Source organism: Kitasatospora sp. NPDC057223, assembly GCF_042669755.1.
Classification (GTDB): Bacteria; Actinomycetota; Actinomycetes; order Streptomycetales; family Streptomycetaceae; genus Kitasatospora.
The window spans coordinates 1-49870 of sequence record NZ_JBHUWW010000062.1 but is presented as its reverse complement, the minus strand read 5'-3'; the positions used below and the strand labels follow the sequence as shown (position 1 = coordinate 49870).

Here is a 49870-nt window from a genome sequence, read left to right as displayed (position 1 = left end):
CGGCGGAGGATTCCGCCGGGGCCGCTGCCGTTCACGTTCCGCCGGCTGTCCGCCGTCGGGAGGTCAGTTCGCGCGGTCGAAGTCGATCGCGCTGTACGCCCGCAGCTTGGAGAGCTTGTGGGTGGAGTTGATCTCCCGGATGGTGCCGCTCTTGGAGCGCATCACCAGCGAGCTGGTGGTGGCGGTCTCCTGGCGGTAGTGGACGCCGCGCAGCAGCTCGCCGTCGGTGATGCCGGTGGCGACGAAGAACACGTTGTCGCCGCTGACCAGGTCGTTGGTGGTGAGCACCCGGTCCAGGTCGTGGCCGGCGTCCAGGGCCTTGCGCCGCTCGGCGTCGTCCTTGGGCCACAGCCGGCCCTGGATGACGCCGCCCATGCACTTCATCGCGCAGGCCGCGATGATGCCCTCGGGGGTGCCGCCGATGCCGAGCAGCAGGTCGACGCCGGTGCCCTCGCGGGCGGTCATGATGGCGCCGGCGACGTCGCCGTCCGAGATGAACTTGATCCGGGCGCCGGCCTCGCGGACCTGGCGGACCAGGTCCTCGTGGCGGGGGCGGTCCAGGATCATCACCGTGACGTCCTCGACCGCGCTGCCCTTGGCCTTGGCGACCCGGCGGATGTTGACGGCCGGCGGGGCGGTGATGTCGACGAACTCGGCGGCCTCGGGGCCCGCCACGAGCTTGTCCATGTAGAACACCGCGCTCGGGTCGAACATGGTGCCGCGGTCGGCGACGGCCAGCACCGCGACGGCGTTGGCCATGCCCTTGGCGGTCAGCGTGGTGCCGTCGACCGGGTCGACGGCGACGTCGCACTCGGCGCCGGTGCCGTCGCCGACCCGCTCGCCGTTGTAGAGCATCGGGGCCTCGTCCTTCTCGCCCTCCCCGATGACGACGATGCCGTTCATCGAGACGGTCGAGACGAGGGTGCGCATGGCCTTGACCGCGGCGCCGTCGGCGCCGTTCTTGTCACCGCGGCCGACCCAGCGGCCGGCCGCCATGGCGGCGGCCTCGGTGACGCGGACGAGTTCCAGTGCGAGGTTGCGGTCGGGGGCCTCGGGGGCCACCTCGAGGGACTGCGGGAGGGTGTTGGGGAAACTGCTGTGTACAGCGTGCGTGGTCATCGTCGATACCTCTCTGTACGCGACGGCCGGTAAGCGCCCGACTACTGCCCGGTCGAACGCCGTGGTGAGGGTCCTGCGATCGTATCCGGCCCCCGGAGCACTGTCTGTGGCCCGGGTCGCCGCTGCCCCCGGCCGCGGGGCGCTTTGTCCCCGTTCACCCGTCCGTGGGTACCCCCGGGTGTCCGCGCCCGGGGTGCGATGGGTCACCATGTTGGGGTGGCAGGCAAGAGCAGCAACAGGAGCCGGCAGTCGGTACGGGACATGGTCCTGTCGATGCTGGCGGTCGGCGGTGTGGTCGCGGTGGCGTACGTTTTCGTCCCGCATTCCGAGGGCGACGGGGTGCACGCCGTCCCGTACAGCGTGGAGGCCGCGTCGGCCCGGCGCGCGGCGCCCTACCCCCTGCTGTCGCCGGAGGGCCTGCCGGCGAAGTGGCGGGCCACCTCGGTCCAGTACACGGACGAGCGGCAGACCGGCTCCGACGGGCACAACATCTGGCACCTGGGCTTCGTCACCCCCTCCGGCCAGTACGCGGCCGTCGAGCAGAGCGACGCGCCCCGCGACGAGCTGCTCGGCAGGATGGTGGCCGGCGGCGCGGCGGACGGCAGCGCGGCGGTGGCCGGCCGGACGTGGGACCGGGTCCAGGGCGGGAAGGCGCGCGCCCTGGCGGTGCAGTCCGGGACGGCGACCACGCTGGTCACCGGCACCGCCTCGTACGAGGAGCTGGTGGAGCTCGCGCAGGCGCTGAAGTAGGGCCGGGCGGGGGAGGGCCCCGCCCGGCCGCGGCTCAGGAGCTCGGCCGCTCCTTGATGCGGGTGACCTTGCCGGCGGCGTTCAAGGTGATCTCGTAGTCGCCCGAGGAGCAGGGGTGGGCCGGCTTCGGCTTCTGCGCGGCGCAGTCCGCGATGTGGGTCTGCAGCTCGGCGACGGTGACGGTGATCGGGCCCAGGGTGTTCTCCACCGAGTGCAGCACCGCGACGGCGCCCGTGGCCAGCGGGAAGGACTTGTCGGCGCCGGTCGCCTGGTAGACGACGTCGTTCACGCCGCAGCCCGCCTTGGTCTCCTTGGCGGTGAGGGCGGTGGCCGACACCTTCGACGGGTAGACGATCTTCAGGCCGGCCGGGAGGTCACCGGGGCTGGGGCAGATCAGGTCCGGGTCGTCGGACGTGGCCGGGTCCTGGCCGGCCGGATCCGGCGACGGCGTGCCGGGCGCCGGCGCCCGGGTGGTCGCCGCCGGGGCGGGCGCGCTCGCCGAGGCCGAGACGGGGGCGGGCGCCGGGGCGGCGGCGGTGGTGCGGCCGGCGTCGGCCGCGCTGTCGGACGGGGCCGAGTTGTCGGGCTCGCACGCGGCGAGTGCGAACACGGCGGTGGCGGCGAGCAGCGGAACGAGCAGCTTGCGGGACGGCATGACGGTGGACTCCCCCTGGTGACGCACGACCGGACGGCCGTACGAGGGGACAGGGTAGCGAGCGCCGCCGACGGCTCGGCAGCTGCCTCGGCCCCGCGACCGTCCGTCAGGAGCCTTGGCGCCGACAGGCGTTGCCCGCAACGCGGACGGCCCGTCCGCCCCGGTGCGGGGTGGACGGGCCGTCGGCCTTCCGTCCGCGGGCGGACGGGTCGAACGGGTCCGACGGGTCAGACGGTGGTGACGACCTCGTCGTACGAGAGGCGCGGCGAGCGGGCGAAGGAGGCGTCCTCGCCCGGCTTGCCGATGTTGACGACGGCCAGCACCGAGTGGTCGCCCTCGGGGAAGAACTCCTTGTTGATGCCCTCGGCGTCGAAGCCGGTCATCGGGCCCGCGGCGAGGCCGGCGGCGCGCACGCCGACGATGAAGTAGCCGACCTGAAGGGCGCCGTTGAGCAGCGCGGAGGACTCGCGGACCGGGCGCTCGGAGAAGAAGAGGTCCTTGGCCTGCGGGAAGTGCGGCAGCTGGGCCGGCAGCTCCTCGTGGAACTCGTTGTCGGCGGCCAGGATGGCGACCAGCGGGGCGCCCTCGGTCTTGGCCTTGTTGCCGTCCGCCATGTGCTGGACGAGGCGGGCGCGGCCCTCGGTGGAGCGGGCCAGGACGACGCGCAGCGGCTGCTGGTTGAACGCGGTGGGGGCGTACTTGACCAGGTCGTAGATGGCCTGGACCTGCTCGTCGCTGACCGGCTCGTCGGTGAAGGTGTTGGCCGTGCGGGCCTCGCGGAAGAGCAGGTCCTGAGCGGCGGCGTCGAGTACCAGGGCGTCGTTGACGGCAGTCGTCATGGTGGTGCACCTCACGTGTGGGGAGAAGTCACGGCCGGCGGCGGCCGGTCACTCCGTCACAACATGAGTGAATATTCAACTGTTCCCCGTCGGCGATGTGATCCGGCTCACGTATCACCGGCGTCGGCTAGCGATTACCGTCCGTCACGGAGTCCTCCGCCGCCAGTGCCGCGTCCAGCCGTGCCCGGGCGCCGTCCAGCCAGCGCTGGCAGACCTTCGCCAGCTGCTCCCCGCGCTCCCAGAGCGCCAGCGACTCCTCCAGCGACGTGCCGCCCGTCTCCAGCTGCCGGACGACCTCCACCAGCGCGTCCCGGGCGTGCTCGTAGCCGAGCGCGTCGTCCGCGGTCCGCGGCTGCTCGATCCCCTGCTCGATCTCCTGTTCTGCCATGGGGCCAGCGTAGGGGGCGGCGCCGACATCGCGGTGGCACCGGCGCCGACGGGCCCTACCGCGCCGCGCCCCCGCCCCCGTCGACCGGCACGCCGTCGACCGTCACGCCGAAGCCGCCGCCCGCCACCCTGGCGTGCAGGCCGTCGCCCGCGGCGACCTGCGCCGGATCCGTCACCACGGTGCCGTCCGCCCGCTGGAGCACCGCGTACCCGCGCTCCAGCGTCGCGGCGGGGGAGAGCGCCACCACCCGGGCCAGGGTGTGCCCGAGATCCGACTCGGCGCCGTCCAGCCGGTGGCCGAGGGTGCGCCTGGCCCGCTCCAGCAGGGCCGTCACCTCGTGCGTCCGCCCGTCCAGCAGCCGGCCGGGGGCGGCCAGCACCGGGCGGCTGCGGACGCCGTCCAGGCCGTGCTGCTCGCGCTCGACCCGGCCGATGACGTGCCGCCGGGCGCGGTCGCGCAGCTGGCGGACGCGCCCCAGCTCCTCACCGACGTCCGGGACCACCCGCTTGGCCGCGTCGGTGGGGGTGGAGGCGCGCAGGTCGGCGACGAAGTCCAGCAGCGGCTGGTCCGGTTCGTGCCCGATCGCGCTGACCACCGGTGTCCGGGCGGCCGCGACCAGGCGGACCAGCTGCTCGTCGGAGAACGGCAGCAGGTCCTCGACGCTGCCGCCGCCCCGGGCCACGATGATCACGTCCACCTCGGGGTGCTCGTCCAGCTCCCGGACGGCCGCCGAGACCTGGGCGACCGCGCTGACGCCCTGGACGGGCACGTTGCGGACCTCGAAGCGGACGGCCGGCCAGCGCCGCCGGGCGTTCTCCAGGACGTCCCGCTCGGCGGCCGAGCCCCGGCCCGTCACCAGGCCGATGCACTGCGGCAGGAACGGCAGCGGCCGCTTGCGGTCGGCGGCGAACAGCCCCTCGCCCGCCAGCCGGCGCTTCAGCTGCTCCAGCCGGGCGAGCAGCTCGCCGAGCCCGACCAGCCGGATCTCGCCCGCCCGCAGCGAGAGCGTGCCGCGCGCGCCGTACCACTCGGGCTTCGCGTGCACGATGATCCGCGAGCCCTCCTGCACCACGTCCGCGACCTGCTCGAAGACGGCGCGGAAGCAGGTCACGGTCAGCGAGACGTCCCGCTCCGGGTCGCGCAGGGTCAGGAACACCACCCCGGCACCGGGCCGGCGGCTCAGCTGGGTGATCTGGCCCTCCACCCAGACCGCGCCGAGGCGCTCGATCCAGCCGCCGATCAGCGCGGAGACCTTGCCGACCGGGATCGGGGCTTCGGGTGAGCTGGTGTTGGACATACCGACGAGGCTAGCGCCGCCTGCCGACAGCGGTCCGGTCCTGGACCAGCAGCACGGTGATCCCGGCGGCCAGCCAGACCAGGCCCACCCACTGCGCGGTGTGCGCCGCCTCCACGATCACCGCGACGATCACCGCGATGCCCAGCGCCGGGACGACCAGGTGCCGCAGTCGGTCCCGGGAGCCCTGCCGGACGGTGTACCAGCCGATCACCGAGGCGTGCAGCAGGACGAACGCGGTGAGCGCGCCGATGTCCACCACCGAGGTGAGCTGGTCCAGCCCGTCGTCGCGGCGGGCCGCCCAGACCGCCGCGACCATCGTGATCAGCGCCGCCGTCAGCAGCGCCGGGCGCGGCACGCCCGAACGGGCGTCCACGCCGGCCAGGGCGCGCGGCAGCCGGCCCTCGCGGCCCATCGCGAACAGCAGCCGCCCGGCCGCCGCCTGTCCGGCCAGTGCCGCGAAGGCCGCGCCGACCGCCTTGCTGACCGCGACCAGGGTGTGCAGCCAGTGCGCGATCGCGGTGTCCACCGTCCGGTAGAAGGCCGAGCCCTGGGCGGCCGGGTCGGCGGCGAGCTGCTGCGGGGAGTCCGGCTCCAGCAGCGCCGCCAGGTAGGTCTGCGCGATGAACAGCGTGCCGGCCAGCACCAGGCACCACAGCAGCGCCTTCGCCACGGCCGCCGAGGCGCCCACCGCCTCCTCCACGAAGGAGGCGATCGCGTCGAAGCCGAGGAAGGACAGCACGGCCACGCTGACGGCGGAGAGCACCGCCGTGAACGAGAAGCCTCCGACACCGGTCAGCGGTGACAGCCAGCCGCGCTGGGCGCCGTCCCGCACCAGCACCACCACGGCCGCCACCACGAACACCGCCAGCACCGCGATCTCCAGCGCCAGCACCGCGAAGCCCACCACGGCCGCCGTCCGCACCCCGATCAGGTTCAGCGCCGTGGTGACCAGCACCGCCAGCGCCGTCCACACCCACCGCGACACGCCGGGCACCAGCGAGTTCAGCGCGATCCCCGAGAACAGGTACGCCACCGCCGGGATCAGCAGGTAGTCGAGCATCGCCATCCACCCGGCGATGAACCCGGGCCCCTCGCCGAGCCCGGCCCGGGCGTACGCGAACACCGAGCCGGTCTGCGGCACCGCCCGCACCATCTGCGCGTACGAGAAGGCCGTGAAGCCCATCGCAACCGTCGCCGCGACGTACACCGCCGCGACCGCGCCGTGGCTCTTCGCGTCCAGCACCCCGAACACGCCGACCGGCGCCATCGGGGCGATGAACAGCAGGCCGTACACCATCAGGTCGCGCACGCCCAGGCTGCGCCGCAGGCCGCCGGGGTCAGTCCGCTCGCTCACACTGTCCATAAACTCCACATTTGAGCACCCGGGCCGGGCCCGGGCCGGGACGTGCCGTCCGTCGGCGCGGCCCGGGGGGCCCGTACCATGGGAGCCATGTCCAACACTGCTCAGCGCCGTGTCCTGCTCGCCGCCCCCCGGGGCTACTGCGCGGGTGTCGACCGCGCCGTCATCGCCGTCGAAAAGGCCCTTGAGCAGTACGGGGCGCCGATCTACGTGCGCAAGGAGATCGTCCACAACAAGTACGTGGTGCAGACCCTGGAGAAGCAGGGCGCGATCTTCGTCGACGAGACGGAGGAGGTGCCCGAGGGCTCGATCGTGGTCTTCTCCGCGCACGGCGTCGCCCCGTCCGTCCACGACGAGGCGAAGATCGGCAAGCTCGCCACCGTCGACGCGACCTGCCCCCTGGTGACCAAGGTCCACAAGGAGGCCGTCCGGTTCGCCGAGGAGGACTACGACATCCTGCTCGTCGGCCACGAGGGCCACGAGGAGGTCGTCGGGACCATGGGCGAGGCCCCGGACCGCATCCACCTGGTGGACGGCGCCGAGGACGTCGCGAACGTCACCGTGCGCGACGAGAGCAAGGTCGTCTGGCTGTCCCAGACCACGCTGTCCGTCGACGAGACGATGGCCACCGTCGGCGAGCTGAAGAAGCGCTTCCCGCTGCTGGTCAGCCCGCCCAGCGACGACATCTGCTACGCCACCCAGAACCGCCAGGTGGCCGTGAAGCAGCTGGCCCCCGAGGCCGACCTGCTGATCGTCGTCGGCTCCAAGAACTCCTCCAACTCCGTGCGCCTGGTCGAGGTCGGCCTGGAGTACGGCGCCAAGGCCGCCCACCTGGTCGACTTCGCCGACGAGATCGACGAGGCCTGGCTGGAGGGCGTCACCACCGTCGGCCTGACCAGCGGCGCCTCGGTGCCGGAGATCCTGGTCGACGGCGTGCTGGCCTTCCTCGCCGAGCGCGGCTACGCCGACGTGTCGATCGTCAAGACGGCCGAGGAGCACCTGATCTTCTCGCTCCCCAAGGAGCTCCGCCGGGACCTGCGCGCCGAGGCCGCCGGCAAGCTGTAGCCGCGCCCCCGCCCCGCACCGCGCCCTCACGACGCCCGGGAGTCCCTCGCGGCCCCCGGGCGTCGTGCTGCCCGCCGGCGGGTATCAGCAGGCGGGGCCGACCCGGCTCTCGTACGTTTTGTGCACAGGCCTGTGGACAGGAGTGACGTATGACGGCGACGGTTTTCGGTGTGGACATCGGCGGGTCCGGCATCAAGGGTGCCCCGGTGGACCTGCAGCGCGGCACCCTGGCGCAGGAACGGCACAAGGTGCTGACCCCCCGGCCGGCCTCCCCGGAGGCGGTCGTCGCGGCGGTCTGCGAGGTGGTGGGGCACTTCGGCCACCAGGGCCCGGTCGGGCTGACCTTCCCCGGCGTGGTCGTCGGCGGCCACACCAGGACGGCCGCCAACGTGGACAGCAACTGGATCGGCCTGGACGCCCAGGGCCTCTTCCGGGAGGCCCTCGACCTGCCCGCCACCGTGCTCAACGACGCCGACGCGGCCGGTCTCGCCGAGATCACCCACGGTGCGGGCAAGGGCCGCGACGGCGTGGTGCTGGTGCTCACCTTCGGCACCGGCATCGGCAGCGCGCTCTTCATCGACGGCGTGCTCGTCCCCAACACCGAACTCGGGCACCTCGAACTGCGCGGCAAGGACGCGGAGCGCCGGGCCTCCTCCGCCGCCAGGGAGCGGCACGAGCTGAGCTGGGAGCAGTGGGCCGTCCGGGTGGACGAGTACCTGGACCTGGTGGAGGGGCTGTTCTCGCCGCAGCTGATCATCATCGGGGGTGGAGTGAGCCGCAAGCACGACAAGTTCCTGCCGGTGCTGCGGGCCCGCGAGGCGGAGGTCGTCCCGGCGGAACTGCGCAACGACGCGGGCATCGTCGGCGCGGCGATGGCAGCCGCCAGGGCGGACTGAGCCCCGGCCGGGCCGCCCGGCGCCGGACCCTCAGCGGCCGCGCCGGATCCGGCGCTGCGCCACGAACCGGGCCAGCACGATCGCCGCGGCCAGACCCGTCCCGCTGAACAGCCACCCGGCCCGTACCGCCAGCCCGGTCGCCAGGGCGACCACCTGCGCCGTCACACCGGTGCTGGAGACCGGCCCGAGCAGCAGCAGCGCCGCCGCGAACGCGATCGGTCCGCTGATCGGGGCGGCCAGCAGGTCCGCCGGGCGGACCCGGACGGCCAACTGGAAGCAGATCAGCAGGTAGGCCAGACCGAACAGCACGCCCAGGCCGCCGAACACCAGCCGGTCCACCCCGGCCGCGAGCAGAGTCGCCAGCACGGCCAGCACGCCGGTGCCCACCGCCGTCAGCCGGGCGGGGCGCCCGCTGCGCGGCCGGCCGGCGGCGCTGCGGCCGCCCAGCCGCAGCGGCAGCGGGAGCCGCAGCTTCAGCCGGGGGCCTCCCCCCGGCCGCGCGGCGTCCCGGCCGGAGGCGGGCCGCAGCCGGGGCGCGGCCGCCTCGGCGGGCTCGTCCGGGGCGGGCTTCCCGGGGGCCCGTCCGGGTCCTGGTACGGCGGCCCCGGCGCCGCCGTTGGGCGGTCGGCGTCTGGGCCCTGGCGGCTGGGTACGGATGCTCTGCTCCACCAGCCCAACGTACGGTCCGATCAACGCCACACTGTGTAATGGGCGGCCAGGAGCTTGCCCCGTGTCTCCGTCCGGCGTAGTCCTATGATGGTCCGTCAGTACGGTCCGGGGGAGTGCGGCGGGCGGCGCCCTCGGGGCAGGGCCGGAGTTCCCGGAGCCCGAACCGGCCGGGTGAGCACCTGCCCGTAGACTGGGGGATCGGCCCGTACGGTGGCCGCTCCACTCCCTCCGAGCCCACGGGACTGCGCTTCATGTCGCTCACGATCGGAATCGTCGGCCTGCCGAACGTCGGCAAGTCGACCCTTTTCAACGCCCTGACCAAGAACGACGTGCTGGCGGCCAACTACCCGTTCGCCACCATCGAGCCCAACGTCGGCGTCGTGGGCGTCCCGGACCCGCGCCTGAACAAGCTCGCCGAGATCTTCGGCTCGCAGCGGATCCTCCCGGCGACGGTCGACTTCGTGGACATCGCGGGCATCGTCCGCGGCGCCTCGGTGGGCGAGGGCCTGGGCAACAAGTTCCTCGCGAACATCCGGGAGTCGGACGCGATCTGCCAGGTCATCCGGGCCTTCGTCGACCCCGACGTGGTGCACGTGGACGGCAAGGTCTCGCCCAAGGACGACATCGAGACCATCAACACCGAGCTGATCCTCGCGGACCTCCAGTCCATCGAGAAGGTGCTGCCCCGGCTCCAGAAGGAGTCGCGCCTCAAGAAGGAGTCGGCCGCCACGCTGGCCGCCGCCGAGGCCGCCCAGAAGATCCTGGAGGAGGGCCGGACCCTCTTCGAGGCCGGCTTCGACTCCTCCTCGGTCCGCGAGCTGCACCTGCTCACCACCAAGCCGTTCCTCTACGTCTTCAACGTGGACGAGGACGAGCTCACCGACGAGGAGTTCAAGGACGCCCAGCGCGCCCTGGTCGCTCCCGCCGAGGCGATCTTCCTCAACGCGAAGATCGAGTCCGAGCTGATCGGCATGGACGAGGACGAGGCCCTCGAACTCCTCCAGTCCATGGGCCAGGAGGAGACCGGCATGGCCACCCTCGGTCGCGTCGGCTACGAGACCCTCGGCCTGCAGAGCTACCTCACCGCCGGTCCCAAGGAAACCCGCGCCTGGACGATCAAGAAGGGCGCCACCGCCCCCGAGGCGGCCGGTGTGATCCACACCGACTTCCAGAAGGGCTTCATCAAGGCCGAGATCATCTCCTTCGACGACCTCGTCACCTGCGGCTCCATCGCCGAGGCCCGCTCCAAGGGCAAGGCCCGGATCGAGGGCAAGGAGTACGTCATGCAGGACGGCGACGTGGTGGAGTTCCGCTTCAACGTCTAGACCAGCTGCGGAAAGGCCGCCCGTCCCGCGCGCAGCGGGTGGGCGGCCTCGGCTCAGTTCTCGTAGTAGTAGCGGCACCGGGCGACCAGGAGCGAGTCCTCGGTGACCTTGTAGGTCGAGCGGTGCTCGTCATTGACCCGACGGGACCAGAGGACAAGAACGAGAGCGCCCCTCCGGCGCTTCTCGGGCCGGCCCGGCCGGCCGGCGTCAGCCGATCCGCAGGGTCAGCGTGCCGTCGGCGCCGGCGAGCACCCGGACCTGCTCCAGCGAGTCGACCTGGACGGTCGGGGTGTGGGCGGCGGCGCGGGGGCCGATGCCGACCACCCGCATGCCGGCGGCCAGGCCGGCCGTGATGCCGGCCTCGGAGTCCTCGAAGACGACGCAGTCGGCGGGGGCGAAGCCGAGGGCGGCGGCGCCCTTGAGGAAGCCTTCGGGGTCGGGCTTGCTGGCGCCGACGGATTCGGCGGTGACCAGGACGGGCGGCAGGGCGAGGCCGGCAGCGGCCATCCGTACGCGGGCCAGCGGCTCGGCGGCGGAGGTGACGAGGGCGTGCGGCAGGCCGGTCAGCGCGGCCAGGAAGGCGGGCGCGCCGGGCACGGGGACGATGCCGTCGGTGTCGGCGGTCTCCTCGGCGAGCATCCGGCGGTTCTCCGCGAGGTTCTGCTCCATCGGGCGGTCCGGCAGCAGGATGGCCATCGAGAGGTGACCCTGGCGGCCGTGCACGACACCCATCACGGTGTCACCGTCGAGCCGGTGCTCAGCGGCCCAGCGGCGCCAGCAGCGTTCGACGGGGGCGTCGGAGTTGACCAGGGTGCCGTCCATGTCCAGCAGCAGTGCGCGGGTGGACAGTTCGGTGATGGCGGGCACGGCGGGGCTCCTCGGTGGTTCGAACCATTTGTTCCTCAAGGGTACAAACAAATGGCCGGGAACGGTTCAGCCGAGCAGGTGCGCGTTGACCGACCTGGCCGCCGCGGCGGCCTCCGGCAGCTCCACGACCTCGATCCCGGCGGCCTCCAGCAGCGCCGTGCCCTGGCAGCCGGTGACGAAGAGGTCCGGCTCGCGCCAGGCCACCACCACCCGGGGGATCCCGGCCGCGATGATCAGCTGCGAGCAGGTGAGCGGCCGCGAGGCGCGCTGCCCGCAGGGCTCCAGCGAGCTGTAGATCGTCGCCCCGCGCAGCCGTGCGTCCCCGGCGGGGAGCTTGGCGAGGGCCGCCTCCTCCGCGTGGTCCAGTGCGTCGGCCTCCCGGCTGTACCCCTCGCTGAGGATCCCGCCGTCGGCGCCGACGATCACCGCGCCCACCGAGAAGGCGGTCGCCGACGGCGGGCACAGCCTCGACAGCTCGACGGCGCGGCCGAGCAGCGCGAGGTCGGCGGCCCTGCGGCCGGCGGGACCGGCGGGACCGGCGGGGCCGGGGCTGGCGGGGTGGCCGGGGGTCGGCTGGCCGGCGGTCATGGGGCGGGCTCCTTCGGGGCGTACCTGAGCAGGACGACGTCCCCCACCGTACGTGCCTCCAGCAGCCGCATCCGCCGGGCCGGCCCGCCGGGGAAGCCGGCCGGGTTCACGAACCGCGGCGCCGCCGCCTGGCCGACCAGCAGCGGGGCCACCACCAGCTGCAGTTCGTCGGCGAGACCCTGCGCGAGGAACTGCGTGTGCACGCTGCCGCCGCCCTCGACCATCAGCCGCCGTACCCCGCGGGCCCCGAGGTCGTCCAGCACCGGGCCGAGCCCGACCTCCGGCCCCAGCGCGACCACCTCCGCCAGGCCGTCCAGTGCCGGACGCAGGCCGAGTGCGCCGGCGTCCGTCGTGTAGGCCAGTTTCGCGCCGCCGGTGTGCCAGAACCGCAGGCCGGCGTCGAGCCTGCCGCTCGCGCTGAGCGTCACCTTCAGCGGGTACGCGGGCTGCCCGGCCGCGACCCGGGCGGCCCGCCTGGCCGGGTCGTTGACCAGCAGGCGGGGGTTGTCGGTGCGCAGCGTGTTGCCGCCGACCAGGATCGCGTCGCAGCCGGCGCGCTGCTCGTCCACCCGGTCGAAGTCGGCCGGGTTGGAGAGCAGCAGCCGGTCCGGAGAGGTGTCGTCGAGGTGCCCGTCGAGCGACATGGCGGCGCTCAGCAGGACGTACGGGCGGGAGGGGGCCATCTGGCTGGATCCGTTCTCCTTCGGGGGCACCGCCAACGGTACGTCGCCGTCGCGGCGCGGCCGGCGGGTACCGGCGGCTACCGGCGGAGGGCCAGCGTTCGTCCAGGCGTGCGGTTCTGTAGGGGCGGCGTTCGCCCGGGGGCAGCAACCTGGTCCGGTCCCGCACCGCCTCGCCGTAGAAGGGCCCCACCAGTGTCGTACCCGCGCCGTCCGCTCGGTCTCGCCGCCGCGCTCACCCTGGCCGCCGCACTGCCCGCCATCGCTCTCCCCGCAGCTCCCGCGTTCGCGGTGACCTACGGCACCCCCACCATCGCGCTCTCGGCGACCTACCTCTCCGGCGCGGTCGGCGCGACCGGCGACCCGACCGTCACCGTGACGATCGCGCAGAGCGGCGCCGACGTCTCCGCGCTGACGGTCGCGGCCTCGGCCAGCACGAAGACCACGGTCGCGAAGACCACGGACGTCACGGTCGCCGGCACCACCGGCACCCGCACCCTCACCGTGGCGGCCCGGGGTGTCGGCTACACCGACCTGACCGTCAAGGTCACCGGCCTCGGCGGCAAGACGGCCACCAAGACGCTGCACTACGCGGCCTCCGCCGCCGTCCAGTTCTCCGCCGACGCGCGCTACCTGACCGGGTCGAGCGACGCCTCGGCGGCGGTGGACGCCGGCAACGGCTACATCGTGGTGGCGGACGACGAGTCCAACGTGCTGCGCCTGTACGACCGCAACGCCTCGGGCGCGCCCGTCCGCACCTGGGACTTCAGCTCGGCGCTCGGTGTCTCCAAGGAGATCGACATCGAGGGCGCGACCCGGGTCGGCAACACCATCTACTGGACGGGCTCGCTCGGCAACAACAAGGACGGCGAGATCAAGGCCGACCGCCGCACCGTCTTCGCCACCACGGTCACCGGCTCCGGCTCGGCCACCCAGCTCACCCTCGCGGGCAAGTACACCGGCCTGCGGGACGACCTGATCGCCTGGGACAAGGCGAACGGCAACCACTACGGCTTCGCGGCCGGCGCCGCCGCCGGCGAGATCCCCAAGCAGATCGACGGCTTCAACGTCGAGGGCCTGGAGTTCGCCCCGGGCAGCACCACCACCGCGTTCGTCGGCTTCCGCGCCCCGCTGGCGCCGGCCGTCACCAACGGCAAGGCGCTGCTGGTGCCGGTCACCAACTTCAACCAGCTGCCGGGCGGTTCGGTGCACGCGACGTTCGGTACGCCGATCGAGCTGAACCTCGGCGGGCTGTCCGTGCGCGACATCCGGCGCAACGCGGCCGGGCAGTACCTGATCGTGGCCGGCTCCTGGGCCGCCGACGACAACTCCGACCCGTACGCGCTCTACCGCTGGGACGGCCTCGCCGCCTCGGCGCCGGTGAAGCTGCTCGACCTGCCGACCAGCGACGCCGGCGGCTGGGAGGCCGTGGTGGACGTCCCGGACCTGACCGTCCCGGGCGCCCGGGTGCAGCTCATCACGGACGACGGCTCGGCCGACCTGTACAACGACGGCACCGAGGCCAAGGACCTGACCCACCCCGAGTGGAAGAAGTCCCGCTCGACCTGGTTCACCGTCAACCCGTAGTCACGGAAGTACGGGTGCCCCCGCCGGAGCGACTCCGGCGGGGGCACCCGCATGCGCCCGGACGGTAGGCGCTCAGACGGCCTGCGGGTGCGGCGGGCGCGGCGGCAGCGGGAGAGGCAGTGCGGGCATGCCGTCGATGCTGGTGCCGACGTGGTCCTTGCCCTCGCAGTACGCCGCGAACTCGGGCTCGCTCTTGCGGTCGAAGAAGTTGTTGTGCAGGTCGCGGTCCTCGCGGAAGTCCATCAGCGGGACGGCGAAGCCGCAGGAGTCGCTGACGCGCTCCGCGTGGACGAGGACGACCGCCCGCAGGCCGCCGCCGTCGGCGGCCGGGTCGAAGTGGCCGAGCAGGCCGGCGAAGCGCGGGTCGTCGCGGTAGACGGCCTCGCCGCGACCGTGCACCCGCACCACGGTGGGCGGCCCGGTGAAGGCGCACCACATCAGGGTGATCCGCCCGTTCTCGCGCAGGTGGGCGATGGTCTCGGCGGTGCTGCCGCCGAAGTCCAGGTACGCCAGCGTGAGCTCGTCGAGGACGGCCAGGGTGCCGGAGCGCCCCTTGGGGGAGACGTTGACATGGCCGTCGCCCGCCAGCGGCGCCGTCGCGGCGAAGAACACCGGCTGGCTCTCGATGAATTCGCGCAGCCTGCCGTCGATCCGTTCGTAGGTCTTTCCCATGCCCCGATTCTTCCGTACGACTGCCCGCCGGATGTAGTCGATGTGAAAATCGTCTCTACATGCGAGACGAATATTCTCAGAGTCCGAGACGCGGAGTAGCGTCGGAGCCGTCGCAGAATCCGGCCCCGACCCGAGGGGGAGTCCCATGACCGACCATCAGCACGCCTACACCCACGGCCACCAGGAGTCGGTGCTGCGCTCGCACCGCTCCCGCACGGCGGCCGACTCGGCGGCCTACCTGCTGCCCGCACTGCGCCCCGGACAGACCCTGCTGGACGTCGGCTGCGGGCCCGGCACCATCACCGCCGACCTGGCCGAGCTGGTCGGCCCGGCCGGGCGGGTGGTCGCGGTGGACACCTCCGCCCAGGTGCTGGAGCAGGCCGCCGGGTACGTCGCCTCGCGCGGTCTGGACAACGTCGTGTTCGAGGTCGCGGACGTCCACGAACTGCGCTTCCCCGACGGCGGGTTCGACGTGGTGCACGCCCACCAGGTGCTGCAGCACGTCGCTGACCCGGTGGCGGCGCTGCGCGAGATGCGCAGGGTCACGGCGCCGGGCGGCACGGTCGCCGCCAGGGACGCCGACTACGCGGCGATGACCTGGTACCCGCAGCCGGCCGGCCTGGACGAGTGGGCGGCGCTGTACCAGCGGGTCTCCCGTGCCAACGGCGGCGAACCGGACGCCGGCCGGCGGCTGCTGTCCTGGGCCCGGGCGGCGGGCTTCACCGACATCGAGGCCGGCTCCTCCACCTGGACGTACACGACACCGGAGCAGCGGGCCTGGTGGGGCGGGATGTGGGCGGACCGCATCCTGCAGTCGGCCATCGCCGGGGCGGCCCTGGCCGAGGGCTTCGCCACCCGGGACGGCCTGGAGCGGATCTCGGCCGCCTGGCGGGAGTGGGCGGCCGCGGAGGACGGCTGGTTCGCGGTGCTGCACGGGGAGGTGCTGGCCCGCGGGTGAGGCCCCGCCGGGGCAGTGCGGGCGCGGGTCGGACGGGGACGGACGGAGTGCCGGGCGGGTGCGGGGGCGGCGTGGCCGTCCGATAGAGTCGCGCGGCCGTCAGCCGTCGAACTGGTGCCCGCGCCCGGCGGGTCGGGGGAGTACCAACGTGTCACCGAACCTGTCCAAGGCCGAGCCCGGCGTCCCCGAGGACGGGGTTCCCGAGCCCGGTGCTCCGGAGCCCGCTGCGGCCGCGCCCGGCCCCCGGCCCGCCGCCCCGGAGCAGTTCGACCCGTGGGCCCCGCCGACCGGTGCGCCGGCCGGTGCGGCGACCGGCGCTCCCGCCGGTGCGCCGGCGCCCCCGCAGGCGGCCGGACAGCCCGCCTGGGGCGCCGCCCCGCAGCCTGCCGGGGGTGCCGGGCCGCAGGCCGCCTGGGGCGCCCCGCCCCCGACCGGCTGGGGCGCCGTCACCCCGGGCGCGGTGTCCGGCTACCAGGGCCCGTACGCCTACCCGCCGCAGCAGACCAACGGGCTCGCCATCGCCTCCCTGGTCACCAGCCTGACCTGCATCTGGCCGGTCGGCCTGGTGCTCGGGATCGTCTCGCTGGTGCAGATCTCCAAGCGGCGCGACCGGGGCCGGGGGATGGCGGTCGCGGGTGTCCTGCTGTCCGTCCTCGGGATGATCTTCACCCTGCTGCTGGTCATCGGCATCATCGCCGACGAGAACGGGACGGCGGGGGGCCCGACCGGCGGGCCGTGGGCGCCGCGCGGGACGAGTTCCTGGCAGGACCTCACCCGGGGCGACTGCTACAACCCGGCGCCCGGCGATGACCGGGACACCGAGAAGGTCGCCTGGGTGGCCAAGGTGTCCTGCACCCTCCCGCACCACTCCGAGGTGGCCGGCACCGTCCGGATCCCGGCCGCGACGGACGGCGGCTACCCGGGCGAGAGCGAGATCCGCCGGACGGCCGACACGCTCTGCGCGCCCGTCTTCAGCGAGTACGCCCTCGACGCCTGGGCGCTGCCGGACGGCGTCTCCCAGGCGTACCTGTACCCGACCAAGGGGCTCTGGAAGTCCTCCAACACGCTGCTGACCTGCGTCTTCGAGGATCCGGACGGCACCCACTCGGGCTCCGTCCGAACGGACCGCGCCGCCCTGAGTGCGGCCCAGCTCGGCTACCTGGAGGCCGTGAAGCCGTTCAACGAGGCCGTCGACGCGATGCCGCTGGACGACGTCGAGGACGCCCCGGAGGACTACCGTGTGTGGGCCGCGACGATGCTCAAGGCCACCCAGGACGAGGCCGACCGGCTGGCAGCGGTCAGCTGGCCGGCTGCCGCCAAGGGCCCGGCGGACGCCATGCTGGCCGGGAAGAACGACTCCCTCGCGGCCTGGCAGGCAGCCGTGGCCGCCGCCGACGACGCGGCGCTGGACACGGCGGTGAACAAGGCGATGAGGCTGGTGAACCGCTCGTCCGAGGACGCCAGGGACCTGCGGGCGGCGCTCGGCCTGTCCACCGGCGAGCAGGCGGGCGACCTCCAGGTCTGAGCCGGGACCGCCGGGGCGAGGCGGCCCCGGCGGCGCCGTCTTACCTGCTGTTAACCCGTACCGTACCTGCCGGTAGCGGGGGCGCCGTAGCGTCGTCGTCATGGCCGGGCCCGGCCCGACCCCCACGCAGGCCGGGCCCGCTACCCTCCCGGGTATGGGGACGCCGGAGTACCGCGTGATGCGCCAGGACGACAACGGGAACCGCTACCTGGTGGCCGGCGGACTGGCCGAGGCGCAGGCCGAGCAACTGGCCGCCGAGTTCGAGGCACGGGGCCACAAGCAGCTCTACTGGGTGGAGCGCGAGGCCGGGTCCGGCGGTGCCGCCCGTGGTCAGCGCGAGTAGCCGGCCGCGCCGCATAGGGTCGCCGTATGGACAACCGGATCGTGGTCGGCGGCGTACTCATCCACCGGGGCCGGGTGCTCGCCGCCCGGCGCAGCGCCCCGCCCGAATGCGCCGGGCGCTGGGAGTTCCCCGGCGGGAAGGCCGAGCCGGGGGAGTCCGAGGAGCAGGCGCTGGAGCGCGAACTGCTGGAGGAACTGGGCGTCCGGGCCAGGGCGTTGCGGCGGCTGCCCGGCAGCTGGACGGTCCGCGCGGGGCTGGAGCTGCGGTTCTGGGCCGCCGACCTGCTGTCCGGCGACCCGCAGCCGCTGGAGGACCACTCCGAGCTGCGCTGGGTCGGCCCGGGCGAACTCGCCGGCCTCGACTGGCTGGACCACGACCGCGAGGTCCTTCCGCACGTCGCCCGGCTGCTCGCCGAGCGCGACGCGCTGCCGCTGTAGGCCAGGTAGGCCAATCGGAAAAGACGAACCAGCTGCCGGGATAGCCTGGGTTTCTGCTGGGTATGTCACTGTTCGGCAGCATTCGTCACCATCGGTGAGCCGGGTCCGACCGGCAGCGCCGGTCATCACCAGGGAACGGCCACGACATTCTGTGCCCCGGCGCCCCGCCGGGGTGCGCGTCCCGAGAGGCGGAGGCCCCGTCGGTGTCGAGTACGGGTAACGGCGAGGGGGAGCAGCGCGCCCGGGGCCTTCCCCGACGGGGGCCGGGACGCGCCGGCGGCGGCGCCTCGGCCCGGGCCCGGCTGCGCCGCAGCGCCCGGCGGGGCGGCCCCGCCGCCCGGCGCAGGGAGGTGGACGCCGGCCCGCGCCCGACCCTGCCGATCGTGGCCGCCGCCCCGCCGCTGCCCGGTACCCGGGGCCGTCCGGCCCAGCCGTTCCCGGGGGCCGCGCCCGCGCGGGAGCGGTTCGGCCGGCACACCGAGGGCAGCCTGTTCGACGTGGTGAAGGTGGCCATCGCGATTCTGGACACCTCCGCCCGGGTGGTGCTGTGGAGCCCCGCCGCCGAGGAGCTGCTGGGCTGGCCGAGCGAGCTGCTGGTGGGCCGCCGGATCGACGAGCTGCTGGACGACGAGCGCCAGGTCGCGCGGACCAGGGCGGCCATCCAGGAGACGCTGCGCAGCGGGCAGTGGCACGGGCTGGCGGAGATCCGCCACCGCGAGGGGCGGGGCGTCGCGGTGGAGACCAGGATCTCGCTGCTGGTGGACGGCGACGGCACGCCGTTCCTCCAGGTGGCCCTGGCGGAGGCGACGACGGTCCAGGCGGTCGAGCGGGATCTCGCCGTGCGCGACGCGCTGTTCGAGCAGTCACCGCTGGGCATCGCCGTGCTCGACATCGATCTGCGCTACACGGCCGTCAACCAGACCCTCGCCGACATGAACGGCGTCACCGTGGACGAGCACGTCGGCCGGACGACCGGCGAGACCCTTCCGGAGCGCGCCGCCGACGAGATCACCGCGATCCAGCGCCAGGTGCTGGCCACCGGCGAGCCCGTCATCGACGTGACGCTGGCCTCGCCGGTGACGGCGCGCGGCGGCTTCCGCTCGATCTCGTACAGCCGGATGACCGACCGGGCGGGGAAGGTGCTCGGCATCTCCGGCACGGTGATGGACGTGACGGAGCGCTACCGGGCGGTGGCGAAGGTCGAGCACGCGCGCCGCCGGCTCTCGCTGCTCAACGAGTTCGGCTCCCGGGTCGGCGACCTGCTGGACGCGTCCCGGATCGCCCAGGAGCTGGCGAGCGCGGTGGTGCCCCGGCTGAGCGACCACGCCGCCGTGATCCTGCTGCAGGCCGTCGCGCACGGCGACGACCTGCCCCGGCACGGCCACGACCGCCGCACCTCGCTGCTCCAGCTCGGTACGGCCTCCGTCCAGGACGGCCCGGAGGTCGAGGTGATGCTCCGCCGGGGGGCCCGGATCACCTTCGCCGAGGACTCGGCCTGCGGGCGGGTCCTGCGCACCGGTGTGCCGGAGCTGCTCTCCGGCGCGGACGAGCTGAGCGACGTCACCTACCCGGGCGACCCGAAGATGCAGGCCGCCCACGACCTGGGCGTGCACGCGATGCTGGTGGTGCCGCTGCGGGCCCGGGGGATCGTGATCGGCCTCCTGCTCGTCAGCCGGGCCGGCTACCGCGAGGGCTTCGACCGCGACGACCTGGCCTTCACGGTGGAGCTCGCCGACCGGGCCGGCAGCTCGCTCGACAACGCCCGCCTCTACGCCCGGGAGCGCACCGCGGCCCTCACCCTGCAGCGCACCCTGCTCCCGCAGCAGGTCCCGCAGCCGACCGGGGTGGAGGTGGCCTACCGGTACGTGCCGGGCAGCAGCGGGACCGAGGTCGGCGGCGACTGGTTCGACGTGATCCCGCTGCCGGGCGACCGCACCGCCCTGGTGGTGGGCGACGTGATGGGCCACGGGCTGCGGGCCGCCGCGACGATGGGCCGGCTGCGCACCGCCGTCCGGACCCTGGCGGGCCTCGACCTCCCGCCGGACGTCCTGCTGCGGCACGTCCACGAGCTGACCGACGACCTCGCGCAGAGCCCGGACGAGGCCCTGCTGGCGACCTGCGTCTACGCCGTCTTCGACCCGGCCACCGCCCGGCTGGTGGTCGCCAAGGCGGGGCACATCCCGCCGGTCCTGATCGTCCCGCGCGGGACGGCCGCGCCGACCAGGACGGGCGGCGCGCTGCCCGGCGGTGACGGCCGGATCCTGGACCTGCCGTCCGGGGCGCCGCTCGGGGTCGGCGGGGTCCCGTTCGAGTCGGTCGAACTGGAGATCCCCGAGGGCAGCCTGCTGGCGCTCTGCACGGACGGCCTGGTCGAATCCCGGGACAAGGACCTGGACGTCGGCCTCGGCCGGCTGCTGACCGTCCTGGAGGCGCCGTACGCGTCGATCCAGCAGGCCTGCGAGGCCGTCCTCGGCACCATGGAGCAGGGCCGCGAGCCGGACGACGTCGCGCTGCTGCTGGCCCGGCTCGGGCACGGCCAGGTCGGCACCCCGACCGCCGGCTGGACGCTGCCGGCCGAGCCGACCGCCGTCTCCCGCGCCCGGCGCCTGGTCCGCGCCACGCTGGCCGACTGGGCCATCGAGGAGCTCACCGACACCGCCGAGCTGCTGGTCAGCGAGCTGGTCACGAATTCCGTCCGCTATGCGAGCGCACCGATCGGCGTCCGGTTGACGCTGGGCGGGACGCTGCTGGTGGAGATCTCCGACCCGCTGCCCGATCCGCCCAAGGAGCGGCACGCCGCCGAGGCCGACGAGGGCGGGCGGGGCCTGGAACTCGTCCGCCGCCTGGCGCTGCGCTGGGGCACCCGGGCCGAGGGGATCGGCAAGGTCGTCTGGTTCGAACTGGCGCTCCCGGGTATGGAGCCGGACGGGACGTGACGCGAGTAGATCGGGACATGACATGCCAGGTGGCGGCCGCAGGGGGCGCGCGCTCCGGTTGGGGGCGCGAGCGTGGCATTGTGGTTGCGCGGGTGGTGGAACAAAAACCTCCACCCGATCTGATGTTGTGATGTTGAGGGCGTGTGCGGTCACCCCTGGATGATGAATACTCGGTCTTCTCGACATCCGGACGGTCGCGGGTTGGAGGGGTCGGTCCGTTGAACAGCACCCCGGCGCGGAGCGCGCCGAGCAGCAGCGGTCATGTCGCCGTGCCCGGACAGTCCACCGCACCGGGCCTGCCCAGGGCGACGGCGGCGGACCGCTCCCGGTGGGGCCACGGCGAGCCCGGCTCGATCTACGACTACATCCGCGTCGCCACCTTCGCGATCGGTTCCGACGGCCGGATCAGCCAGTGGAGCGACCGCGCCGCCGAGTTCTTCGGACTCCCCGCCGGCGAGGCGGTCGGCGCCGACCCGATCACCGCGTTCGTGCCCCGCGAGCTGTGGCAGCGCGGCCGCGCCCGGCTGGAGAGCATCCTGGCCGGCGAGGAGTGGGTCGGCACCGCGCCCTACCGCGACGCCACCGGCGCCGAGGGCCTCGCCGAGCTCTACCTGATGCCCGACAGCGCCCTCCCGGCGGCCGGCGCCACCTGCCTCGCCGTCGACCTCGGCCGGCTGCGCCGGATCGAGACCGACCTGGCCGCCTCCGAGGCCGTCTTCGGGCAGACCCCGACCGGCTTCGTCCTGTTCGACGCCCGGCTGCGCCTGCAGCGCGTCAACGACGCCTTCGCCTCCGGCGTCGGCCTCGCCCCGGACGACCTGGAGGGCCTCAGCCCGCACGACCTCTTCCCGGCCTCCGAGGCGGACCGCCTGTCCGTCGCCCTGCGCAAGGTGCTGGACAGCGGCGAACCGGTCTTCGACCTGCGCCTGCACGGCGTCCCCGCCGAGGGCAACCGGCTCTGGGCGATCTCGCTGTACCGCCTCGACGGCGCCGCCGGCCGCCCGATGGGCGTCGCCGGGCAGGTCTCCGACGTCACCAGCCGCCACGTCGCCGAGCGCGAGGCCGACGGCGTCCGGCGCAACCTCGCGCTGCTCAACGAGGCCAGCGCCCACATCGGCTCCACCCTCGACCTGGAGACCACCGCCAAGGAGCTGCTGGACGTCGTCGTCCCGCCGTTCTGCGACACCGCGAGCGTCGACCTCTACACCGCGCTGCTGGTCGGCGAGTCCGCCCCGCGCGGCGGCCGGCTGGGCGAGTCCGCCTCGGACGGCTGCGGCGAACTGCGCCGGGTCGCCGTCTCCAGCGTGGTCGGCGGCGTCTCCTCGGTGCTCGGCTCGGTCGCGGGCTTCCCGGTCGCCGAAGCCGGCGGCACGCTCTGCTACCCGCGCCGCTCCCCGCACGCCAGAGCACTGCGCACCGGCCGCAGCGTCGTCCCCGAGCCCGGGCCCGACCCGCTGCTGCGCTCCACCCTGATCGTCCCGCTGGTCGCCCGCGACCAGGTGCTCGGCCTGGTCCAGCTGTCCCGCGCGATCGGCAGCGAGCCGTTCGACGCCCGCGACGTCGCGATCGCCGAGGAGCTGGTGGCCCGCGCCGCCGTCTGTATCGACAACGCCCGCCTCTACCGCCGCGAGCACGAGCGCGCGCTCATCCTCCAGCGCAGCCTGCTGCCCCCGGGCAACCCGGCCGCCAGCGGCCTGGAGATCGCCTGCCGCTACCTGCCCAGCAACAACAACACCGAGGTCGGCGGCGACTGGTTCGACGTCATCCAGCTGCCCGGCAACCGCACCGCGCTCGTCATCGGCGACGTGATGGGCCGCGGCCTGCGGGCCGCCGTCGCGATGGGCCAGCTGCGCACCGCCGTGCGGACCCTGGCGATGCTCGACCTCGACCCCGCCGAGGTGCTCACCGCCCTCGACGAGATCGCCCGCGACCTCGGTGACGACTCCGCGCCGGCCGCCGGCACCACCCCCTTCGGCCGGCTCACCTCGCCCGCCGACGAGGAGGCCCGCGAGGTCTACCTCGCCACCTGCGTGTACGCCGTCTACGACGCCGTCACCCGGCGCTGCACGATCGCCAACGCCGGCCACCTCCCGCCGGTGCTGCTCAGCCCCGGCGAGCCCGCCCGGATGATCGACGTGGCTCCCGGCCTGCCGCTGGGCGTCGGCGGGGAGCCCTTCGAGGAGGTCGAGCTGACCCTCCCGGACGGCGCCCTGCTCGGCCTGTACACCGACGGCCTGGTCGAGTCCCGCAAGCACCAGCTGGACGAGGGCCTGCGGGCCTTCCGGGCCGCCCTGTCGGAGGGCACCAAGGGCCTGGAGGACCTCTGCGACCACGTGCTCGGCGAGCTCAACCCGCACCACGGCGAGGACGACATCGCCCTGCTGATGGCCAAGGTGCACGCCTTCCCCGAGGACTCGGTGGGCGACTGGAAGCTGCCGCCCGAGCCCACCTCGGTCGCCAAGGCCCGTGAGCTGGCCTGCGGCTGGCTGCTGGTGCGCGGCCTGGACGAACTGGTCGACACCACCGAGCTGCTGGTCAGCGAGCTGGTCACGAACGCGCTCCGGCACGGCCGGGGCGACATCCGGCTGCGCCTGCTGCTCGACCGCACGGTGGTCTGCGAGGTCTGGGACGACGGCTACGCCCAGCCGCGCCAGCGCCGGGCCCAGGAGACCGACGAGGGCGGCCGCGGCCTCCAGCTCGTCAGCCTGCTGGCGGAGCGCTGGGGCAGCCGCCGGACGCCCAAGGGCAAGATCGTCTGGTTCGAGCTGAGCCTCTGAGCCCTGCGGCCGGTGGCGGGCTGTCCGCCACCCGGGTGCATCGCCGGCCGGCCTGCCGTGTCGGGCACCCGGATCGCCGCACCGTCGCGTTGAGTGGGGACCCATCCCGGTCCCGGGTCACCCGACACCCCGACGGAGCCGAGCATGCGCGCCCGCCAGTCCACCGCCGCAGCCGCCACCCTGCTCCTCGCCGTCACGCTCGCCGGCTGCTCCGACGACCCGGTGCCGGCCGCCGCCCCCGCGGCCTCCGACATCGGCGCCGCCGACCGGCAGCTGACCGCGGACGGGGGCACCCTGCGCTGGGCCGTGGACGCGGTTCCCGCCACCCTCAACGTCTACCAGCCCGAGGCCACCGCCGACTCCCAGCTGGTCGCCCGGGCCGTCCTGCCCTCGCTCTTCCGGCCGGACGACCGGGCCCGCCCCGTGGCCGACCCGGACTACCTGGTCTCCGCCGAGTCCACGCCCCCCGGGCAGACCCCGCAGGTGGTCACCTACCGGCTCAACCCGAAGGCCGTCTGGAGCGACGGCACGCCGCTCTCGGCCGCCGACTTCACCGCCCAGCGCAGCGCCCTGAGCGGCGCCGACCCGGCGTACCGGGCGGCCCGCCCGGCCGGGTACGACGCGATCGAGTCGGTCGCCCCGGGCGCCGACGCCCACGAGGTCAAGGTCACCTTCAAGCACCCGTACGCCCCGTGGCAGGCCCTGTTCAGCCCGCTGTACCCGGCCGCCGCGACCGCCTCCCCGGCGGCCTTCAACCAGCCGCTCGCCGCGGACTTCCACACCTCGGCCGGCCCCTTCGTGCTGGCCGACTACGACCCGGCGGCGGGCCGCGCCGGGCTCGTCCGCAATCCCAGGTGGTGGGGGGACGCGGCGAAGGCCGAGCGGATCGACTTCCTCGCCACCCCGGCCGCCGGCCGCCTGGACGCCCTCGACCAGGGCAAACTCGACATCGCCGGGCTCACCGACACCGTCGACCGGGCCACCGCGGCGCCGTCGGCCTCCCAGCCCGCCTCCCAGCCCGCCTCCCAGCCCGCCTCCCAGCCCGCGGCCGCGCCGCCCGACGCGGCCGCGCTCGCCCTGACCGCCGCGTCCGCGCAGGCCCTCCGGCGCGCCGAGGCGCTGCCCGGCCTCACCCTGCACCGGGCGGCCGCCCCGGCCCTCACCGAGCTGACCCTCAACGCGACCCGGGGCCCGCTGACCGACCCGGTCGTCCGCCGCGCCGTCGGCCTGGCCGTCGACCGCCACCGGACCGCCGAGGCCGCCCTCGCCCCGCTCGGCCTGCCCGCCGTCGCCCTCGGGAACCACCTGCTCGCGGTCGGCCAGGACGGCTACCGCGACAACAGCGCCGCGCTCGGCGACGGCCCGGCGGCGCGGCTGCTGGACGACGCCGGCTGGAAGGCCGCCGGCTCAGGCGCCCGCTCCAAGGGCGGCCAGGAGCTCACCCTCGGGCTGCTTCTGACGGACGGTTCGGCCACCGCCCGCCGGACCGCCGAGGCCCTGACCGCCGATCTCGGCGCGGCCGGCATCACGGTGCGCCCGCAGCCGGTGGCCGCCGCCGACTTCGTCAGCGGCCACCTGGCCACCGGCGACTACGACCTCGCGCTGTTCTCCTGGCCCGCCACCGGCTCCCCGGCCACGGACAGCCGCGCGGTGTACGCGAAGCCGCAGCCCGGCCCGGACGGCGCCGCGCAGACCGGCTCCAACTACGCCCGCACCGGGACGGACGAGATCGACGGGCTCTTCGACCGGGCCGCCGCCGAGCTCGACCCGGCGGCCCGCTCGGAGCTGCTCCAGCAGGCCGACGCCCGGATCTGGCAGCTCGGCCACTCCGTCCCGCTCTACCAGCGCCCCGACCTGGTCGCCGTCCGCACGGGTGTCGCGGGCGCCGGCGCCTACGGCCTGGCCCGGCCCCGCTACCAGGACATCGGCTTCCTCAAGGGCTGAGCGACCTCCACAAGGGCTGGGTGACCTCCACAAGGGCTGGGCGACGGCGCGGACGAAGGCGCGGGAGAGCCCCCGGAACAGGCTTCCGGCGATGGCAGAACGAGGCGGGGAACGGGGCGCGGAACGGGGAGGGAACGTCCCGTACCCGTGATCGTGGCCCCGCCTTACCTGCCCGTTTCGGCCCACCTGGGTGGTTCCCAGTACGATAGGAGGAAGCCGTGGCGTGTCTGCCCGGCGGGTGGACCGGTAGTAGCAGGCGGAACGGGCGGCGGCGATCAACAGGGATCGCAGGTCGGCGTCACGCAGCCGGGCGCCGTAACCCACGACTCCGGGAGAATCCGCTCCGCATGCCCACGCGCAATGACATCCGCAACGTTGCCATCGTCGCCCACGTCGACCACGGCAAGACCACGCTGGTCGACGCCATGCTGAAGCAGGCCGGCGCGTTCGCCGCCCACCAGCACCTCGACGACCGAATGATGGACTCCAACGACCTGGAGCGCGAGAAGGGCATCACCATTCTCGCGAAGAACACCGCCGTCAAGTACCACCCGAAGGAGGGTGGCGCGCCGATCACGATCAACATCATCGACACCCCGGGCCACGCCGACTTCGGTGGCGAGGTCGAGCGCGGCCTGTCGATGGTCGACGCGGTCGTTCTGCTGGTCGACGCCTCCGAGGGCCCGCTGCCGCAGACCCGGTTCGTGCTGCGCAAGGCCCTGACCGCCAAGCTCCCGGTCATCCTCTGCATCAACAAGACCGACCGTCCGGACTCCCGGATCGACGAGGTCATCAACGAGACCTACGACCTCTTCCTGGACCTCGACGCCACCGAGGAGCAGATCGAGTTCCCGATCGTCTACGCCTGTGCGCGTGACGGCGTCGCCTCGATGACCAAGCCGGAGAACGGCACCGTGCCGGCCGACAGCGACTCGCTGGAGCCGTTCTTCTCCACCATCCTGGAGCACGTCCCGGCCCCGGTCTTCGACGAGGACGCGCCGCTCCAGGCGCACGTCACCAACCTGGACGCCGACAACTTCCTCGGCCGTATCGCGCTCTGCCGCGTCGAGCAGGGCGAGCTGCGCAAGGGCCAGCAGGTCGCGTGGATCAGGCGGGACGGCACGATCCAGAACGTCAAGATCACCGAGCTGCTGATGACCGAGGCGCTCACCCGCAAGCCGGCCGAGGTGGCCGGCCCCGGCGACATCTGCGCCGTCGCGGGCATCCCGGACATCATGATCGGCGAGACCCTGGCCGACCCGGAGAACCCGATCGCGCTGCCGCTGATCACGGTCGACGAGCCGGCCATCTCCATGGTCATCGGCACCAACACCTCGCCGCTGGTCGGCAAGGGCGGCAAGGGCCACAAGGTCACCGCCCGCATGGTGAAGGACCGCCTGGACCGCGAGCTGATCGGTAACGTCTCGCTCCGCGTGCTGCCGACCGAGCGCCCCGACGCCTGGGAGGTGCAGGGCCGCGGTGAGCTGGCGCTCGCCATCCTGGTCGAGACCATGCGCCGGGAGCTCTTCGAGCTGACCGTCGGCAAGCCGCAGGTCGTCACCAAGGTCATCAACGGCAAGACCCACGAGCCGGTCGAGCGGATGACCATCGACAGCCCCGAGGAGTACCTCGGTGCGATCACCCAGCTGATGGCGACCCGCAAGGGCCGCATGGAGACCATGACGAACCACGGCTCCGGCTGGGTCCGCATGGAGTTCATCGTGCCGTCGCGCGGTCTGATCGGCTTCCGCACCCAGTTCCTCACGGACACCCGCGGCACCGGCATCGCGCACAGCATCTTCGAGGGCCACGAGCCGTGGTTCGGCGAGCTGCGGATGCGCAACAACGGTTCGCTGGTGGCCGACCGCGCGGGCGTCGTGACGCCGTTCGCGATGATGGGCATCCAGGAGCGCGGCACGCTGTTCGTCGAGCCCACCACCGAGGTGTACGAGGGCATGATCGTCGGCGAGAACTCGCGCCAGGACGACATGGACATCAACATCACCAAGGAGAAGAAGCTCACCAACATGCGTGCGGCCTCCTCCGACACCACCGAGAACCTGGTGCCGCCGCGCAAGCTCTCGCTGGAGCAGTCCCTGGAGTTCTGCCGCGAGGACGAGTGCATCGAGGTGACCCCGGAGACCGTGCGCATCCGCAAGGTCGTCCTGGACCAGAAGGAGCGCGGCCGTACGGCCTCGCGCGCCAAGAAGAACTGACGCTGCTCCGGTAGCGCCCGGGCAGCCGCCCGAGGCCGCCACCACCTCCCGCAGGGGAGGGGGTGGCGGCCTTCTTGTTTTCCGGCCGCTGCTACGCACCGCTGTCGACGCGCGTAGGAGCGGAACGTGCTCTATCACACCTGAACGTCCGCTGAGCGAACGTGACAGTCCGTCGTGCATGAGAACTGTCCGTTTAGTACCTGTCTGGCTATGTCTTATATGTCCGATTTTCGAAACTTACCGACCGTTCATGTGACCTAATTGAGATCCGTATTCGTCACTTTCGTCTCCGTGTGTGACGGATAGTGGGTCGAGTCAGGCTCGGGCAAGGGTTACGCGCAGGGGTGCGCGCCGAACCTCGAGCGAGGAAGCACCACCGGCCAGGCGATGACGCCGGCCACTTCCCCCGGTGCTCTCCACGTTTGCAAACACGGATTTCAGGAGGCACACCGATGCGCGGTGCCAGCCAGGCCAAGTGGGTTGTCGCAGCTGTTGCTGTCGCCCTCGCCGCAACTGCTTGCGGCAGCGGTTCGTCCAGCAGCGGCAGCAGCTCCGACGGCGCGGTCAACGCCCAGGGCGTCTTCAGCTACCAGGGCAGTGAGCCGCAGCACCCGCTGCAGCCGGCGAACGCCATGGAGGTCGGCGGCGGCCGCATCATCAAGAACCTCTTCCGCGGTCTGGTCGACTACGACCCCACGGACGGCAAGCTGCGCAACCAGGTCGCCGACAAGATCGAGACGACCGACGCCCAGCACTACAGCGTGACCCTGAAGTCCGGCTGGACCTTCCACGACGGCACCCCGGTGACCGCCGCGTCCTTCGTCGACGCCTGGAACTGGTCCGCCAACACCAAGAACAACCAGGTCAACAGCAACTGGTTCTCCGACATCGCCGGCTACGACGCCGTGCACCCGGAGGCCGGCGACCCGACCGCGGACAAGATGTCCGGCCTCAAGGTCGTCGACGACACGCACTTCACGATCGACCTGAGCGCCCCGGTCTCGTACTTCCAGTACAAGCTCGGCTACACCGCCTTCTCCCCGCTGCCGACCTCGTTCTACGCCGACCCGGTCAAGGCCGGCGAGAACCCGATCGGCAACGGCCCCTACAAGTTCGTCTCGTGGGAGCACAACAAGGCCGTCACCCTCGCCACGTACGACAAGTACACGGGCCTGGACAAGCCGAAGAACGGCGGCATCGTCTTCAAGAACTACACCGCCGCCGAGGCCGCCTACAAGGACCTGACCTCGGACAACCTGGACGTCCTCGACCAGGTCGACCCGACCGACCTCGCCAACTACAAGACGGACCTGGGCGACCGCGCGGTCGACCAGCCGATGGGTGGCATCACCTCCATCGCGTTCGCCATGTACAACGACGCGTGGAAGGCCCCGGAGAAGGCCAAGGTCCGCCAGGGCCTGTCGATGGCCATCGACCGCGAGACGATCACCAAGACCGTCCTCAACGGCTCGCGTGCCGCGGCCGACAGCTGGGTCGCCCCGGGCGTGGCCGGCTACAAGAAGGGCGCCTGCGGCGAGGCCTGCACCTTCGACCCCGCGAAGGCCAAGGAGCTCATCGCGGCCGGCGGCGGCGTGCCGGACAACAAGGTCACCGTCCTGTACAACGCCGACGGCGGTCACAAGGAGTGGGTCGACGCGGTCTGCAACTCGATCCGCCAGTCCACCGGCGTGGAGTGCATCGGCGAGCCGAAGCCGGACTTCAAGTCCGCGCGTGACCTGATCGACGGTCACAAGGTCACCAGCATGATGCGTTCGGCCTGGCAGCAGGACTACCCGATCAACGCCAACTTCCTCCGTGACATCTACGGCACCGGCGCCTCGGCGAACGACTCGCTGTACTCCAGCCCCGAGTTCGACAAGCTCGCCAAGGAGGCCGACGCGGCCGCCAGCATCGACAAGACCACGGAGCTGTACGGCGAGGCCGAGGCCGTCCTGGCCAAGGACATGCCGTCCATCCCGCTCTGGTACTACAAGACCAACTCGGGCTGGGACAACAAGGTCCAGAACGTCAAGTTCGACTCCTTCGGCGACCCGGTGTTCACCCAGGTCGAGGTCAAGAAGTAATCAGCCGATTCCACTCGGCCCGCCGGGGCTGTAGCAGTTCACCCCGGCACGCAATGTGAAGGCGACGGCCGGTGTCGGCCTCCCCTCCCCACAAGGGAGGGGGCCGGCACCGGCCGCTTCCGCGCCGACCACGCAATGGAGGCATGATGGGGCGCTTTGTCGCGAGGCGACTGCTCCAGATGATCCCGGTGTTCCTCGGTACGACCGCGCTCATCTTCTTTATGGTGTACGCACTGCCGGGAGACCAGGTCCGGGCAATGTGGGGCGACAAGCAGCCGGATCCGGCCCAGCTTGCCTCCCTGAAGCACAAGTTCGGGTTGGACCTGCCGCTCTGGCAGCAGTACCTGCACTACATGCGCAACCTGTTCACCGGTAACTTCGGCGAGACCCTCCGGGGCACGAAGGTGATCGACGAGATCACCGACGCGATGCCGGTCACCATCCGGCTCGCCCTGATGGCCTTCGGCATCGAGATCGTCTTCGGTGTCGCGCTCGGCCTGGTGGCCGGCCTGAAGCGCGGCAAGCTGGCGGACAAGGGCACCCTGGTGCTCACCCTGCTGCTGATCTCCATCCCGGTGCCGGTGCTCGGCTACCTGTTCCAGACGGTCTTCGCGGACCAGCTGAAGTGGGTCACGCCCACCGTCCAGGACTCGATGAACCTCGGCCAGCTGCTGCTGCCCGCCGTCGTCCTCGGCTCGCTGTCGCTCGCGTACGTCGCCCGGCTGAGCCGCACGTCGATCGTGGAGAACGTCCGCGCCGACTACATGCGCACCGCGGTCGCCAAGGGCCTGCCGCGCCGCCGGATCATCGGCACCCACCTCCTGCGCAACTCGATGATCCCGGTCATCACCTTCCTGGGCACCGACCTGGGCGCCCTGATGGGCGGCGCGATCGTCACCGAGGGCATCTTCAACGTCAAGGGTGTCGGAAACGCGCTGTTCCGCGCGATCAACCAGAAGGAAGGCGCGACGGTCGTCGGGTTCGTCATCGTTCTCGTGCTCGTCTACCTCGTCGCCAGCCTGATCGTCGACCTGCTCTACGCGGTCCTGGACCCGAGGATCCGTTATGCCTGACGTGATCGAGAAGAACGCGAAGATCCCGGCCCAGCCTGGCTCGCCCGAGAACGCCGTGGCCAAGCCCGAGAAGGCCCGCAGCCTCGGTTCGGACGCCTGGGAGGAGCTGCGCCGCAAGCCGATCTTCCTGATCTCGGCCGCGCTGATCCTGGTGCTGATCGTGATGTCGATCGCCCCGGGCCTGTTCAGCTCGGTGGACCCGCGCGCCGGCGACCTGCGTACGCACTACCTGACGCACCCGAACTACACGCACTTCTTCCAGGCGGACTGGTTCGGCTACGACGGCCAGGGCCGCTCCATCTACTCCCGGGTGGTGCACGGCGCGCGCGCCTCGATCATCGTCGGCATCTGCGTGACCGTCGCCGTGACCGTCACCGGCGGCCTGGTCGGCATGCTGGCCGGCTACTTCGGCGGCTGGATCGACACCCTGCTGTCCCGCATCACCGACATCTTCTTCGGCATCCCGCTGCTGCTCGGCTGCCTGGTGATCCTGAACGCCTTCACCGACCGCACCGTGTGGAGCGTGGTCTTCGCGCTCACCGCGATCGGCTGGACCCAGATGGCCCGCGTCATGCGCGGTTCGGTCATCACGGTCAAGCAGGCCGACTACGTCACCGCCGCGAAGGCGCTGGGCGCGGGCACCCGCCGGATCCTGCTGAAGCACATCCTGCCGAACGCGATCGCCCCGGTGATCGTGGTCGCCACCATCGCCCTCGGCGGGTACATCGCCACCGAGGCGACGCTGAGCTTCCTGGGCATCGGTCTGCAGGACCCGACGATCTCCTGGGGCATCGACATCAACTCGGCCCAGAAGTCGATCCGGACCGCCCCGTTCGTGCTGTTCTTCCCCGCGGGCATGCTGAGCATCACGGTGCTGGCGTTCATCATGCTCGGCGACGCGGTCCGCGACGCCCTCGACCCGAAGCTGCGCTGAGAGGCGGACGCATCATGACCACCGTCACTGAACCTGAGACCGCCCCGGCGAGCGGGCGCCTCGCCCCCGGCACCCCGCTGCTGGAGGTCAAGGACCTGCACGTCGAGTTCGTGACCCGGGACGGCATCGCCAAGGCCGTCAACGGCGTGAACTACTCGGTCGCGGCCGGCGAGACCCTCGCGGTCCTCGGTGAGTCGGGCTCCGGCAAGTCCGTCACCGCGCAGACCATCATGGGCATCCTCGACATGCCGCCGGGCCGCATCACCTCCGGTGAGATCCTCTTCCGCGGCCAGGACATGCTCAAGATGAGCAACGAGGAGCGGCGCCGGCTGCGCGGCCGGAAGATCGCGATGATCTTCCAGGACGCGCTGTCCTCGCTCAACCCGGTGCTGAGCGTCGGCTACCAGCTCGGCGAGATGTTCCGGGTGCACCAGGGCGCCTCCCGCAAGGAGGCGAAGGCGAAGGCCATCGAGCTGATGGACCGGGTGCGCATCCCGGCCGCGAAGCAGCGCGTCGGCGACTACCCGCACCAGTTCTCCGGCGGTATGCGCCAGCGCATCATGATCGCGATGGCGCTGGCCCTGGAGCCGGACCTGATCATCGCGGACGAGCCCACCACGGCGCTGGACGTCACCGTCCAGGCCCAGGTGATGGACCTGCTGGCGGAGCTGCAGGCCGAGTTCAACATGGGTCTCATCCTGATCACCCACGACCTCGGCGTGGTCGCCGACGTCGCGGACAAGATCGCCGTGATGTACGCCGGCCGGATCGTCGAGACCGCCCCCGTGCACGAGCTGTACGCCAACCCGGCGCACCCGTACACCAAGGGCCTGCTCCGCTCGATCCCGCGCCTGGACCAGAAGGGCCAGGAGCTCTACGCGATCAAGGGCCTGCCGCCGAACCTGCTCAAGGTGCCGGCCGGCTGTGCGTTCAACCCGCGCTGCGACGTGGCCACCGACCTGTGCCGGACGGAGATCCCGGCCCTGCACCAGGTGACGGACCGGGACGGCGCGGAGATCGCCGGCCGCAGCAGCGCCTGCCACCTCTGGAAGGAGACCCTCCATGGCTGAGCCCATCCTGGAGGTCAAGGACCTGGTCAAGCACTACCCGCTGTCCCAGGGCATCCTCTTCAAGAAGCAGGTCGGCGCGGTCAAGGCGGTCGACGGCATCAGCTTCGAACTGCAGCAGGGCGAGACGCTCGGCATCGTCGGCGAGTCCGGCTGCGGCAAGTCGACCCTGGCCAAGGTCCTGATGAACCTGGAGCAGGCCACCTCCGGGCAGGTCCTGTTCAAGGGCGAGGACATCTCCCGCCTGTCGGGCAGTGCCCTCAAGGCCGTCCGCCGCAACATCCAGATGGTGTTCCAGGACCCGTACACCTCGTTGAACCCGCGGATGACGGTGGGCGACATCATCGGCGAGCCGTACGAGATCCATCCGGAGGTGGCGCCGAAGGGCGACCGCCGCAAGGCGGTTCAGGATCTGCTGGACGTGGTGGGGCTGAACCCGGAGTACATCAACCGGTATCCGCACCAGTTCTCCGGCGGTCAGCGCCAGCGCATCGGCATCGCCCGCGGCCTCGCGCTCAAGCCCGAGGTGATCATCTGCGACGAGCCGGTGTCGGCGCTCGACGTGTCCGTCCAGGCGCAGGTGATCAACCTGCTGGAGCAGCTCCAGAGCGACTTCAACCTGTCGTACATGTTCATCGCGCACGACCTCTCGATCGTCCGGCACATCTCCGACCGGGTCGGCGTGATGTACCTCGGCAAGATGGTCGAGATCGGCACCGACGAGCAGATCTACGAGCACGCCACCCACCCGTACACCCAGGCGCTGCTGTCGGCCGTACCGGTGCCGGACCCGACCGGCCGCGAGGGCCGCGAGCGGATCATCCTCTCCGGTGACATCCCGTCGCCGGCCAACCCGCCGTCGGGCTGCCGGTTCCGCACCCGCTGCTGGAAGGCGGAGGACCGCTGCGCGACCGAGGTGCCGCTGCTGGCCGCACCGGAGCTGCTCAAGGGCCCGGCCTCGCACGACTCCGCGTGCCACTTCGCCCAGGTGATGGCGGGCGCCGCCGCCTGACCGAGGGCCGTACCGGCCGAAGGCAATCCTGACCGAGGGACCCGCAGCACGGTGCTGCGGGTCCCTCGGTTTTCCGCTGCCCGGTCCGTTCAGTCCTGCCGGCGGCCGGTCCTGCACCTGACGGTGGCTCGGCTGCACCCATCCGGCCGTATCCGGGTCGCGCCGCCGTAGCCGCGCGCTTCTCATGGGGTGTGATGCGACACACACCCTGAGGAGGGACCTCCATGCCCGCAGCCACCCCCCGCGTTCGATGGGTCCTCGCCGCTGCGACATCCGTGGCCCTGGTGGCCAGCGGTTGTGGCAGCAGCGGGGGAGGCGGCAGTAGTTCGTCCGACGCCACCAAGACGTTCAGTTACCAGAGCAGCGAGCCGCAGAACCCGCTCCAGCCGGCGAACGCGAACGAGGTCGGCGGTGGTCGCATCATCCAGAACCTGTTCCGTGGCCTGGTCGACTACAACCCGTCCAACGCGGAGATCCGCATGCAGGTGGCGGAGTCGATCGACACCAGTGACGCGCAGAACTTCACCGTCACCCTGAAGACCGGCTGGACCTTCCACGACGGCACGCCCGTCCTGGCCAAGAACTTCGTGGACGCCTGGAACTGGGCCGCGACGACGACCAACAACCAGATCAACAGCTCCTGGTTCTCCGACATCCAGGGCTACAAGGACGTCCACCCGGAGAACGGCGCTCCGACCACCACCAAGATGTCCGGCCTGGTGGTCGTCGACGACACGCACTTCACCATCAAGCTGAACAACAAGGTGTCGTACTTCGAGTACAAGCTCGGCTACCCGGCCTTCTCGCCGCTGCCGGACTCCTTCTACAGCGACCCGGCCGGCTTCGGCCAGAAGCCGATCGGCAACGGGCCGTACCAGTTCGTCAGCTGGGACCACAACTCGCAGGTCGTGACGAAGGCGTACGCGGACTACAAGGGCGTGGACCCGGCGAAGAACGGCGGGATCGTCTTCAAGATGTACACCACCGCGGAGGCGGCGTACGCGGACCTGCAGTCGAACAACCTGGACGTGATGGACCAGGTCCCGCCGTCGGCGCTGGCGACCTACAAGACCGACCTCGGGGACCGGGCCATCGACGCCCCGCAGGGCGCCATCCAGAACATCGGCTTCACGCTCTACCAGCCCGAGTGGGCCGGCGCCGACAAGGCCAAGGTGCGCCAGGGCCTGTCGATGGCGATCGACCGCAACACCATCACCACGACGGTGCTCCAGGGCTCCCGCAAGCCGGCCACCGCCTGGGTGGCGGAGGGCGTGCAGGGCTACGACGCCGCGGCCTGCGGCGACGTCTGCAAGTTCGACCCGGCCAAGGCCAAGCAGCTGATCACCGAGGGCGGCGGGGTCCCGGGCGGCTCGATCAAGATCACGTACAACGCCGACGGCGGTCACAAGGAGTGGGTCGACGCGGTCTGCAACTCGATCCGCCAGGCCACCGGCGTGGAGTGCGCGGGCGACCCGAAGACCGACTTCAAGACCGCCCGCGCCGCCATCACCGGGCACACCATCAATGGCGCGTTCCGTACCGGCTGGGTGCAGGACTACCCGCTGAACGTGAACTTCCTCGCCGACGTCTACCGCACCGGTGCCGCGTCCAACGACTTCGGCTACAGCAGCCCGCAGTTCGACCAGCTGGCCAACCAGGCCGACCAGGCGGCCACCCTGCAGGACACCATCACCGGCTACCAGCAGGCCGAGAAGGTCCTCGCGCAGGACGTGCCCGCCATCCCGCTCTGGTACTACCGCACGAACTCGGGCTACTCCACCAACGTGCAGAACGTGGAATTCGACTCCTTCGGCAACCCGGCCTGGACCCAGGTCGAGGTCAAGGGCTGATCCTTCCTCCTCGCCCTCCCTCCCCGGCCCGGGAGGGGCCCGTCGGGCAGGAGGGGTGCCCACACCCCGCCGGCCCCGCCCTCCCCGCACGGGGGGCGGGGCCCAGGCAATCAGTCCTCTAGGAAGGAGGCGCGATGGGCAGCTACGTACTCAGGCGAGTGCTGCAGATGATCCCGGTGTTCTTCGGCACGACACTCCTGATCTTCCTGATGGTCTACTCGCTGCCGGGCGACCCGATCGCCGCACTGTTCGGCGACAAGGCCGCGGACCCGGCGGTGGTGGCCAACCTCCGGCACCAGTACTACCTGGACCAGCCGCTCTGGAAGCAGTACCTGCACTACATGGGCAACCTGTTCCAGGGTGACTTCGGGACGAGCTTCACCGGCCGCTCGGTCACCGACATCATGGCGGCCGCGTTCCCGGTGACCATCCGGCTGGCGCTGATGGCCTTCGCCTTCGAGCTGGTCGTCGGCCTGGCCTTCGGCCTGGTGTCCGGCCTGCGGCGCGGCAGCATCCCGGACACCCTGGTGCTGATCTTCACCCTGATCGTGATCTCGATCCCGGTCTTCGTGCTCGCCTACATCGCCCAGACGATCTTCGCCACCAACCTGGGCTGGGTCACCCCGACCGTGCAGGACTCCACGGACCTGTCCCAACTGATCCTGCCCGCCGTCGTCCTCGGCTCACTCTCGTTGGCGTACGTCGCCCGGCTCACCCGGACGTCCATCGGCGAGAACCTGCGGGCCGACTACATCCGCACGGCCACCGCCAAGGGCCTGCCGCGTCGGACCATCATCACCCGCCACCTGCTGCGGAACTCGCTGATCCCGGTGGTCACCTTCCTGGGCACCGACCTGGGCGCCCTGATGGGCGGCGCGATCGTCACCGAGGGCATCTTCAACGTGCAGGGCATCGGCAACGTCCTCTACCGGGCGATCAACCAGAAGGAAGGCCCCACCGTGGTCGGCATCGTGACCGTCCTGGTGATCGTCTACCTCGTCGCCAGCCTCATCGTGGACCTGCTCTACGCGGTCCTGGACCCGAGGATCCGGTATGCCTGACATTCACGACGAGAGCGGATTCGAGCGTCACCCCAAGCCGGGCCTGGACCACCTGGACTACGCCGGCGAGCAGGGCCGGGCGGTCGAGGAAGAAACGCTGATCGAGCCGGACCCGGTCAAGCGCGAAGAGGCCCGCAGCCTCTGGGGCGACGCCTGGCGGGACCTCCGGCGGCGGCCGATCTTCCTCGTCTCGGCCGTGCTGATCGTGCTGCTGGTGATCGTCTCGATCTTCCCCGGGCTGTTCACGGACACCAATCCGCGCGCCGCCGACCTGGTCAACAACTACCTCAAGCGGCCGGACTGGACGGACTTCTTCGGCGGCGGCTGGTTCGGCTACGACGGCCAGGGGCGCTCCATCTACGCCCGGGTGGTCTACGGCGCCCGGGCCTCCATCACGGTCGGCATCTGCGTGACCGCCGCCGTCACCATCCTCGGCGGCCTCACCGGAATGGTCGCCGGCTACTTCGGCGGCGCCGTCGACGCGGTGATCTCCCGGATCATCGACATCTTCTTCGGCATCCCGCTGCTGCTCGGCGCGCTGGTGCTGCTGGGCGCCTTCTCCGCCCGGACGGTGTGGAGCGTGGTCATCGCGCTGGCCGTCCTGGGCTGGACCCAGATCGCCCGCGTGATGCGCGGCGCCGTACTGACCGTCAAGCAGGCCGACTACGTGGTGGCGGGGAAGGCCCTGGGGGCCGGCACCGGACGCCTGATGTTCCGGCACATCCTGCCGAACGCGATCGCCCCGGTGATCGTGGTCGCCACCATCGCCCTCGGCGGGTACATCGCCACCGAGGCGACGCTGAGCTTCCTGGGCATCGGTCTGCAGGACCCGACGATCTCCTGGGGCATCGACATCTCCTCCGCCCAGAAGGTGATCCGGACCGCCCCGTTCGTCCTGTTCTTCCCGGCCGCCGCGCTGTCGATCACCGTGCTGGCCTTCATCATGCTGGGCGATGCGGTGCGCGACGCCCTCGACCCGAAGCTGCGCTGAGCGAGGGGACGCACCATGAGCACTGCTGTCGACACCACCAAGCCCGAGCGGTCGGCCCCGTTCGACGGGCCGTTGCTCGACGTGCGGGACCTGCACGTCGAGTTCGTGACCCGGGACGGCGTCGCCAAGGCCGTCAACGGCGTCAGCTACAGCGTCAGCGCGGGTGAGACGCTCGCCGTCCTGGGGGAGTCCGGCTCGGGCAAGTCCGTCACCGCGCAGGCGATCATGGGCATCCTGGACATGCCGCCGGCCCGGATCCCGCAGGGCGAGATCCGGTTCCGCGGCCAGGACATGCTGACCATGAGCAAGGAGGAGCGGCGCAGGATCCGCGGCCAGAAGATCGCGATGATCTTCCAGGACGCGCTGTCCTCGCTCAACCCGGTGCTGACCGTCGGCTTCCAGCTCGGCGAGATGTTCCGCGCCCACCACAACGCCTCCCGCAAGGTCGCCAAGGCGAAGGCGGTCGAACTGATGGACCGGGTGCGTATCCCGGCCGCCAAGGACCGCGTCAACGACTATCCGCACCAGTTCTCGGGCGGTATGCGCCAGCGGATCATGATCGCGATGGCGCTGGCGCTGGAGCCGGACCTGATCATCGCGGACGAGCCGACCACGGCGCTGGACGTCACCGTCCAGGCGCAGGTGATGGACCTGTTGGCGGAGTTGCAGGCCGAGTTCCACATGGGGCTGATCCTGATCACCCACGACCTCGGTGTGGTCGCCGACGTGGCCGACAAGATCGCGGTGATGTACGCCGGCCGGATCGTCGAGACGGCCCCCGTGCACGAGCTGTACGCCAACCCGGCGCACCCCTACACCAGGGGGCTGCTCGACTCGATCCCGCGTCTGGACCAGAAGGGCCAGGAGCTCTACGCGATCAAGGGCCTGCCGCCCAACCTGCTGCGGATCCCGCCGGGTTGCGCGTTCAACCCGCGCTGTCCGCGGGCCCAGGACATCTGCCGGGCCGAGGTGCCGAAGCTGTTCCCCGTCACCGAGGACGACGGCAAGGAGCTGGCCGGCCGGGGCAGCGCCTGCTTCTTCTGGAAGGAGACCCTCCATGGCTAACGGGGCCAGCCCCCTGGGCGCACTGGTACCGGAGGAGATCGCCTTCGCGCAGCCGGTGCCGCGCGGCGAGCCGATCCTCGAAGTCCGGGATCTGGTCAAGCACTTCCCGCTCACCAAGGGCGTGCTCTTCAAGAAGCACGTCGGCGCGGTGAAGGCCGTCGACGGCATCTCCTTCGACCTCGTCCAGGGCGAGACGCTGGGCATCGTCGGCGAGTCCGGCTGCGGCAAGTCGACCCTGGCGAAGGTCCTGATGAACCTGGAGCCGGCCACCGCCGGCTCGGTGAAGTTCAAGGGCCAGGAGATCTCGAAGCTGTCGGGTGCGGGTCTGAAGGCGGTGCGGCGCAACATCCAGATGGTGTTCCAGGACCCGTACACCTCGTTGAACCCGCGGATGACGGTGGGCGACATCATCGGCGAGCCGTACGAGATCCATCCGGAGGTGGCGCCGAAGGGCGACCGTCGCAAGGCGGTTCAGGATCTGCTGGACGTGGTGGGGCTCAATCCGGAGTACATCAACCGGTATCCGCACCAGTTCTCCGGCGGTCAGCGCCAGCGCATCGGCATCGCGCGGGGGTTGGCGCTCAAGCCGGAGGTGATCATCTGCGACGAGCCGGTGTCGGCGCTCGACGTGTCCGTCCAGGCGCAGGTGATCAACCTGCTGGAGCAGCTCCAGACCGAGTTCAACCTGTCGTACATGTTCATCGCGCACGACCTCTCGATCGTCCGGCACATCTCCGACCGGGTCGGCGTGATGTACCTCGGCAAGATGGTCGAGATCGGCACCGACCTGGAGATCTACGACCACGCCACCCACCCGTACACCCAGGCCCTGCTGTCCGCGGTGCCGGTGCCGGACCCGACCGCACGGGAGTCCCGCGACCGCATCGTCCTCACCGGGGACGTCCCCTCGCCGGCCAACCCGCCGTCGGGCTGCCGGTTCCGCACCCGCTGCTGGAAGGCGCAGGAGCGCTGCGCGAACGAGGTGCCGCTGCTGGCCGCACCCTCCTGGCTCGGGGGGCTGGCGAAGCACGAGTCGGCCTGCCACTTCGCGGCGGAGCGCGAGAGCGGAGAGGGCGCAGTGACGCCGCCGGACTGACACCGCCGGACCGACACCGGCCGCCGGCCGAGGCCAGGGCGCACTCCGATCGAGGGGTGCGCCCTGGCCTTCGTCGTTGCATCGGAAGCTTCCGAATACTGGTCGCATATCTGACTGACTTTCGGGTATTACGCGACCTAACTCACCGCATTCCGGAGGGAGTTGTCCGATTTGCGGAAAGCGGAGGGGCACGTTCCGGGGATGATATGGCGGAATTTGGCGAGCATTGTCACGACTTGGTCTGAGCATGTAATGGAAAAGAGACGTAGTGGCGATTCCGCAGGAGGGGTCCATTGATCGATAGTTGCTCTACGCGCGTCAGGGGTCATGCTGCAACTCGGTGTAAAGGCCCCGATGTTGATACCTGCCCATGCCCGGCACCCCGGGAGGCGTGGGCTGCCGTTCGTTCGTAAGCCCTTATATCGAGAGGCAGTTGAATGAGGCTCACCACTACAATGCGCTGGACCGCCCTTGCGGCCACCGTCGTCATGGCTGCTGCTGCCTGCAGCAATGACGGGAAGTCGGGCACGAGCGGCGACGGCAATCCGGCCCCCAGCGCGACCGGGGCGGCGAAGCAGGGCGGGACGTTCAGACTGGGCATAGTCGAGCCGACTGCCATCGACCCGTACAACACCCAGGAGTCCGAGGGCACCCTTGTCACCCACTCCCTGTTCACGGGCCTGACCAGCGTCGACGCGAAGGGCAAGCTCTCCAATGCCCTGGCGGAGAGCCGTACCCCGAACGACGACTGCAGCCAGTGGACGTTCAAGATCAAGAGTGGCACCACCTTCAGCAACGGTGAGGTCGTCGACGCCGAGGCGTTCATCCGCGGCTGGACCCGGGCCTCGGCGAAGGAGGCGGCCTCGGACGTCGCCTACCACATGGCCGAGATCGAGGGCTTCAAGGAGCTGCAGGACGGCACCGCCCCCACCTTCTCGGGGCTGTCGGCGTCCGACCCCAACACCCTGGTGGTCAAACTCGCCACCAAGGACTGCGAGTTCGACCTCCGTACCTTCCACACCGTGTTCAGCCCGGTGCCGAAGGCGGCCGGCGCGGGCACCAACAAGGAGTACAACGACCAGCCGATCGGCAACGGCCCGTTCAAGCTCGACGGCCCCTGGCAGCACAACAGCAAGATCACGCTGGTCCGCAACGACAGCTACGGCCTGAAGAAGGCCAACCTCGACCGGGTCGAGATCTCCATCCTGAACTCGGCCGGCGCCTCCGACCTGGAGTACCAGGGCTTCCAGTCGGGCCAGTTCGACTGGGCCCGCCTCCCCACCGAGCAGCTGACCGCCGCCAAGGCCGCCAACTCGCCCAAGGGCCAGTGGCTGGAGTGGGACGCGAACGGCATCAACTACCTGCTGCCGATCACCTTCAGCGGCCCGCTGAAGACCAAGGAGGCCCGCCAGGCGGTCTCCTACGCGATCGACCGGGACGCCATCGGCAAGGGCGTCTTCAAGGGCTTCCGCTCCACCGCGACCGCCTTCGTGCCGCCGGCCTTCCCCGACGCGTACCAGAAGGACCTGTGCGCCAGCTGCGTCAAGCAGGACAAGGAGAAGGCCAAGCAGCTCGCCGCGCAGGCCGGCCTGACCCCCGGGACGAAGCTCTACTTCGGCTACAACACCGGTGGCGGCCACGACGCCTGGGTGCAGGCCGTGGCCCAGCAGCTGAAGGACGTGCTCGGCCTGGACGTCCAGACCGAGGGCATCCCGTTCAAGGAGCTGCTGGAGAAGGAGAAGTCGCCCGACGCCTCCGGCATCTTCCGCGCGGCCTGGGGCGCCGACTACCCGACCCCCGGCAACTTCCTGGCCCCGCTGCTCGGCACCGACGCGATCAGCGCGGACCCGGTGACCAACGTCGCCTCGGGTGACAACCGCGGCCGCTACAGCAACCCGGCGTTCGACGCCCTGCTGGCGAAGGCCACCGGCACCAAGGACGAGGCCGCGCGCAACAAGATCTACCAGGAGGCCGAGAAGATCGCCATCGGCGACGACCTGGCGCTCATCCCGCTTTGGAACCGCAGCCAGCAGCGCGTCGCGAACACCACCAAGTGGGCCAACCTCAGCTACGACTTCAACGAGGACCCGACCCTGGACTCGGTGTCGCTGAAGTAGCCGCTCCCTCGCACCCGGTGCGGTCCGCTCTCCCATCTGCCCGGTAGTCCAGCACCTTCGTCGGCCCTGCCTCGACCAGGCAGGGCCGACCGTGCGCACCGTGTGCCGCCAGACCCAGGTGGCTGCGAGAGGGCGGGCGGCACCGATCTGCCGCCACCCATCAGAGAGGTAACCCCCCATGGGCAGATATCTGCTGCGAAGGATCGGCGAGATGGTCGTCGTCGTCCTCGGCGCCACCCTGATCCTCTTCGCCTGCCTGTTCATCCTCCCCGGCGACCCGGTCGGTTCGATCGCCGGCAGCGACCGCGCCCGCGACCCCGCGGTGGTCAAGCAACTGCGTGAACGGTACGGCCTCGACAAGCCGTTGATCGTCCAGTACGGCACCTACGTGGGCCGGCTGGCCCAGGGCGACATGGGCGAGGACTTCACCCAGCGCCGGCAGGTCTCCGAGATCCTCGGGCCGAAGCTGGTCAACACCGCGAAGCTGGCGCTGGTCGCGATCATCTTCGACGTGGTGATCGGCGCCGCCGTCGGCACGCTGGCCGCACTGAAACGCTATTCGCTCTGGGACACCGTGGTCACGATGTTCACCACCATCGTGGTGGGCTTCCCGACCTTCGTCATCGGCATGCTGCTGCTCAACCTCTTCGCGGTGCAGCTGAAATGGGTGCCGGTGATCGGCGATCCGGGTGATCCGCTCCAGGTGATCCTGCCCGCGGTCACCCTGGCCATCATCGACGCCGCGCTGGTCGCGCGGCTGATGCGCGGCACCATGCTGGAGGTGCTCCGCGCCGACTACGTGAAGACCGCCATCGCCAAGGGGGTTCCGCGCCGCCAGGTGCTGCTCAAGCACGTGATGCGCAACTCGGTGATCCCGGTGGTCACCTACATCGGCATCTCGTTCGGCGGTCTGCTGGGCGGCGCGCTCATCACCGAGTCCATCTTCAACTGGGACGGTGTCGGGCTGGCCATGGCCACGGCGATCCAGCAGCAGAACAATCCGGTCATCATCGGCGTCGCCACCTGGGGCGTCGGCATCTTCGTCGTACTGAACCTGCTGGTCGACCTGATGTACGCGATGCTCGACCCCCGAATCCGGCTGAGTTGAGGGCGCGGACATGACTGAGGAAACCAAGAGCCCGTCCGACCTCGCCAAGCTGCCCCGGCAGCGCGCCTCGGAGGCCGCCGACAGCGGCGCCGACAACGGCGCCGAGCCCGCCGTCAAGGTGGTCAGGGAATGGCAGGAGGTCTGGCACCGCTACGCCGCCAACAAGCTGGCGCTGGTCGGTCTCGTCCTGGTGGCGGGCCTGCTGCTGACGGCCGCCTTCGCGCCGCTGATCGCCCCGTACGACCCGCTGCTGCAGAACCTCGACCGCACCATCGAGGCACCCAGCGCGGCCCACTGGTTCGGCACCGACATCCTCGGCCGGGACCAGCTCTCCCGGGTGATCTACGGCGCCCGGATCGCGACCATCGTGGGCATCGTCTCGATCCTGCTGACGCTGGTGATCGGTATCGTCCTCGGCGCCGTCGCCGGCTACTTCGGCCGGTTCTACGACACCCTGACGATGCGCGCCGCGGACGTGTTCTTCGCGTTCCCGCTGCTGATCGGCGCGATCATCATCATCACGGTGATCGGGCGCGGCGTCTGGCCGGTGGTGCTGTCCCTGGCGATCTTCGGCTGGGCCACCGTCGCCCGGCTGCTGCGGAGTTCGGTGCTCTCCGTCCGGGAGATGGACTACGTCCATGCGGCCAGAGCGCTCGGGGCGGGCCACCTGCGGGTGATCGTCCGGCACATCCTGCCCAACTCCCTGGCGCCGGTGCTCATCTACGGCACCTTCAACGTGGGCACCGCGGTGGTGGCGGAGGCCTCGCTGTCCTACCTCGGCGTCGGCGTCAGCCCCGAGATCCCGGAGTGGGGCAACATGCTGGCGGCCGGCAAGGGGTTCATCGGCGTCTACGACTACATGTGGACGCTGCCCTCGGTCGCGGTGGTGCTGACCACCCTCGGCTTCATCTTCGTCGGCGACGGGCTGCGCGACGCCCTCGACCCCAAGCTGCGGTGAGCGGCATGCGGCGGGCAAGGGGAGTACGGGCGACGAAGCGAAGGGCGAGGCGATGAGCAGCAGGACACTGAAGGACAGCCCGGTGGCCGAGCCGGCCGGGCAGAGTGCGGACGGGCCCCTGCTGGAGGTCGAGGACCTGCACGTGGAGTTCGTGACCCGGGAGGGGGTGGCCCGGGCCGTCAACGGCGTCAGCTACAGCGTCGACGCCGGCGAGACCCTCGCGGTGCTCGGCGAGTCGGGCTCCGGCAAGTCGGTCACCGCGCAGGCGATCATGGGCATCCTGGACAGTCCGCCCGGTCGGGTGGCCGGCGGCCGGGTGCTCTTCAAGGGCAGGGACCTGCTCACCATGACCGAGGAGGAGCGGCGCAGGATCCGCGGCCGGAAGATCGCGATGATCTTCCAGGACGCGCTCTCCGCGCTCAACCCGGTGTTCTCGGTGGGCTGGCAGCTCGGTGAGATGTTCCGGGTGCACGAGGGGATGTCCAAGAAGGCGTCCCTGGTGAAGGCCGTCGAGCTGATGGAGCGGGTGCGCATCCCGGCCGCGAAGCAGCGCGTCAACGACTACCCGCACCAGTTCTCGGGCGGTATGCGCCAGCGGATCATGATCGCGATGGCGCTGGCGCTGGAGCCGGACCTGATCATCGCGGACGAGCCGACCACGGCGCTGGACGTCACCGTCCAGGCGCAGGTGATGGACCTGCTGGCCGAGTTGCAGGCCGAGTTCCACATGGGTCTGATCCTGATCACCCACGACCTCGGCGTGGTCGCCGACGTTGCGGACAAGATCGCGGTGATGTACGCCGGCCGGATCGTCGAGACGGCCCCCGTGCACGAGCTGTACGCCAACCCGGCGCACCCGTACACCAAGGGACTGCTCCGCTCGATCCCGCGCCTGGACCAGCGCGGGCAGGACCTGTACGCGATCAAGGGCCTGCCGCCGAACCTGCTGCACCTCCCGGCGGGCTGCTCGTTCCACCCCCGCTGTGAGCAGGCCACCGACCTCTGCCGGGGCGAACGCCCGCTGCTCTCGCCGGTGGCGGGAGCCGGTGGCGAGGAGCTCCCGGGCCGGCGCAGCGCCTGCCACTTCTGGAAGGAGACCCTCCATGGCTGAGCCCATCCTGGAGGTCAAGGACCTGGTCAAGCACTTTCCGCTGACCCACGGCATCCTGCTCAAGCGGCAGGTCGGCGCGGTCAAGGCGGTCGACGGTGTCTCCTTCGACCTGCGCCGCGGCGAGACGCTGGGCATCGTCGGTGAGTCGGGCTGCGGCAAGTCGACCCTGGCGAAGGTCCTGATGAACCTCGAACGGGCCACGGCAGGGCAGGTGTTGTTCAAGGGCGAGGACATCTCGAAGCTGTCGGGTGCGGGTCTGAAGGCGGTGCGGCGCAACATCCAGATGGTGTTCCAGGACCCGTACACCTCGCTGAACCCGCGGATGACGGTGGGCGACATCATCGGCGAGCCCTTCGAGATCCATCCGGAGGTGGCGCCGAAGGGCGACCGTCGCAAGGCGGTTCAGGACCTGCTGGACGTGGTGGGGCTGAACCCGGAGTACATCAACCGGTATCCGCACCAGTTCTCCGGCGGCCAGCGCCAGCGCATCGGCATCGCACGGGGGTTGGCGCTCAAGCCGGAGGTGATCATCTGCGACGAGCCGGTCTCGGCGCTGGACGTGTCCGTCCAGGCGCAGGTGATCAACCTGCTGGAGCAGCTCCAGAGCGACTTCGACCTGTCGTACATGTTCATCGCGCACGACCTCTCGATCGTCCGGCACATCTCCGACCGGGTCGGCGTGATGTACCTCGGCAAGCTGGTCGAGATCGGTACGGAGGAGCAGATCTACTCCTTCCCGACCCACCCGTACACGCAGGCGCTGCTGTCCGCGGTGCCGGTGCCGGACCCGACCGGCCGCGAGGGCCGCGAGCGGATCCTGCTCAGCGGTGACCTGCCCTCGCCGGCCAACCCGCCGTCGGGCTGCCGGTTCCGCACCCGCTGCTGGAAGGCCGAGGACCGCTGCGCGAGCGAGGAGCCGCTGCTGGCGGTGCCGTCGGTGCTGAAGGGCGCGGCGGCGCACGAGTCGGCCTGCCACTTCGCCGTCGTCCGGGACGTGGTCGGCGCTGGCTGACCGCGGCGGCCTGCCCGCGGACAGCGCGGAGCCCGGGAGGGAAGACCCCTCCCGGGCTCTCTGCGCGGTGCCGGCCGCCCGGTCAGTCCTGGGTGGCCCGCGGGCCGGGCACGTCGTCCGTGGCGGCCTTCCCGGCCGTCGCCAGGGCGCCGGGGCCCTCGGGGAAGTGGCAGGCCGTCAGGTGGCCGTCCCGGCTGTCGGAGAGCCGCACCAGCGGCGGCTCGTCGGTGGCGCACTTGTCCTGCGCCTTCCAGCAGCGGGTGCGGAACCGGCAGCCCGACGGCGGGTTGACCGGGGAGGGCACGTCGCCGGTCAGCCGGATCCGCTCGCGGTGGTCGTCCGGGTCGGCCTCGGGGACGGCCGAGAGCAGCGCGTGGGTGTACGGGTGGCGGGGGTTCTCGTACAGCGACCGGCGGTCGGCGATCTCGACGATCTTGCCGAGGTACATCACCGCGACGCGCTGCGAGAAGTGCCGGACGATCGAGAGGTCGTGCGCGATGAACAGGAACGCGATCCCGAGGTCCTTCTGCAACTGCTGGAGCAGGTTGACGACCTGGGCCTGGATCGAGACGTCGAGTGCGGAGACCGGCTCGTCCGCCACGATCAGCTTCGGGCTGAGCGACAGCGCCCGGGCCACCCCGATGCGCTGGCGCTGGCCGCCGGAGAACTCGTGCGGGAAGCGGTTGTAGTGCTCGGGGTTGAGGCCGACGGTCTCCAGCAGCTCCTGGACGCGGTGCTGGATCCCACGGGCCGGCTTGATGCCGTTGATCTCCATCGGGGCGCCGATGATGGAGCCGACGGTGTGCCGCGGGTTCAGCGAGGAGTACGGGTCCTGGAAGATCATCTGGATCTCGGACCTGACCGGCGCCAGCGCCCGGCGGGAGGCGTGCGTGATGTCCTGGCCCGCGTACCGGATCTCGCCCGCGGTCGGCTCCAGCAGCCGGGTCACCAGCCGGCCGGTGGTCGACTTGCCGCAGCCGGACTCGCCGACCAGGCCGACCGACTCTTTGGCGTACACGCTCAGGTCGAGTCCGTCGACGGCGTGCACGGCGCCGACCTGGCGCTTGAAGATCAGCCCGCCCGTGACGGGGAAGTGCTTCTTCAGGCCGGTGATCTGCAGCAGCGGCTCACCGGCCTGGCCGGCGGGGGTGCCTTCGGCCTTGCCGAGGGTCAGTTGGTCGCTCATGGTCTCTTGCCCGTCCCGTTCAGCCGAGCCGCGGCTGGATCTGGTTGATGTAGATGTCCTGCTGCCCGGCCGCTGTGAGGTGGCAGGCCGTGGCGTGCCCGGCGGCCGGCGCCAGCAGCGGGCGCTCGGTGGTGCAGCCGTTGCCGGTGACCTGGTCCCTGAAGTCGCAGCGCGGGTTGAAGGGGCAGCCCGTCGGCAGGTTGATCAGGCTGGGCGGGGTGCCCCGGACCGGGCGCAGCGGCTGGTCGAGCGGGCCGCGCAGGCTCGGCATCGAGGACAGCAGGCCCCAGGTGTACGGGTGGCGGGGGGCCTTCAGCACCTCGCGGACGGTGCCGCGCTCGACCGCGCGGCCGGCGTACATCACCATCACGTCGTGGGCCGTCCTGGCGATCACCCCCAGGTCGTGGGTGATCATGATGATGGCGGTGCCGAGCTCCTGCTGGAGGTCCTTCAGCAGGTCGAGGATCTGCGCCTGGACGGTGACGTCCAGGGCGGTGGTCGGCTCGTCCGCGATCAGCAGGTCGGGGTCGCAGACCAGCGACATGGCGATCATCGCGCGCTGGCGCATGCCGCCGGAGAACTGGTGCGGGTAGTCGTCGACCCGCAGCGCGGGCTGCGGGATGCCCACCCGGGTGAGCATCTCGACGGCCCGGTCGCGGGCCTCCTGCTTGCTCGCGCCGGTGTGCTTGCGGTACGTCTCGCCGATCTGGCGGCCGATCGTGTAGTACGGCGAGAGGGCGGTCAGCGGGTCCTGGAAGATCATCGCCATCTTCCGGCCGCGCAGGTGCTCCAGTTCGCGGTTGGTGCGGCCGACCAGCTCCTCGCCGTCGAGCCGGATCGACCCGCCGATCTCGGTGGCGGCCGGGTTGTGCAGGCCGAGGATGGCCAGGTTGGTCACCGACTTGCCGGAGCCGGACTCGCCGACGATGCCGAGCGTGGTGCCCTTCTCCAGCTCGAAGGAGAGGCCGTCGACCGCCTTGACGATGCCGTCCTCGGTCCTGAAGCGCACCTCCAGGTCACGAACGCTGAGGAACGACCCGTCCTCGGTCCGGTCGGTCGCGGCCTGGGGCTTGGCCAGGGTGCTCACGGGCGTACTCCTCGGTGGGTGGTGCGGCGCGCAGAGCGGTTCGCGGCGCTCATGCCAGTCGGATTCGGGGGTCGATGAGGGCGTACGCGGCGTCCACGATGATGTTGAAGAAGACGATCAGTGCGGCCGCGACGACGACCACGGCCATCAGCATCGGCAGGTCGTTGTCGACCACCGCGTCGATCGACAGCCGGCCGATGCCGTGCAGGTTGAAGGTCGTCTCGGTGATGATCGCGCCGCCGAGCAGCGCACCGAGGTCGATGCCCAGGATGGTGATGATCTGGCCGAGCGAGCCGCGCCAGGCGTAGCGCATGAACACCGTCCGGCCGGTCATGCCCTTGGCGCGCGCGGTGCGGACGTGGTCCTCGGAGAGCTGCTCGATCATGGAGGAGCGCGTCATCCGGGTGTAGTTCGCGGTGAAGATCAGGGCGAGCACGATCCACGGCAGCAGCAGTCCGCTGAACCAGGCCGCCGGGTCCTCGGTGAGCTGTCCGTCGTGCGGCTCGGGGAGGATGCCGGTCTTCCGGACGAGGAAGTACATCGCCAGCGTCCCGATGAAGTAGATCTGCATCGAGGAGAAGGTCAGCGAGACGGCGCTGGCGGCCTTGTCGACCAGGCTGCCCTGCTTGTGGGCGGCCAGCATGCCCGCGCCGACGCCGAGCACCAGGAAGACCACGGCCGCGCCCAGGGTCAGCGAGATGGTGGTGGGGAAGCGGTCCAGGATGGTGGCGAGGACGGGCTCGTGGTTGGTGAACGAGTAGCCCAGGCACGGGGCCGCGCAGTCGCCCCAGGCGGGGTAGGTGCGGCCGACGAAGAGGGCGGTCAGCCAGTGCCAGTACTGCACGGGCAGGGCCTCGTGCATGCCCAGGTTGGTCCGGACGATCTCCAGGTCCGTCGGCGAGCAGATCTTGCCGCAGAAGGAGCGCGCCGGGTCGGCCGGGACGGCGTAGAAGAGCAGGAAGGTGATGGCGCTGATGATCAATAGGATCGCGCCCGCACCTAGGATCCGGCGCACAAGGAAGCGGAACATGGGAGCGGGATCTCCTGATCGGGTGTCACGGCCGGGCTGAGCGAGCGTGGTCGGAGGCCGGCAGCTGGGGTGGCTGGGTACGGGGCGCCACCCCGGTCGGGGGTGGCGGCGGTGTCCGCCGCCCCGGTTCGGGGC

General features: G+C 71.4%; 40 protein-coding genes and 2 pseudogenes. 28 read left to right on the top strand and 14 right to left on the bottom strand.

Annotated elements, in window-relative coordinates; genetic code table 11:
• Positions 1-63: 63 nt before the first annotated feature.
• Positions 64-1119, bottom strand: coding sequence for a class II fructose-bisphosphatase (gene glpX, locus ACFUK0_RS22020; RefSeq protein WP_380252727.1), 1056 nt, complete (start codon positions 1117-1119; stop codon positions 64-66).
• 216 nt (positions 1120-1335) lie between these two features.
• Between glpX and ACFUK0_RS22015 the strand changes: the two genes are divergently transcribed.
• Positions 1336-1869, top strand: a complete 534-nt coding sequence (locus ACFUK0_RS22015; protein ID WP_380252725.1) for a DUF4245 domain-containing protein — start codon at positions 1336-1338, stop codon at positions 1867-1869.
• A gap of 34 nt (positions 1870-1903) precedes the next feature.
• Here ACFUK0_RS22015 and ACFUK0_RS22010 read toward each other — a convergent pair whose 3' ends face one another.
• The 5 genes from ACFUK0_RS22010 to ACFUK0_RS21990 all read right to left on the bottom strand — a co-directional run bounded on the left by ACFUK0_RS22010 (position 1904) and on the right by ACFUK0_RS21990 (position 6411).
• Positions 1904-2524, bottom strand: coding sequence for a hypothetical protein (locus ACFUK0_RS22010; RefSeq protein ID WP_380252723.1), 621 nt, complete (start codon positions 2522-2524; stop codon positions 1904-1906).
• Positions 2525-2751: 227 nt separating this feature from the next.
• The gene (locus tag ACFUK0_RS22005; RefSeq protein WP_380252721.1) at positions 2752-3363 is read right to left on the bottom strand and encodes a malonic semialdehyde reductase; all 612 of its coding nucleotides are present in this window, start codon (positions 3361-3363) and stop codon (positions 2752-2754) included.
• A 127-nt stretch (positions 3364-3490) separates the two neighbouring features.
• Complete coding sequence (locus ACFUK0_RS22000; protein WP_380252719.1) at positions 3491-3751, bottom strand: exodeoxyribonuclease VII small subunit; 261 nt, start codon at positions 3749-3751, stop codon at positions 3491-3493.
• A gap of 55 nt (positions 3752-3806) precedes the next feature.
• Entirely contained in the window at positions 3807-5048 is a 1242-nt protein-coding gene (gene xseA, locus ACFUK0_RS21995) for an exodeoxyribonuclease VII large subunit (protein WP_380252717.1), read from the bottom strand.
• A 10-nt stretch (positions 5049-5058) separates the two neighbouring features.
• Entirely contained in the window at positions 5059-6411 is a 1353-nt protein-coding gene (locus tag ACFUK0_RS21990; protein ID WP_380252715.1) for an APC family permease, read from the bottom strand.
• Between the two features lie 78 nt (positions 6412-6489).
• Here ACFUK0_RS21990 and ACFUK0_RS21985 point away from each other — a divergent pair, with 78 nt between their 5' ends.
• On the top strand, positions 6490-7473 hold the full coding sequence (locus ACFUK0_RS21985; protein ID WP_380252713.1) for a 4-hydroxy-3-methylbut-2-enyl diphosphate reductase: 984 nt from the start codon (positions 6490-6492) through the stop codon (positions 7471-7473).
• A 149-nt stretch (positions 7474-7622) separates the two neighbouring features.
• On the top strand, positions 7623-8369 hold the full coding sequence (gene ppgK, locus ACFUK0_RS21980) for a polyphosphate--glucose phosphotransferase (protein WP_380252711.1): 747 nt from the start codon (positions 7623-7625) through the stop codon (positions 8367-8369).
• 30 nt (positions 8370-8399) lie between these two features.
• Here the strand turns inward: ppgK and ACFUK0_RS21975 are convergent, their stop codons facing one another.
• A complete protein-coding gene (locus tag ACFUK0_RS21975) occupies positions 8400-9038 on the bottom strand; it encodes a DUF6542 domain-containing protein (protein ID WP_380252709.1) in 639 nt (212 codons plus the stop codon).
• Between the two features lie 251 nt (positions 9039-9289).
• Here ACFUK0_RS21975 and ychF point away from each other — a divergent pair, with 251 nt between their 5' ends.
• Complete coding sequence (gene ychF, locus ACFUK0_RS21970) at positions 9290-10363, top strand: redox-regulated ATPase YchF (protein WP_380252707.1); 1074 nt, start codon at positions 9290-9292, stop codon at positions 10361-10363.
• A gap of 53 nt (positions 10364-10416) precedes the next feature.
• On the opposite strand, the pseudogene ACFUK0_RS21965 reads toward ychF, so the two are convergent.
• From ACFUK0_RS21965 to ACFUK0_RS21955, 3 genes and pseudogenes are all read right to left on the bottom strand, one after another.
• Positions 10417-10545, bottom strand: a pseudogene (locus ACFUK0_RS21965) (type II toxin-antitoxin system YoeB family toxin); the annotation flags it as partial.
• Between the two features lie 25 nt (positions 10546-10570).
• Positions 10571-11230: an HAD-IA family hydrolase gene (locus tag ACFUK0_RS21960; protein ID WP_380252705.1), complete on the bottom strand. Its 660-nt coding sequence runs from the start codon at positions 11228-11230 to the stop codon at positions 10571-10573.
• Positions 11231-11296: 66 nt separating this feature from the next.
• Positions 11297-12501, bottom strand: a pseudogene (locus ACFUK0_RS21955) (dihydrofolate reductase family protein).
• 192 nt (positions 12502-12693) lie between these two features.
• On the opposite strand from ACFUK0_RS21955, the gene ACFUK0_RS21950 reads away from it, so the two are divergent.
• Complete coding sequence (locus tag ACFUK0_RS21950) at positions 12694-14085, top strand: DUF3616 domain-containing protein (protein WP_380252703.1); 1392 nt, start codon at positions 12694-12696, stop codon at positions 14083-14085.
• Positions 14086-14157: 72 nt separating this feature from the next.
• Here the strand turns inward: ACFUK0_RS21950 and ACFUK0_RS21945 are convergent, their stop codons facing one another.
• Positions 14158-14757: a pyridoxamine 5'-phosphate oxidase family protein gene (locus ACFUK0_RS21945; protein ID WP_380252701.1), complete on the bottom strand. Its 600-nt coding sequence runs from the start codon at positions 14755-14757 to the stop codon at positions 14158-14160.
• A 145-nt stretch (positions 14758-14902) separates the two neighbouring features.
• Here ACFUK0_RS21945 and ACFUK0_RS21940 point away from each other — a divergent pair, with 145 nt between their 5' ends.
• The 23 genes from ACFUK0_RS21940 to ACFUK0_RS21830 all read left to right on the top strand — a co-directional run bounded on the left by ACFUK0_RS21940 (position 14903) and on the right by ACFUK0_RS21830 (position 46432).
• On the top strand, positions 14903-15715 hold the full coding sequence (locus ACFUK0_RS21940; RefSeq protein ID WP_380252699.1) for a methyltransferase domain-containing protein: 813 nt from the start codon (positions 14903-14905) through the stop codon (positions 15713-15715).
• A 148-nt stretch (positions 15716-15863) separates the two neighbouring features.
• Positions 15864-17240, top strand: a complete 1377-nt coding sequence (locus tag ACFUK0_RS21935; RefSeq protein WP_380252697.1) for a DUF4190 domain-containing protein — start codon at positions 15864-15866, stop codon at positions 17238-17240.
• Between the two features lie 154 nt (positions 17241-17394).
• Entirely contained in the window at positions 17395-17583 is a 189-nt protein-coding gene (locus ACFUK0_RS21930; RefSeq protein ID WP_380252695.1) for an SPOR domain-containing protein, read from the top strand.
• A 26-nt stretch (positions 17584-17609) separates the two neighbouring features.
• Positions 17610-18020, top strand: a complete 411-nt coding sequence (locus tag ACFUK0_RS21925) for an NUDIX domain-containing protein (protein WP_380252693.1) — start codon at positions 17610-17612, stop codon at positions 18018-18020.
• 203 nt (positions 18021-18223) lie between these two features.
• A complete protein-coding gene (locus ACFUK0_RS21920; protein ID WP_380252691.1) occupies positions 18224-20956 on the top strand; it encodes a SpoIIE family protein phosphatase in 2733 nt (910 codons plus the stop codon).
• Positions 20957-21174: 218 nt separating this feature from the next.
• Positions 21175-23733: a SpoIIE family protein phosphatase gene (locus ACFUK0_RS21915; protein ID WP_380252689.1), complete on the top strand. Its 2559-nt coding sequence runs from the start codon at positions 21175-21177 to the stop codon at positions 23731-23733.
• A 144-nt stretch (positions 23734-23877) separates the two neighbouring features.
• Positions 23878-25677 carry an ABC transporter family substrate-binding protein gene (locus ACFUK0_RS21910; RefSeq protein ID WP_380252687.1) on the top strand — a complete coding sequence of 600 codons (1800 nt, stop codon included), beginning with the start codon at positions 23878-23880 and terminating at the stop codon, positions 25675-25677.
• Positions 25678-26024: 347 nt separating this feature from the next.
• On the top strand, positions 26025-27893 hold the full coding sequence (gene typA, locus ACFUK0_RS21905; protein WP_380252685.1) for a translational GTPase TypA: 1869 nt from the start codon (positions 26025-26027) through the stop codon (positions 27891-27893).
• A gap of 452 nt (positions 27894-28345) precedes the next feature.
• A complete protein-coding gene (locus tag ACFUK0_RS21900) occupies positions 28346-29977 on the top strand; it encodes an ABC transporter substrate-binding protein (RefSeq protein WP_380252683.1) in 1632 nt (543 codons plus the stop codon).
• Between the two features lie 146 nt (positions 29978-30123).
• Positions 30124-31050 carry an ABC transporter permease gene (locus ACFUK0_RS21895; RefSeq protein ID WP_380252681.1) on the top strand — a complete coding sequence of 309 codons (927 nt, stop codon included), beginning with the start codon at positions 30124-30126 and terminating at the stop codon, positions 31048-31050.
• A complete protein-coding gene (locus tag ACFUK0_RS21890; protein ID WP_380252679.1) occupies positions 31043-31984 on the top strand; it encodes an ABC transporter permease in 942 nt (313 codons plus the stop codon). The genes ACFUK0_RS21895 and ACFUK0_RS21890 overlap by 8 nt, the downstream gene beginning before the upstream one ends.
• A gap of 14 nt (positions 31985-31998) precedes the next feature.
• On the top strand, positions 31999-33054 hold the full coding sequence (locus tag ACFUK0_RS21885) for an ABC transporter ATP-binding protein (protein ID WP_380252677.1): 1056 nt from the start codon (positions 31999-32001) through the stop codon (positions 33052-33054).
• Positions 33047-34063, top strand: a complete 1017-nt coding sequence (locus ACFUK0_RS21880; RefSeq protein ID WP_380252675.1) for an ABC transporter ATP-binding protein — start codon at positions 33047-33049, stop codon at positions 34061-34063. The genes ACFUK0_RS21885 and ACFUK0_RS21880 overlap by 8 nt, the downstream gene beginning before the upstream one ends.
• 224 nt (positions 34064-34287) lie before the next feature.
• The gene (locus ACFUK0_RS21875; protein ID WP_380252673.1) at positions 34288-35913 is read left to right on the top strand and encodes an ABC transporter substrate-binding protein; all 1626 of its coding nucleotides are present in this window, start codon (positions 34288-34290) and stop codon (positions 35911-35913) included.
• Positions 35914-36047: 134 nt separating this feature from the next.
• Complete coding sequence (locus ACFUK0_RS21870) at positions 36048-36974, top strand: ABC transporter permease (RefSeq protein ID WP_380252671.1); 927 nt, start codon at positions 36048-36050, stop codon at positions 36972-36974.
• A complete protein-coding gene (locus ACFUK0_RS21865) occupies positions 36967-37965 on the top strand; it encodes an ABC transporter permease (RefSeq protein WP_380252670.1) in 999 nt (332 codons plus the stop codon). Before ACFUK0_RS21870 ends, ACFUK0_RS21865 begins: the two co-directional genes overlap by 8 nt.
• Positions 37966-37980: 15 nt before the next feature.
• On the top strand, positions 37981-39030 hold the full coding sequence (locus ACFUK0_RS21860) for an ABC transporter ATP-binding protein (RefSeq protein ID WP_380252668.1): 1050 nt from the start codon (positions 37981-37983) through the stop codon (positions 39028-39030).
• Entirely contained in the window at positions 39023-40126 is a 1104-nt protein-coding gene (locus ACFUK0_RS21855; RefSeq protein ID WP_380252667.1) for an ABC transporter ATP-binding protein, read from the top strand. Before ACFUK0_RS21860 ends, ACFUK0_RS21855 begins: the two co-directional genes overlap by 8 nt.
• A gap of 437 nt (positions 40127-40563) precedes the next feature.
• Complete coding sequence (locus ACFUK0_RS21850) at positions 40564-42243, top strand: ABC transporter substrate-binding protein (RefSeq protein ID WP_380252666.1); 1680 nt, start codon at positions 40564-40566, stop codon at positions 42241-42243.
• A 178-nt stretch (positions 42244-42421) separates the two neighbouring features.
• Positions 42422-43351, top strand: a complete 930-nt coding sequence (locus ACFUK0_RS21845; protein WP_380252664.1) for an ABC transporter permease — start codon at positions 42422-42424, stop codon at positions 43349-43351.
• Between the two features lie 10 nt (positions 43352-43361).
• Entirely contained in the window at positions 43362-44309 is a 948-nt protein-coding gene (locus ACFUK0_RS21840; protein ID WP_380252662.1) for an ABC transporter permease, read from the top strand.
• A gap of 52 nt (positions 44310-44361) precedes the next feature.
• Positions 44362-45420, top strand: coding sequence for an ABC transporter ATP-binding protein (locus ACFUK0_RS21835; protein WP_380252660.1), 1059 nt, complete (start codon positions 44362-44364; stop codon positions 45418-45420).
• Entirely contained in the window at positions 45413-46432 is a 1020-nt protein-coding gene (locus ACFUK0_RS21830; protein WP_380252658.1) for an ABC transporter ATP-binding protein, read from the top strand. Before ACFUK0_RS21835 ends, ACFUK0_RS21830 begins: the two co-directional genes overlap by 8 nt.
• A gap of 82 nt (positions 46433-46514) precedes the next feature.
• Here the strand turns inward: ACFUK0_RS21830 and ACFUK0_RS21825 are convergent, their stop codons facing one another.
• The 3 genes from ACFUK0_RS21825 to ACFUK0_RS21815 are packed head-to-tail and all read right to left on the bottom strand — an operon-like array spanning position 46515 to position 49735.
• Positions 46515-47618 carry an ABC transporter ATP-binding protein gene (locus tag ACFUK0_RS21825; RefSeq protein ID WP_380252656.1) on the bottom strand — a complete coding sequence of 368 codons (1104 nt, stop codon included), beginning with the start codon at positions 47616-47618 and terminating at the stop codon, positions 46515-46517.
• A gap of 19 nt (positions 47619-47637) precedes the next feature.
• The gene (locus tag ACFUK0_RS21820; protein ID WP_380252654.1) at positions 47638-48705 is read right to left on the bottom strand and encodes an ABC transporter ATP-binding protein; all 1068 of its coding nucleotides are present in this window, start codon (positions 48703-48705) and stop codon (positions 47638-47640) included.
• A gap of 49 nt (positions 48706-48754) precedes the next feature.
• Positions 48755-49735, bottom strand: a complete 981-nt coding sequence (locus ACFUK0_RS21815; RefSeq protein WP_380252652.1) for an ABC transporter permease — start codon at positions 49733-49735, stop codon at positions 48755-48757.
• Between the last annotated feature and the right edge of the window lie 135 nt (positions 49736-49870).

What these genes read in the sequence shown, in the direction of transcription:
- glpX (WP_380252727.1), bottom strand. Translation starts at nt 1,119, where the DNA reads ATGACCACGCACGCTGTACACAGCAGTTTCCCCAACACCCTCCCGCAG.
- ACFUK0_RS22010 (WP_380252723.1), bottom strand. Translation starts at nt 2,524, where the DNA reads ATGCCGTCCCGCAAGCTGCTCGTTCCGCTGCTCGCCGCCACCGCCGTG.
- ACFUK0_RS22005 (WP_380252721.1), bottom strand. Translation starts at nt 3,363, where the DNA reads ATGACGACTGCCGTCAACGACGCCCTGGTACTCGACGCCGCCGCTCAG.
- ACFUK0_RS22000 (WP_380252719.1), bottom strand. Translation starts at nt 3,751, where the DNA reads ATGGCAGAACAGGAGATCGAGCAGGGGATCGAGCAGCCGCGGACCGCG.
- xseA (WP_380252717.1), bottom strand. Translation starts at nt 5,048, where the DNA reads ATGTCCAACACCAGCTCACCCGAAGCCCCGATCCCGGTCGGCAAGGTC.
- ACFUK0_RS21990 (WP_380252715.1), bottom strand. Translation starts at nt 6,411, where the DNA reads ATGGACAGTGTGAGCGAGCGGACTGACCCCGGCGGCCTGCGGCGCAGC.
- ACFUK0_RS21985 (WP_380252713.1), top strand. Translation starts at nt 6,490, where the DNA reads ATGGGAGCCATGTCCAACACTGCTCAGCGCCGTGTCCTGCTCGCCGCC.
- ppgK (WP_380252711.1), top strand. Translation starts at nt 7,623, where the DNA reads ATGACGGCGACGGTTTTCGGTGTGGACATCGGCGGGTCCGGCATCAAG.
- ychF (WP_380252707.1), top strand. Translation starts at nt 9,290, where the DNA reads ATGTCGCTCACGATCGGAATCGTCGGCCTGCCGAACGTCGGCAAGTCG.
- ACFUK0_RS21945 (WP_380252701.1), bottom strand. Translation starts at nt 14,757, where the DNA reads ATGGGAAAGACCTACGAACGGATCGACGGCAGGCTGCGCGAATTCATC.
- ACFUK0_RS21940 (WP_380252699.1), top strand. Translation starts at nt 14,903, where the DNA reads ATGACCGACCATCAGCACGCCTACACCCACGGCCACCAGGAGTCGGTG.
- ACFUK0_RS21930 (WP_380252695.1), top strand. Translation starts at nt 17,395, where the DNA reads ATGGGGACGCCGGAGTACCGCGTGATGCGCCAGGACGACAACGGGAAC.
- ACFUK0_RS21925 (WP_380252693.1), top strand. Translation starts at nt 17,610, where the DNA reads ATGGACAACCGGATCGTGGTCGGCGGCGTACTCATCCACCGGGGCCGG.
- ACFUK0_RS21910 (WP_380252687.1), top strand. Translation starts at nt 23,878, where the DNA reads ATGCGCGCCCGCCAGTCCACCGCCGCAGCCGCCACCCTGCTCCTCGCC.
- typA (WP_380252685.1), top strand. Translation starts at nt 26,025, where the DNA reads ATGCCCACGCGCAATGACATCCGCAACGTTGCCATCGTCGCCCACGTC.
- ACFUK0_RS21900 (WP_380252683.1), top strand. Translation starts at nt 28,346, where the DNA reads ATGCGCGGTGCCAGCCAGGCCAAGTGGGTTGTCGCAGCTGTTGCTGTC.
- ACFUK0_RS21895 (WP_380252681.1), top strand. Translation starts at nt 30,124, where the DNA reads ATGGGGCGCTTTGTCGCGAGGCGACTGCTCCAGATGATCCCGGTGTTC.
- ACFUK0_RS21890 (WP_380252679.1), top strand. Translation starts at nt 31,043, where the DNA reads ATGCCTGACGTGATCGAGAAGAACGCGAAGATCCCGGCCCAGCCTGGC.
- ACFUK0_RS21885 (WP_380252677.1), top strand. Translation starts at nt 31,999, where the DNA reads ATGACCACCGTCACTGAACCTGAGACCGCCCCGGCGAGCGGGCGCCTC.
- ACFUK0_RS21880 (WP_380252675.1), top strand. Translation starts at nt 33,047, where the DNA reads ATGGCTGAGCCCATCCTGGAGGTCAAGGACCTGGTCAAGCACTACCCG.
- ACFUK0_RS21875 (WP_380252673.1), top strand. Translation starts at nt 34,288, where the DNA reads ATGCCCGCAGCCACCCCCCGCGTTCGATGGGTCCTCGCCGCTGCGACA.
- ACFUK0_RS21870 (WP_380252671.1), top strand. Translation starts at nt 36,048, where the DNA reads ATGGGCAGCTACGTACTCAGGCGAGTGCTGCAGATGATCCCGGTGTTC.
- ACFUK0_RS21865 (WP_380252670.1), top strand. Translation starts at nt 36,967, where the DNA reads ATGCCTGACATTCACGACGAGAGCGGATTCGAGCGTCACCCCAAGCCG.
- ACFUK0_RS21860 (WP_380252668.1), top strand. Translation starts at nt 37,981, where the DNA reads ATGAGCACTGCTGTCGACACCACCAAGCCCGAGCGGTCGGCCCCGTTC.
- ACFUK0_RS21855 (WP_380252667.1), top strand. Translation starts at nt 39,023, where the DNA reads ATGGCTAACGGGGCCAGCCCCCTGGGCGCACTGGTACCGGAGGAGATC.
- ACFUK0_RS21850 (WP_380252666.1), top strand. Translation starts at nt 40,564, where the DNA reads ATGAGGCTCACCACTACAATGCGCTGGACCGCCCTTGCGGCCACCGTC.
- ACFUK0_RS21845 (WP_380252664.1), top strand. Translation starts at nt 42,422, where the DNA reads ATGGGCAGATATCTGCTGCGAAGGATCGGCGAGATGGTCGTCGTCGTC.
- ACFUK0_RS21840 (WP_380252662.1), top strand. Translation starts at nt 43,362, where the DNA reads ATGACTGAGGAAACCAAGAGCCCGTCCGACCTCGCCAAGCTGCCCCGG.
- ACFUK0_RS21835 (WP_380252660.1), top strand. Translation starts at nt 44,362, where the DNA reads ATGAGCAGCAGGACACTGAAGGACAGCCCGGTGGCCGAGCCGGCCGGG.
- ACFUK0_RS21830 (WP_380252658.1), top strand. Translation starts at nt 45,413, where the DNA reads ATGGCTGAGCCCATCCTGGAGGTCAAGGACCTGGTCAAGCACTTTCCG.
- ACFUK0_RS21825 (WP_380252656.1), bottom strand. Translation starts at nt 47,618, where the DNA reads ATGAGCGACCAACTGACCCTCGGCAAGGCCGAAGGCACCCCCGCCGGC.
- ACFUK0_RS21815 (WP_380252652.1), bottom strand. Translation starts at nt 49,735, where the DNA reads ATGTTCCGCTTCCTTGTGCGCCGGATCCTAGGTGCGGGCGCGATCCTA.